Genomic DNA, 55,630 nt, shown 5'->3' with positions numbered 1-55,630 from the left:
CGACGATTCCGCGTTGGACGTCCATGACGCGGAGGGCGTGCTGCGCCATGGTCGTTGTCCTGTGTCGTCCGGGCAGGCCACAGCGGATGCCCGGTCCTGTGGGGGGTGTTCGTCGGCGCGTTCATGGCGCCCCCGCAGTGCCGAGGCGAGCGCGGAGACGAGGGCCATGGCCGCGGCGACGGTGAAGACGATGGTGAGCCCGTGGTGGAAGGGGCCGGAGACCAGTTGGGGGAAGAAGGTGTGTCCGGTGAGGGCGTCGCGTTGGGCCGTGGTGAGGTGCGCGAGCGTGCTGCCGGATCCCAGCAGGTGTTCGATGGGGTTGTTGCCGAGGAACGTGGCGAACAGGGTGCTCACGGGTGGCAGCGATGCGACCTGTTGGGCCGTGTCGGCCGGTACGCCGTGCGTTTGGAGTGAGTTGCTCAGTGTCGAGGGCAGCGACGACGCCAGCCCGGAGACCATCAGTGAGAAGAACACGCCGATGGACAGGGCGGTGCCCGAGTTCTGGAACGTGGAGCGCATACCCGAGGCGACACCTCGGTATTCCGGCGGCACGCTGCCCATGATCGAGGAGGTGTTGGGGGAGGAGAACATCCCCTGGCCGAGTCCGTTGAGCAGGAGCAGCACGGCGAACATCGCGTAGTCGAAGTCGATCGGCAGTACGAGCAGTCCGACGAAGGATGCGCCGACCAGGAGCAGGCCGGTGGTCGAGAAGACCCGGGCGCCGAAGCGGTCGGAGAGGTAGCCGGACAGGGGGCCGGCGATCAGGAATCCCAGTGTGAGCGGCAGCATGAAGATGCCGGCCCACAAGGGGGTGTCCTCGAAGTCGTAGCCGTGCAGCGGCAGCCAGATGCCCTGCAGCCAGATGATGAGCATGAACTGCAGGCCGCCGCGAGCGATCGCGGTCAGTAGGGCGGCCAGGTTTCCCGCGGCGAACGCCCGCACCTTGAACAGCGAGAGCCGGAACATGGGTTCGGCGATGTGTGTCTCGACGTAGCAGAAGACGAGCAGCAGGCCGGCGCCGCCGAAGAGGCCCGTGAGGACCCACGGGTTGCCCCAGCCGGTTGCGCTGTCGCCGTAGGGCTGGATGCCGTAGGTGATGCCCGCGAGCAGGATGCCGGCGCCCGCCGCGAACGTGACGTTGCCGAGCCAGTCGACGCGGCCGCGGCGGCCCACCGACGTCTCCCGCAGGCTCAGATACGACCAGATCGTGCCGGTCACACTGATCGGCACGCTCACCCAGAACACGGCCCGCCAGTCGACAGCGGCGAGCAGGCCGCCGGCGAGCAGACCGAGGAACTGGCCGGCGAGCGCGGTGATCTGGTTGATGCCGAGGGCCATGCCGCGTTGTCGGGAGGGGAAGGCGTCGGTGAGGATGGCGGCGGAGTTGGCTGTGAGCATGGACCCGCCGAACGCCTGCACCACGCGCCACAGGATCAGCCACAGGGCTCCGGCTCCGGCCCGGAACGGGTCGAGGGAGAGCGCGACCGACGCGCCGGCGAAGATGAGGAATCCGAGGTTGTAGATCCTGACTCGGCCGAACATGTCGCCGAGTCGGCCGAGGACGACGACGAGTACGGCCGACACCAGCAGGTAGCCCAGAATCATCCACAGCAGATAGCCGATGTTTCCCGGCGCGAGCGGGTCGAGCCCGATGCCGCGGAAGATCGCGGGCAGCGAGATGATCACGATGGAGGCGTCCATCGTGGCGATCAGTACGCCGAGCGTGGTGTTGGACAGGGCAACCCACTTGTAGCCGGGGCCCGGGGGGATGGCGCTGCGGCGGGCGAGGCGCGTGCTGCCGTGGACGGATCCGCCGACGTCACTGCGGAGGCGGTCCCCGTGCCCGCCGTCGTGGTGGGGACCGTGCGCGCTCACAGGCGTTCCGCCAGCCGGTCCAGGAGGGGAAGCGCGGCGGCGAGCGTGGCCCGTTCCTGCGGGGTGAACTCGTCGAGCACGTCGGCCAGGCGCTGAACGGATTCGGAGCGCCGTGCCGCGAGCATGGCGCGGCCGTCGTCGGTGACCGTCACGATGGAACGCCGTCCGTCGGCCGGGTCCGGGGTTCGCCGGACCAACCCGCGCTGCTCCAGCACGGCGAGCGTGGTGGCCATGGCCTGGGGGCGCACACGTTCGAGGTCGGCCAGGGACCCGGGCGAGGCCGGCCCGTCGGCGGCCAGCCGGGCCAGTACCGAGACGCCGGACAGCGATACGTCGCCCACGGCGTGCGCCTGGCGGAGCCGCCGAGTGATCCGGGCCACCGCCAGTCGCAGGGCGGAGGCGAGTCCGGCGGCGCGCTCCGAGGTGTAGGGGTGATCGTCGCCTGTGTCTGCGTCCACCTTCACGGTAGTAAGGCTACGTTTATCAGTCTGGACTGTTCAATCAAATGTTAGTAATGATGAGCGCCTCGGGGCGCAGGGGGCGCGCCCCGACGTGCCTCAAGTCCGCCCCGACGCGCCTCAGCTCCGCTCGGCCAGGGCCTCGTGCAGTACGTCCCGTGCCGCGTCCTGCGCCACGTCGCGGTCGTCGGGCACCAGCCCGATGCGGGTGCGCCGGTCGAGCAGGTCGGACTCGTCGAGCGCGCCCTCGTGGCGGACCGCCCACAGCAGCTCGGCACGGGTGACGGGATGGCCCGGCAGTACGGGTTCGCGCAGGCGGGAGTCGTGCTCGCCGAGGGCGTGGACGGCCGGTGCCTCGGTGCCGTACCGCTGGATCAGCCGGCCCGGTGCCCGCAGCGCGCCGAGCCTGTGCTGCGGTGCGGCACCGACCAGGGGAACGGAAGTGGTGCGGGACGGGCCCGCCGCCAGTCCGTGCGCCTTGACGGCGGCGTCGACGGCGTCCTCGGCCATCCGCCGGTAGGTGGTGAGCTTGCCGCCGATGACGGTGATCACGCCGTCCGGCGAGGTGAGGACCGCGTGCCGGCGGGAGACGTCGGCGGTCCGGGTGCCGACGCCGGAGCCTCCCGCCGAAGTGTCCAGCAGGGGACGCAGCCCCGCGAAGGCCCCCACCACGTCGTCGCGGTGGACGGGGACGTCCAGGGCGGAGCTCAGGACGTCGAGCAGGAAGCCGATGTCGGTCTCGGGTACCGTCGGCACGTCGGGGATCTCCCCGTCGACGGGCTCGTCGGTGAGCCCGACGTAGACCCGGCCGTCGCCCTGAGGCAGGACGAGGACGAAGCGGTTGGTCTCCCCGGGGATCGGGATGTGCAGGCCGGCCGGCATCGGGCCGAGGTACTCGGAGCGCAGGACGAGGTGGGTGCCGCGGGAGGGCCGTACCCGGATGCCGTCGACCAGGCCGCCCGCCCAGACGCCGGAGGCATTGATCACCGTGCGGGCCCGGATGGTGCCCTCCTCGCCGGTGAGTTCGTCTCGGATCCGGGCCCCGGACGCGGTCAGGTGCAGCGCCCGCACCCGGGTCAGGATCCGTGCACCGTGCGCCGCGGCGGTGCGGGCGACGGCGGTCACCAGGCGGGCGTCGTCGGTGACCCGGCCGTCCCAGGACAGCAGCCCGCCGCGGAGCCCGGTGGTACGCAACGCGGGGGCGAGGTGCCGGGTTTCCACCGAGGCCAGCCTGCGAGGCGCGGGCAGGGTGGCTCGGCCCGTACGAGCCGTCAGGCGCAGGGCGTCGCCGGCCCGGAAGCCGGCCCAGGACAGGGCGGCCTGGCCGCGGGAGACCAGGGGAGTGAGGGGGAGGACGAACGGCTGGGCGCGCACCAGGTGGGGTGCAGTGCGTTCCATGAGTACGCCGCGCTCGACCGCGCTCTCGTGGGCGACGTCGAACTGGCCGGAGGCGAGATAGCGCAGCCCGCCGTGGATGAGCTTGGAGCTCCAGCGGGAGGTGCCGAACGCCAGATCGTGCGCATCGATGGCGACGACCGTCAGCCCGCGGGCGGCGGCGTCCAGGGCGGCTCCGGCGCCGGTCGCGCCGAGGCCGACGACCAGGACGTCGGCGATCGGGCCGTCCGAGGTCTCGGCCAGCTCGCGGGCGCGGCGGGCGGCGGACAGTGACGACGCCGGGGCGGGGGGCGTGGTGGAGGCAGGGCTGTCGGTGGGGCTCATGGGGTCAGGGTCCTCTCCAGAATGGTCCGCAGTTCCCCGAGGAAGGCCGCGGCGGTCAGGTCGGGATCGTCCTCGTCGGTCATGGTGCGCAGCGACAGGGTGAAGGACTGGACGAGCAGCAGCAGGGATCGTGCCTGGCGCTCGGGGTGACCGGGCCGCACCGATCCGTCTGTGTGGCCTTCCCGTACGCCCTCGACGATGAGCCCGAGGAGGGCTTCCTGGCTGGCCCCGCGACGGTCCAGCACGTAGGGGAGCAGCAGTTCGGGGTCGACGTCGATGATCTTGCGAAAGAGGGGATGGGCACGGAAGGCCTCCACTCCGGCCACGAGTCCGTCGACGATCAGGGTCCGCGCCGTGGTCCCCGTCCGGCGCTCGGGCATCGCCCGGGTGGCCACGTCCACCCACTCCCGCGTCATCAGGTCGCCCACCAGGGAACGTACGTCGGGCCAGCGCCGGTAGAGGGTCATCCGGGAGACGCCCGCCCGGCGGGCCACGTCGGTCAGGGTGGTGCGCCGGACACCGACGGCCAGGACACAGTCGCGTACTGCGTCGAGCACGGGATCGCTGTCCTCACGGTTGTGACGAATAGGCGTCATGTGTAACAGTGTAACGCCCCTGCGAGGCAGCAGGAGACGGCATCCCTCGAAACAACCGGTGAGGACAACCGCCATGGACATGCTGTGGAGTGGCTGGGGCGACCCGGCCAAGGCAGCACCGCTGCCCGACACCGTGATCGCGCTGCTGCGTGATCTGCTCGGGGTGAAACCGCAGGGCGGCGGGCCGGTCGGTCTGGCCGACATCGACGTGCCCGCCTCCCTGCTGGACCCCGCGGCGCACCGGACCCTGCTCGCTGCCGTCGGCGGCGACGAGGCGCATGTGCTCACCGACGCGGAACCCCGCATCCGGCACACCCGCGGCAAGTCCACCCCCGACCTGCTGCGCATCCGGGCCGGCGACGTCGAGGACATCCCCGCGGCCGCCGTGCTCCCGGCAAGCCACGACGAAGTGCTCGCCGTGCTCGGTGCGTGTGCCGAACACGGCCTGAGCGTCGTCCCGTTCGGCGGCGGCACCTCCGTCGTCGGCGGCCTCGCCCCCGAGCAGCAGAGGCCCTTCGTCGCCCTGGACCTGCGCCGCATGGACGGCCTGCTCGCCCTCGACCCGGTCTCCCGCACCGCCACCCTGCAACCCGGACTGCGCGCCCCGGATGCCGAGGCCCTCCTGGCCGAACACGGCTTCACCCTCGGCCACTTCCCCCAGTCCTACGAATGGGCCACCATCGGTGGATTCGCCGCCGCACGCTCCAGCGGACAGGCGTCCGCCGGATACGGCCGCTTCGACGACATGGTCCTGGGCCTCACCCTCGCCACCCCCGAGGGCACCATCGACGTGGGCCGCGCCCCACGCTCGGCGGCCGGCCCCGACCTGCGCCAGCTCATCCTCGGCTCCGAAGGCGCGTTCGGAGTCATCACCTCGGTCACCCTGCGCCTGCGTCCCATCCCTGAAACCCGTGTCTACGAAGGCTGGCGCTTCGCCTCGTTCGAGGAGGGGGCCGCTGCCCTGCGCCGCCTCGCCCAGGACGGGCCCCGGCCGACGGTGCTCAGGCTCTCCGACGAGACCGAGACGCTGATCGGCCTCGCCCAGCCCGATGCCATCGGCGGCTCCGGAGCGCAGCAGTCCGCCGGATGCCAGGCGATCGTCGGTTTCGAGGGCACCGAGGAGGACACCACCTATCGCCGGGAGCGGGCCGCAGCCGTACTGCGCGACTGCGGCGGCAAATACCTCGGCGCGGAGCCCGGGGAGAAGTGGGCCCACGGCCGTTACTCGGCCCCCTACCTGCGCGACTCCCTGCTCGACGCGGGAGCCTTCGCCGAGACGCTGGAGACCGCCACCTTCTGGTCCGGCGTGCCGGAGCTGTACACGTCCGTCCGCGACGCACTCACCACCGCACTCACCGAGGCCGGCACCCCGCCCCTCGTCATGTGCCACATCTCCCACGTCTACGAGAACGGAGCCTCGCTGTACTTCACCGTCGTCTCCGCGCAGGGCGACGATCCGGTGGCGCACTGGGCCCCGGCCAAGCACGCCGCCAACCAGGCGATCCTCGCCGCGGGCGGCACGATCAGCCACCACCACGGCGTGGGTACCGACCACCGCGACTGGTACGTCCGCGAAGCGGGCCTGCTCGGCATCGAGGCCCTGCGGGCCGTGAAACGACGGCTGGACCCCACCGGACTGCTCAACCCCGGCGTGCTGCTGCCCACCGACTGACCCGAACCGCCCTCGCCCTTCCCGGCACGATCCCGTCCACCACCCTTCCGCCCACCACTCAACCGTCACGGCCTCGGAGGCACCCCGATGCGACAGTTCACCGCCGTCGTCAACCCCACCGCGGGCGGATCCACCGGTGCGGCAGCCCTCCTGCGAGTGGCCCGAACGCTGCGGGAGGCGGGGGCCGAGCTGGAGACCGAGTACAGCCGCAGCCTTGTACACGCCCAGGAGCTCGCCCGCAGCGCCGGAGAGCGAGGGCGGGTGGTGCTCGCCGTCGGCGGAGACGGGATCGCCGGTGGCATCGGAGGAGCCCTCAGCGGCACCGGCTCGGTGCTGGGCTTGGTCCCGGCCGGCCGCGGCAACGACTTCGCCAGGGCACTGGGGCTGCCCACCGACCCCGACGAGCTGGCTCGGGTGTTGCTCCACAACGAGCCGCGGCCGGTCGACACCATCGAGGTGGAATCGGCCGTCCACCACCGCACCGTCGTACTCGGCAGCGTGTACGCCGGAGTCGACGCGCTCGCCAACCGCCACGCCAACAGCGCGAGACTGCTGCGCGGCGCCGCCTCCTACTACGCAGGCGGACTGCGGGCCGTCACCACCTGGCGTCCGGCGGACTACCGGGTCACCGTCGACGGTCAGGAACACCCGCACCGCGGATACACGGTGGTCGCGGCCAACTCCGGCTACTACGGCTCCGGTCGCCTCATCGCACCCGACGCCCGCGTGGACGACGGGGTGCTTGACGTCGTCATGATCCGCGAGGCCCCGCGCCGCCTGTTCTTCGCCATGATGAACGAACTCGAGACGGGCGCGCACGTCAACCGGCCCGAAGTCCGGATCCTGCGGGGCCGGGAAATCCGTATCGAGGCCGACCGGGAAGTGCCCTACGGCGCCGACGGCGAAGTCGAAGCCGTCCTCCCCGTCACGGCGAGGGTGCTGCCCGGAGCGCTCAACGTCCTGTGTCCAACGACCCGGGACCGTGTTCCGCAAGGCCGACCTGAGGGGCGCTGATCTGACGGACGCCGACCTGACCGGTGCCGACCTGCGGGACGTGACAGGGGCTACACCAGATCAGTTGCGATCAACGCGATCCATCGACGGAGCCCAGCTTCCAGCAGCGCTCGCGGCACGCCTCCTGTTGCCGCCACCGGTTCCGCCGTCGACGGGTCACGTCGCCCCCGGAGACTGAGACGCGCTCCTCGATGCCCGGAAAACGTGAGACGGTCACGCGCGCTGAGGTGAGCGAGGCACTCTATCGAGTGGTTGAGGCCCTGGCGGGGATGTGCGAGGACGAGGTGGCCGCTGCATTGGCTGCTGTCCTTCGGGACAACTGCACTCAGCTCGGATCCGAAGGACGGGAATTCCGGTTGGGGACGTCGAAGTACTCCCCTGAGTTCCGGGCGGATGCCGTCGCGCTGTACCACGCCAGTGCGGGTGGGACGTATGCGACGGTGGCCAAGGACCTGGGTGTCAACCACGAGACGCTCCGCACGTGGGTGCTGGATCCGAGCAGGCGGCCCAGCCCGGGGCGGGCGAGGCCACCACGATGGAGAAGGAGAACCGGCGGCTGCGGGCGCGGGTGAAAGGACCCGAGCTCGAGCGGGAGATCCTGCGGAGGGCCGCGAAGTATTTTGCGGGCGAGACCAGCTGGTGAGCCGTTTCCATTTCGTTGACGATCATCGTGGCGCCTTCGGTGTCAAGCGGCTCTGCCGGATCCTGACCGACCTCGGGCGAGATCGTCTCCCACCTCGCCCAGGCCTGGGGTATGACGACGAAGGAGAGCATCTCCACAATCACCGACAGTCGTAGTGGTACGCGGGCTCCCTGTGGTCGTGACCCGATCACTGACTGACGTCCTGCGACTCGATCCCTGCGATCACCGGCTTCACCGGCTGACCCTCGCGCAGGGTGCACCGGCCCCTGCGGCTCCTGCGCGACGGTCGACCCGTGCCGAACCCGCGAAGGCCTGCTGGAGCGCACAGTTGGGCAGTGTGACGCGTCACAGACAACACGGCGCCACTGTGGGAACTTCAAGTGCCCTTCTAGCCAGCCGAGTTACTGAACAGCCGAGAGTGAGGTCCGGCCGACCGCACGGATTGCGTCGCTCGTCCCGTGTGTGCGTAAGAGGCGCAACCGCGGGCCGGCGAGGGAACCGACGAGAGGGGCGGCCCGCATGTGGAGAGGATCGAATGCGCTCTTTGGAAGCCCTGACGCTTGATCAGGTAGTCGACACGGCTCGCTATCCCCTGTCGGAAGTCGCGAGCGCCCGGGGACAGGCCGTGGTTTCCCGTGCCCGGCGCGACCTGTTGACTCTCGGCTGCACCGTGCTGCCGGACTTCATCCGCCCATCGCTGCGCGATGTGCTGTGGCAGGAATGCTCGGCCATCGCCCCCCGGGCGCACCACGACGTCGAGACGGTGAACGTCTACAACATCGCAGTGGACTCGGCGCTGCCGGAGGACCATCCGGGCCGGAAGACCTTCGAGCGGGGTAACGCGTTCGTCGCGCGGGACCGCATCCCCGCGGACTCCCTCATCAGCCGGCTCTACTCCAACAAGGTGTTCCGGCACTTCATCGCCCGCTGCTTCCAACTGCCAGAGCTGCACGAGCTGGCGGACCCGCTCTCCGGGCTGGTTCTCAACGTCATCGCGCCGGGCATGGAGCACCCCTGGCACTTCGACACCAATGAGTTCACCGTGAGCATGCTCACCCAGCAGGCGCAGGCCGGCGGCGTCTTCGAGTACTGCCCGAACATTCGGACCGCGCAGGACGAGAATTTCGACGACGTCCGGGACGTAGTGGACGGCCGGGGCGAGCGGTTGACCCGGCATCTCCCCCTGCAACCAGGTGACCTGCAGTTGTTCAAAGGGCGCTACTCGTTGCACCGAGTGAGCCCGGTGCGCGGCGAGGTCGCGCGCCACTCCGCGATATTCGCCTACAGCGAGCGCGCCGGCGTCATCGGGAGCGTGGAACGGACCCGGCAGCTCTTCGGCCGGGTGCTGCCCGAGCACCTGGCGGCCGAGGGGCGGGCGGTCCGCGGCGACCGGCTCCTGGACTAGCGGGCGGCGAGAACGCGTAGTCGCCGTAGGCCGTTTCCCCCTGCGCGATCCCACGGAGGAGTAAGCCCTGTGCGTTTCGACGTGACCGGAAAAGTCTCGCTCGACCACATCTACGACCAGCCCGATCCGCGAACCTATTTCAGGGTGCTGCGTCCGCTCGGCTACGGCGTTCCGCAGCAGGCCAAGCCCTACTTCGCCAAGATCATCACGGAGTACCGGGAGTCCCAGCACGTCGCGGTACCGAAGGTGCTGGACATCGGCTGCTCGTACGGAATCAACGCCGCCCTGCTGAAGTACGACGCGACCATGGACGAGCTGTACGCGCGCTACGGCGACGAGGAGCGTGCGGGTGAGAGCCGCGAGGCTTTGCTGGCCCGCGATCGGGAGCTGGCTCGGTCACGCCAACCCCCGCAAGCGATCCGCTTCGTCGGCCTCGACACCTCCGGCAGCGCGCTGTCCTACGCTCTTGAGGCCGGGTTCCTCGACGACGTGGTGCACGCCGACCTGGAGGAGCACGAGCCCACACCGCGACAGCGCGCCCAGCTCTCGGGTACGGACCTGGTGATCTCGACGGGCTGCGTCGGCTACGTCACCGAGCGGACGCTCACGCGAGTCGTCCGGGCGCAGGGCATCCGCCGGCCCTGGATGGCGCACTTCGTGCTGCGGATGTTCCCGTTCGACTCCGTCGAGCGCGCGTTGGCGAGTCTGGGCTACCGGACCGTCCGCGTCGACGAGGTGTTCAGACAGCGGCGGTTCGCCTCCCCGCAGGAGCAGGCGCTCGTGCTCGACAGCATGTCGGCCGCAGGGGTGGATCCACGGGGCCTGGAGGCGGAAGGCTGGCTGTACGCACAGCTCTACCTTTCCCGGCCGTACGACATCACAGGTACCAACGATCCGAATCGAGATCAGAGTTGAAGACCAGTCAGGATGCGTCAGGCAACGCGACCTTCGCCCAGGAGGACAGCCTCCCGCGCGTGCCGCTGCCTACGCTGGATGCGAGCTGCGAGAGGTTTCTCGCCTGGTGTACGCCGCTGCTGACCGCCGACGAGCGGTCGGCGACCGAGGCGGAGGTTGCCGCCTTTCTCCGACCCGGTGGCCCCGGCCGGGTGCTGCATGCCGCGCTGGAGGAATACGACGCCACGGAGGGCGTGCACAGCTGGCCCGACACCTTCTGGCCGTACCGATACTTGGGCCGCCGGGACCGGATCGCGCTCAACGCCAACTTCTTCTTCCTGTTCCAGGACTCCGACCAGGCGCAGGTGGAGCGGGCGGCCGGGCTCGTCGCCGGGGCCCTCAACTACAAGCGGCAGCTCGATCAGGGGCTGATTCCACCGCTGGTGCAGCGCGGAGCACCTCAGTCGATGGTGCAGAACAAGTTTCTGTTCTCCACCACGCGTATCCCCGGCGTGCAGCAGGACACCGTCCGCGCCCCCTACACCGAGGAGTGGCCGGGCCCGTCCGAGGCCCGGCACGTCGTGGTGTTCTTCCGGGGCAGCATGTTCCGGCTGGACGTGCTGGGTCCGGACAGTGTCCCGCACAGTCTGGATGACATCGAGGCGGGGCTGCGCGCCGTGATGAAGGCCGACCTGGCCGGCGCGGACACCTCGGTGGGCCACCTCACCACCATGGCCCGCGCGGAGTGGGCGGCCGCCCGGGAGTCCCTTCTCGCCTGCCACCCCCGCAACGCCGACGCCCTTGACGATGTCGAGACCGCGCTGTTCTGCGTCGCTCTGGAGGACTTCGCCCCCGCGGACGTCCAGGACGCCTGTGACCAGCTGCTGTACGGCGACCGCGGCAACCGCTGGTTCGACAAGGCGGTGTCCTTCGTCGTCTTCGCCGACGGACGGGCGGGCATCAACGTCGAGCACTGCGAGTTGGACGGGACCACGATCCTCACCTTCACCGACGCCCTGCTCAACACCCCGGCCGAGGAGCAGTCCCGGCAGTCCGGAGCCCGCTCGCAGGGGCTGCCGGCGCTGGAGCCGATCGTGTTCGAACTGGACGACGCGCTGCGGGACCAGGCGCGCTCCGCCGCCGACGCGTTCGCGGCGTACGGGGAGAACACCGCGACCAGCACGTTGTCGTTCGCGGACTTCGGCAGCAGCGCGGCCAAGGTGTTGGGGGTCTCGCCGGACGCGTTCGTCCAGGCCGCTTACCAGCTCGCCCACCAGCGCGCCAAGGGGCACCTGGGCGCCACGTACGAGTCCATCGCCACCCGGCAGTACCGGCACGGGCGGACCGAGGCGATGCGCGTCGTCACCACCGAGATGGTGGCTTTCGTGGCAGCGATGGAGGACCCGGCAGCGGACGCGGAAGCCCGGCGCGCCGCGTTTCGGGCAGCCACGGAGGCCCATGTGGCGCGCGCGAAGGCGTGCCAGGCCGGGCAGGTGCCGGAGCAGCACCTGTGGGAGCTGGAGCTGATCCAGCGTCGGCGGGGGGCCGAGCTCGGGGTGACCGAGCAGCCCGCGCTGTACCGGACGCCGGGCTGGTTGACCATGCGGGACGACTACCTGAGCACGAGCTCCGCGCCGTCCGTCAATATCCAGTACTTCGGCTTCGGGTCGACCAGCAGCCAGTGCATCGGTGTCGCCTATGTGCTGCTTCCCGAACGGTTCAACCTCTACCTGAGCACGCCGTTGGCGGTCGCCGCGCAGATGCGGACGTTCGCCGACCGGCTCCGGGAGGCGATGGACGAACTCCGGGAGCTGCTGGCGCCCGAGCCGCCCGAGGACTGAACGGAACCCGCCGCCGGACCGGAACTCCCGGTCGGGGACCACGGTCCGGCGGCCCGGACGAGTTCAGTGGCTGAGTCTGAGCTGAGCTGAGAAAGACCAGGTCAGCGTCGCCGCCGTCGCGCGCCGCGCGGACGTTTCCCGCACCTTCCTCTACGGCAATCGCGACGGCAGAGCCGCAGTCGCCACTGCCATGGCCGAGGCCGGAGAACGCCGCTCCCAGTTGCTCGTCCACCAGGACGACGGCGCCCAGTACGCATCGAAGGAGTTCGCGAACGTGTGCCGTGAACTCGGCGTGACCGGATCGCGCGGGGCGGTCGGAACCTCGGCGGACAACGCAGCCCCCGAATCCTCCAATGCGCGCCTGAAACGGGAGACCTTGCAGGGAAGGAAACGCTCGCCAGGAGCGCGTGAGGCCCGTCTTGCGGTGTTCCGGAGGGTCACTCGATAAGCGCTTGCGGACGAAGGTCACCGAGGGCGTCGGCCGCCGGGCCACCGGACTGGGCATGGTCTTCGAGCTGGTCGGTTCCGCCAGGCCCGCCGGCGGGCCGCGAACGCACCGCACCTCGTCGCCCTCGTCCGTACCGAAGCTTGCTTCGTCACCGTCGCCGCCCCGGACGTCTACTGGCTCGTGCTGTGCGGGCGTTCCTGGTCCAGCCAGGCGTAACCAGACGCCTGGTCACGGCCGGCCGGCGGAGGTGAGACGGCACGCCCCGTGCGCGCGGTGACCACCATCACGGCGAGGCCGAGCGCCACGACCGCGGCGCCCACGTACAGGGGCGCGGTGTAGCCCAGGCCGGCGCTGATCGCGAGGCCGCCGAGCCAGGCGCCCAGGGCGTTGCCGACGTTGGAGGCCGAGACGTTGGCGCTGGCGGCGAGCGGCGCGCCGCCGGCGGCGTCCGTGACGCGGGTGATCATGCCGGGGACGCTGGCGAACCCGAAGACGCCCATCAGGAAGACGAGGACCACCGATGCGACCCGCCCGTCGGCCAGCAGCCCGAACGCCGCGAGCGTGGCGGCGAGTCCCGCCAGGGACGCGATCAGCGTGCGGTCGCGATCGCGGTCGGCCGCCCGGCCCCCGACGACGTTGCCGATCACCAGGCCGCTGCCGTAGACGACGAGCAGCCAGGCGACGTCGGTGCTGGAGAAGCCGGTGACCTCGGTGAAGGTGTACGCGATGTAGCTGAACGCCCCGAACATGCCGCCGTAGCCGAGGGCGGTGGCGGCGAGGGTCAGGCAGACCTGCCGGGAGCGGAAGGCGCGTAGCTGGGAGCGCAGGCCGGCCGCCCGGTGAGCCTCGTCCACGGCGCCCGCCCAGGCCGGGACCCACACGGCGATGGCGGCCACGGCCAGCACGCCGAACCCGGTGATCGCCCAGAACGTGGCGCGCCAGCCCCAGCGTTCGCCGACCAGGGCGCCGAACGGCACGCCCAGCACGTTGGCGACCGTCAGCCCGGCGAACATCACGGCGACCGCGCGCGAGGCCCGCGACGGCGGGACCATGCGGCGGGCGACGAGCGAGCCGATGCCGAAGAAAGAGCCGTGGCACAAGGCGGCGGCGACGCGGCCGAGCAGCGCCACGGCGTAGCTGGGCGCGACGGCGGACAGCAGGTTGCCGAGGACGAACAACGCCACCAACCCGACGAGGACGGCCTTGCGGGGGATGCGGGTGGTGGCAGCGGTCAGCAGGATCGCACCGATCGCGACGCTCAGGGCGTATCCCGAGATGAGCCACCCGGCTGCGGCCTCGGAGATGTCCAGGTCGCGGCTCACTTGGGGCAGCAGGCCCGCGATCACGAACTCGGTAAGGCCGATCCCGAAGCTGCCGAGCGCGAGCGCGACCAACCCGACGGGCATCCTCCGCGCGTCCCCGTCCCGTCGGATGTTCACGCAAACATCATAGGGGCTCGGCCGCCGTCGGCTGCTGAGTGTCGTTGGTACTCGTGCGAACTGGTGGAGGGCATGGTGCGGGTGCTGGGCGAGGATCAACCCCGGGTCGTGGCCCGGGTTCCGGGCGGGGGCGGAGGCGTGGAAGACCAGCAGCCCGCCGCGGGTGGTGGTGTCGAGTGCTTCGTGGAGCGACGTGAGCCGATGGCGGGCTTGCGCAGCCCGGAGGCGATCGCGACGCGGTCCTCGATGGAGCGGCCGAGCCGGTCGAGCGAAGGGACGACGACCGACGTGTCCCGGGAGGCAGCCGAGCGCGGCCCACAGTGCCTCGCGTTCGGCGCTCTTGCTGGACTTCTTCCTCAAGTTCTTGAGCACGCCGACTCGTTGTCACCGATTTACGGCATGATCCAGCGCCGCTCGAGCCACGAGTGGTGGCTTGCAGATCTTGCTCATCCATCGGTCGATGGATCAACATGCCCGGTGCCTGCCGTGCGCACTGTATGCCGTGGCCCTACTGGCTTCGGGGGCGCAGGGTCTGTTCGAGGGTCTCTCTGCTCCGGAGGAGGAGGGCAGTCCAGCCCGCGGCGGGGTCGCTGCAGGCGCGCGGCCTGCGCCTGCGGGCGGGCCGGGCGAGTGGTGCTCGGTTACGCCAGGAGACCTTGTCCTTGGTCGGGTGACTGGCGGGCAGCTCCCCGTGTCAGCAGCAGGAGAGCGTCGACCAGGTCGTCTGCTGGGCTGCCGGTCGCCAGGCGCCGGAGTTGCAGACCCATCACCACGGCAACTGTCGTGGCGGCCAGGCGTTCTGCGTCCGGGACGCCCAGGGCGGTGAGGATCTGGGTGGCGAGCCGGTCGTAGGCCGTGAACGCTTTCGATGCCGCCTCGCGCAGTCGTTCGTCGCGCCCGGCGTGGAGATACAGTTCGAAGGGCGCGAGGTGCGCGCTGTCGAGCGCTGTGCCGCAGGCCACTTGGCCGGCCAGGGACGCTGCGTCCGCTATGTCGAGGCCTTCGGTCTGGCACTGGTCGGCCAGCTCGGTGAAGTGCCGGGCCTCTTCGCGCACGAAGTGCAGCAGGCTCTCGCGCAGCAGATCGTGCTGAGTCTCGAAGTGGTACGTGACGGAGCCGAGTGAGACACCGGCTTCCTTGGCGATCCTTCGGTTGGTGAGCGCCGCGATCCCACCTTCGCCGATGATCTGCAGGACGGCTGCGATGATGCGCTGACGGGTCGGGGCGGAGAGGGCGGCCTTGGGCATGCCGCTCATTGTTCCACCGGCGCTGTCCGGCCTCTGACAGGGGCGGGGAGCCGCCTTCTTATCAGCGTCGCGCGGTCGACGCAGGCCGAGTCAACGAGACGATCCCGGCTCGCTGCGACGTGGCGGTGACGGGGGACTGCGCTGCCGTCGCTCTCCGGCTCACGTAGATGTCGCTGAATGCGCACCCGAATGACGTCCATGCAGTGCACCTGATGGCGTAGGACGCCGCGGCACCGTCGGTGGGACTGACGCCCTCTCAACTTCTGCGCCGATTCGGACTCTTCGGTGAGACCAGCGGTGGACAGGACCACCCGTCCTCCCTATTGTTCGTTCGAACGAACAGGACCGGAGGGTAGTCGTGCACATTGCTGGGGCAACCGTTCTGCTTACCGGAGTCACGGGCGGCATCGGCGGGTCGCTCGCCGCCGAACTGTCGGCCCGGGGCGCGGATCTCATTCTCACGGGTCGGCGCCGCGAGGCGCTGGAACCACTCGCCGAACGCCATGGTGCCCGGATCATCCTCGCCGATCTCGCTGATCCGGACGACGTGCTGCGCCTCGCCGCGGAGGCCGCCGGCACGCAGATCCTCATCGCCAACGCGGCCCTGCCCTCCAGCGGCGATGTGCTGGACTACACGCCGGAGCAGATCGATCGTGCGCTCGCGGTGAACCTGCGCGCCCCCGCCATGCTTGCGCGCCTGCTCGCTCCGGAGATGGTGGCGGCGGCGCGCGGGCACATCTGCTTCGTCGGGTCGCTGTCAGGGATGGCAGCCACCAAGTCGTCCTCCATGTACACCGCGACGAAGTTCGGGCTTCGGGGATTCTCGCTGTCCTTCCGCCAGGACCTGCATGCCACGGGCGTGGGGGTCTCGATCGTCCAGCCGGGTTTCGTACGCGACCTGGGGATGTTCGCAAAGACGGGTTCACCGACACCCGGTGGCGTACGCACCGTTTCGCCGGAGCGGGTCGTCAAGGGCGTGATGCGGGCGATCGAGCGCGATGTCGCCGAGATCAACGTCGCGCCGCTCGAACTGAGGCTCCTCACCAAGATCGCGTCGCAGTTCCCGGGATTCTCGGAGCGAGTTCAGCGATTGGCGGGGGCAGAGCCGACCATGGGCGTGATCGTGGCGGCGCAGCGGTCGAGCCGCTGAGTCACCGGCAGCCCAGTCAGAGCGATGTGCAGGCCGATTGACAGGAAGGCCGCTCAGCAACTGCCTGGCACCTGCGGATGCCCGCCCGCACCGCGGTCGGCGAGCGAAAGCGCCGGTCATCGGGAACGCCGGGCCGCGACCGTCGACCGGGAGTGACCGCGGCGGCGATCTCGAGCGTGAGACGGAGCGTGTTGCGGGCCCACTCGACGAGCATGCCGGTGCCGCCGTCCACCCAAATGAGACGGAGCCCGCGGTACGCGGTGCGCACCCGCTCCGGCAGCCCCGCGGCCGCACCTGACCGGTCGGGTGACCCGGTCCAGCAGATCAACGGTCGCGGCCGACGGGGTCGGCCCCCGGGGTTGTGCACTGTGACGGTCGCTCAATATGTGCCATGAGCCCCTTGCATCAGGACATGATCGTCAGTGCTGACCCAACCCAACATACGGTTTGAGTCATGATTTTTTCCTTGTCTGCCCGTCCTTTGTCGCCTACGGCGGCAAACAAGATGACGCGTCCGCCGATCGGCCCCAGCTGGTTCGCGGCCGTGATGGGCACTGGCATCGTCGCCAACGCGGCGGCCACCCTGCCACGGAGCTTCCACGGGCTGCGGACCGCCGCCACGGTGGTCTGGATGGGCGCCGCGCTGCTGCTGATCCTGCTGGCTGTCCGTTACCTCCGGCAGCGGGCGCTGCGGCTGCACGCCGCTGATCCGGTGATGGCCCAGTTCTTCGGCGCGCCGCCGATGGCGCTGCTCACGGTGGGCGCCGGGGCGCTGCTGCTCGGCCGTCGGATGATCGGGCTCGAGGCGGCGCTGGCCGTGGACTGGGTGCTGTGGTCGCTCGGTACTGTCCTCGGTCTTGCCACGGCGTGCGCGGTGCCTTATCTGATGGTCACTCGGCACCGCTTCGCGCCGGACGCGGCGTTCGGGGGCTGGCTGATGCCGGTGGTGCCGCCGATGGTGTCCGCCGCGACGGGGGCGCTGCTTGTCCCTTATGCGCCGGCCGGGCAGTTGCGGCTCGCCCTGCTGTTGGGCTGCTACGCGATGCTCGGGCTCGGCCTGGTCGCGGCGCTGCTGGTGCTGGCCATGATCTACGGCCGGCTGGTGCACCACGACGCGCCCAGCGGGACGGTGGTGCCCACGGTGTGGATCGGCCTGGGGGCGCTGGGCCAGTCGGTGACGGCACTCGGCGCGCTGGCCGCTGTGGCGCCGAGCGCGCTGCCCGCGCCGTACGCGCGCGGCACCGCGGTCTTCGCGTTGCTGGGCGGAATTGTGGTGTGGGGCTTCGCCATGCTGTGGCTGGCGCTCGCCGCAGGGCTGACCGCACGGACGGTCCGGTCCGGGCTGCCCTTCGCGCCCACGTGGTGGTCCTTCATCTTCCCGGGCGGCGCCTGTGTGACGGCCACCAGCACCCTCGCGGCGCGGACCAGTTCGGAGCTGTTCATCTGGATGGCCGTCGTGCTCTATGCGCTACTCGTCATCGCCTGGGTGGTGGTGGCCGGGTACTCCCTACGCCATGCCGCGAGGCACACGCGCCGCCGGCCCGTCGCCGGCCACGCGCGCCGGGGGCCCGTCGAGCCGGACCTGCGGCTCGACGTGGCAACCATGCTCAGTGGCACCGTCCGCACCACCACCGACGGCCGCCCGATCCCCGAGGCCCGCGTCACCCTCCTCGACCCGGCGGGCGACGTCGTCGGCATCACGCTCACCGCCGAGGACGGCTCCTATGCCTTCACCAATCTCGATGGCGACCACTACACCGTCGTAGCCGCGGGGTACCCGGCCCAAGCCACGCCCCTCACCCTCGACGCCACCCGCCAGGACGCCTTCGATCTGACGCTGGCACACGACGAGGGCTGACAACTCATTTCGCCGATGGGCCTGCTCCGTGCGTCGCACGAGCTCTCTTCACTGGTGAAGCCGGCCGTGACCGCGTCCAAGTCGGCGGCCAGCCCCTTAGGGAAGCCAAGCAGGCCCGGCAGCCTGCTGCCGCTGACCTCTTCGATCCAGGTGGGCCTCTCGTCGGACCCGTCGCCGACCACAAGCGGTACGTGTACGCCCTCCGCCTCGCCGCCCAGTCGACGCCGACCCGCCCCGATGCACCCTGGCACCGGGCCGAATCCGGCCCCTGACGTCTGAGGAAACGACCTGCCTTCGTGCAATGTCCTGATGTGACGCCGTTATGGCATATTCGAGTGCTTTCTCGGTTCCCGCGATGTCATAGCCTCGATGGTGCGACACGGTCGGATGCATTCGCCTCCCATTGGATGCGAAGTGACAGCGAATTCCCTGTGCACGATGGGGGATGACCAGCCAGTCCGGCCGAGTCCGCCATCGGCAGTTCTGAGTGAGGAAAGAAGGCGATCCACACAGTGGCGTCGCAATCACGCGCCGGGGAGCCGGTGCTCCATGGGCTGGAATTCGGCCTCAATGAATGGCTCGTGGAGGAACAGCACGAGCGGTACCTGCACGATCCCGGTTCGGTCGACCAGACATGGAGGGAGTTCTTCGCCTCCCCGGCCCCTGCGGCCGTTCCGCAGGCGCGCAAGGCCACGACGACTGCGCATGACTGTACGGACGAGGCGGCGATCAAGGCGGTCCGCGTTGCCGCGCTCATCCACGCGTATCGAGTGCGCGGGCACTTGGTGGCTGATACCGACCCGCTCACCACCGAGCCGGTGGCTGCACACCCGGAGCTCGACATCATGGCATTCGGGCTCCGAGAAGATGACCTGGAAAGAGAGTTCGTCGTCGACGGGTTCGCCGGGCAGGTCACCATGACTCTTCACAGCGTGCTGAATGTCCTGCAGGAATCCTATTGCCGGACCGTCGGCGCCGAGTACATGCATATCCAGAACTCCCGGGAACGTCGCTGGGTCCAGCAGCGGATCGAATCGCCGCAGCCCCGGCCGGACCGCGCCGAACAATTGCAGATTCTCTACCGGTTGGGCGCGGCAGAGGCCTTCGAGACGTTCCTGCAGACCAAGTACGTGGGCCAGAAACGGTATTCGCTCGAAGGCGGCGAGTCGGCGATCGTGCTGCTCCATGGCCTGCTGCTCCGCTCCATCAGGCACGGGGTGGGGGAGGCGGTCATCGGTATGGCACACCGAGGCCGACTCAATGTTCTGGCCAACATCATCGGCAAGTCCTACGCAGAGATCTTCAATGAGTTCGAAGATGCGGTAGACGTTCGGTCGGTCCAGGGATCCGGCGATGTGAAGTACCACCTCGGCGCGGAAGGGACTTACCGTGCCCTGGACGGCCGTACGATCGCCGTCTCGGTCGTGGCGAACCCCTCGCATCTGGAGATCGTGGGACCGGTGGCCCAGGGAGTGGTGCGCGCCAAGCAGGACCGGGCCGCAGTCGGTGGCGAAGCCTTCCCTGTACTGCCGATCGTCGTCCACGGCGATGCCGCATTCGCCGGTCAAGGCGTGGTCTCCGAGACGCTGAACATGTCACAGCTGCCCGGCTACCGCACCGGCGGGACGGTTCACATCGTCATCAACAACCAGGTCGGCTTCACGACCTCGCCCGCCAACGGCCGTTCGAGCACATACGCCACCGATGTGGCAAGGACGGTCGAGGCCCCGATCTTCCACGTCAACGGAGACGACCCCGAGGCCGTCGCCCGGGTCGGGCGGCTGGCCTTCGACTATCGTCAGGCGTTCCACAAGGATGTCGTCGTCGATCTGATCTGCTACCGGCGCCACGGGCACAGCGAGGTCGATGATCCATCCATCACGCAGCCCGCGATGTACGACCGTATCGACGTCAGGGCTTCGGTGCGCAAGCTGTACGCCGAGGCGCTGGTCCGCCGAGGGGACATCGGCGAGCGGCAGGTGGAAGGCGCGCTGCGGGACTACCAGGGGCACCTTGAGCGGGCCTTCGCCGAGACCCGGGCGTTGTCGGTGCCCGACTCCCCGAAGCCCGTCAATCCCATGGACGCCGAGGAGGGAGCCGCCCCTGAGGTGGCGACCGCGATCACGGAGGCGACCGCCCGGCACGTCATCGCTTCCCAGACCGCTCTGCCGCAAGGCTTCACCGTGCACTCGCGCGTTCTGCCGCAGCTCCAGAGGCGTACCACGATGCTGGATGCGGGAACGATCGACTGGGCTACCGCAGAGACTCTGGCCCTCGGCTCCCTGTTGCTGGACGGCGTTCCGGTGCGGCTGGCCGGGCAGGATTCCCGCCGCGGCACGTTCGGACAACGGCACGCTGTGCTCATCGACCGGCGCACCGGCGTGGAGCACACGCCGCTGAGCTCCCTCGGCGCGCAGGCCGCGGGCTTCGCACCCTACGACTCGATGTTGTCCGAACTGGCGGCGCTGGCCTTCGAGTACGGCTACTCGCTGGCGCGGCCCGATGCTCTGGTGCTGTGGGAGGCCCAGTTCGGCGACTTCGCCAACGGCGCCCAGACAGTCGTCGACGAATACATCTCGTCATCCGAACAGAAATGGGGGCAGCGCTCCGGGGTGACGCTGTTGCTGCCGCACGGCTTGGAGGGGCAGGGGCCGGACCACTCCTCCGGCAGGATCGAGCGCTTCCTTCAGCTGTGCGCGCAGCGGAACATGACCGTCGCCATGCCCTCCCTGCCGGGCAACTACTTCCATCTGCTCAGGCAGCAAGCGCTCGACGAGCACAGAAGGCCACTGGTCGTCTTCACTCCGAAGTCGATGCTGCGGTCGAAGGCAGCCACCTCCACGCTGACGGAGCTCACCACGGGCGCGTTCCGTACGGTCATACCGGATGAGACAGTGGACGCCGCCCGGATCAGGCGCGTGCTGGTGTGCTCGGGCAAGGTCTTCTACGACCTGGACGCCTACCGGCGGAGCTCGGATCTGTCGGACACCGTGATCGTCCGCGTGGAGCGTCTCTACCCGTTCCCGCAGGAAGAACTCAGCGCGGAACTCGCCCGATTCCCCGCCGATGCCGAGGTGCGATGGGTGCAGGAGGAGCCAGCGAACCAAGGGGCATGGTCCTTCGTGGGGCCACAAGTGCACCGGCTGGCAAACCGTCCTATTGGATGCGTCAGCCGACCGCAGGCCCCCGCCCCCGCCGTGGGCTCTGCCCGGCGGCATGCCGACGAGCAGAAGGGTCTCGTGGCATCAGCCTTCCGCTGACCGTGCCGCCTCCAACGGCGCGGAAGACAGGCTCCCACGCCTACGGCGCGCGACCTGTTGTGCCGGACACCTCTCGGACTGGACCGGACCGAGAGGTGTCCGGTCGCATGGTGTGCGGTGTCCCGGTCACGCAGGCAGTGATGGACCGAACTGATGGCCCAGTTGTCCCCAGGGCTGTTTGCTGTCGGCTGCTGCCTGTGGAGCGTTCCGGCACTCTTGCTCCGGCAGGAAGTCGGGCAGCCCCCGGAGAAACCCCGTGGCACACCGCCCGGCCACCCGGAGTGCTGGGTGGCGCACATCCCGCGGACGCATGTGGAACGTGCGCTCTGGGCCGGCCTGGGTCGGGAGGTATGAGAGCCGCACCGGTCCAACCAGGGGGAAGAGCACACCGCAGCGTCTCGCCGCCGGCCGCCGCGCCCGGATACCGCGGGGTGGCGCCTCAGTCGTTGCCCGGGCCGCGCAGGTGCTCCATGCGCGAGAGCCAGGTGGTGAGCAGCGGTTCGAGTGCCGTGGCCTCGTCGGGCGTCAGCAGATCCAGTAGACGGCGCTCGTTTCGCATGTGATCGGTGAATGCCTGGTCGATCAGCTCGCGTCCGGGGCGGGTGAGGGCGACGATCCGTCCACGCTGGTCGTCGTCGGAACGCCGGCGGGTGACGAGTCCGGCCCGCTCCAGGCGGTCGATCCTCTTCGACATGGCACCGGTGGTGACCATGGTGTGCGCGGCGAGTTCACCGGGCGCCCGTTCGAAGGGCTCACCCGCGCGGCGCAGTGCGCACAGGACGTCGAACTCGCCCTCGCTGAGTCCGTAGTGGCCGTAGACCAGACAAAGTTCTTCGGTGAGGCGACCCGCCAGGCGGTGCAGGCGGCCGATCACTGCCTGGGGGGTGATGTCGAGGTCGGGCCGCTCACGGCGCCAGTCGGCCTGGATGCCGGCCACGCGGTCCGGCGGTTGGCGATGTTCCATGACCGCAAGCGTATAGCTTCCAGGGAAGATATATTGTCTTCCGTGGAAGCTAATTTGCGCTGGGTAGGACTGACCGCGGTCGCGCCGGTCGCCTGGGGGACCAACTACTTCGTCACGCACCAATGCCTCCCCGCCGACCACCCGCTGTACGGGGCCGCCCTTCGGGCGCTGCCCGCCGGCCTCGTCCTGCTGGCCCTGCGCAGGCAGTGGCCGCGCGGCGCGTGGTGGTGGCGGTCCGCGGTGCTCGGGCTCCTCAACATGAGCGTGTTCTTCGTCCTCGTCTACGTCGCTTCACATCTGCTGCCGACGAGCGTTGCCTCGACCGTCATGGCCGTCTCCCCGCTGACGATGATGCTCATCGCCTGGCCCTTGGTGTCCGAGCGGCCCAGGGCCGCGCACCTGGTCGGCGCCGCGATCGGACTCGGCGGGGTGTGCCTCATGCTGCTCACAGGCACGGGAGGAGTGGGCGTGCCAGGAGTGCTCGCCTCGGTCGCCGCCATGCTGGTGTCGTCCTTCGGCCACCTGCTGGCCAAGCGGTGGGGCGCTGGAGTCGACATCCTCGCCTCGACGTCCTGGCAACTCACCGCGGGAGGTCTCTTCCTGCTCCCGGTTGCCGCAGCCGCGGAGGGCGCGCCGCCCCAGCTCTCCATGCCCGCACTCCTCGCGTTCGGCTACGTCGCCGGGGTCGCCACCGCGCTGGCGTTCGTCGCCTGGTTCACCGGCCTGCGGCACCTGTCGGCGGGGACGGTCGGTCTCATCGGACTTCTCAACCCCATGACGGGCGTCCTGCTCGGCACGGCGGTCGCCGGAGAGGCCCTCACGGTTCAGCAACTGTGCGGACTGGCCCTCGTCCTGGTGGGCGTCACACTCGGGCGGCCGAGGCGCGCGGCCCGACGGCACAGCAGCCGGACGGTTCCCCGGCCCGCACCCGAACAGCCGGCCCTGGCTGCTTGCGCCCGGCCCGGCCACGAGAGAGGAGGGGAGAACAGCGGCTAGCACGGCGGTCCCGGGGCTGGAGGCGGGGCTGACCGCGCGGGCAGTGGCGATGGGGCGGGCTGGGCCGGACAGCGGCGGCGGCCGTACTCACGGTGGGCCACGAGTTCGTGGACGAGCCCTGCGACCTGTTGTGTCTCGATGAGGAATCCATCGTGGCCGTAGGCAGACTCGATCACCCGCAGCCGGTCGGCGGTGGGGATGAGCGTGGCCGGCTCGGCCTGTTGGGCGAGGGGGTGGAGGCGGTCGGAGTCGACCGCCCCAGGGAGTGCCACCAGCGCCGCCCGGGAGGGTCCCCCTCCTGCCAGGCCTCGGAGGCCGGCGGGAGAGGGGCCTCGGAGGCCAGGACGCTGCTCAGGAAGCCCTTGGCCGCACGGACCGCCCCCTCCAGGCGGGCGCTCCCGGAGGATCCGGCGGACGGGCCGGCGGGACTGATCGGACGATCCTCGCAGCCGTCAGTGCGCCGAGCGTGAGGACAGCGTCTTGTTGAAGTGCGTGACCGGGCGTTCGAGGCGTTCGTCGTCCACGATGATGTCGACCGCCTCGTTGTAGAAGGCGAGCAGCCCCTTGACGGCGGCCACCGCGGGCAGCGGCACGGGGTAGCCCCACACGACGTTGGGCGGAACGTCCGCCTTGCCGTGCCAGGACCAGTACTCGGCGGTGCCCTTGTAGGGGCAGCCGGTGTGGTGGTCGGTGGGGGTGAGCAGGTCGAGGCGGACGTCCTCACGGGGGATGTAGTAGCGGGTGGGCAGGCCGGTCTCGAAGAGCAGCACCGGACGGTGGGTGTCGGCGACGACGGTGCCGGCGATCTCCACCTGGACGTGGCGGCTGCTGGGCAGGGCGTCAACCCGTTTGTGCGGGTCGCGGGGGTGGATGAAGATCTCCTCGTCCTCCTCGTACCAGCTGTCGAGGCCCTTGCCGGTGCGCTGGAACCATTCGAAGGCGATGTGGCCGGCGAGGTCGTGTGCGGGGAATGTCCAGGCCGCGTTCTCCAGCAGCTCGTCGGCGACCTCCAGGTCGTAGAAGACACGCGAGCCGGTGTGCGTGCCGGTCGGCGGGTTCTTCGCCGGCCGGAGCAGGTCCTCGCGGACCTCCTCGCGCGGGAACGCGTACAGCGGCACGGGCACGCCGGGCTCCCACACCAGAACGGGGTGCCGGCTGTCGACGACCGTCACGTCGCCCTTGCGGCCGCGGACCCAGCGTTCGCTGGGCTCCCAGAGAAGGCCTTCGGGGGTGCTGCGCAGGGACTCGGCGGTGCTGAGTGCGTTCATTGGCGGTTCTCCTTCCACATGCAGAGGACTCTCTGTCCTTCAGGAGGCGACTTCGGCGACGTACGGACGTCCCTCGCGCCAGGCCGCGAGCTGGTCGGGGCGGCCGAACACCCTCAGATACTCCTCGACGTTCCCGTTGGCCCGTTCCCACACCGAGACCGGCTCGAAATCGGAGCCGTCGGGGTCGGCGAAGGCGGCCAAGGGTTCGACGACCGTGTCGAGTGCCGGGTGGACGAAGACGGCTGAGGAGCGGCGGGTCGCCGAGCCGCCGGCGACCACACGGTGGCGTCCGGGGCGCAGGCGCCCGTCGGTCCAGTTGGTCAGCAGCGTGCCGGTGAACAGCTGGAGAGCGTCCGGCCTGATGGGTACGGGGGTCCAGGTGCCGTCGAGGCGCCGGCCCTGCAGTCCGGCGTACTCGCCGCGTTGATGGAGCACGGTGAGGGCGGAGCTGTCGGAGTGCTCCAGCAGCAGTTTGTCCTCCGTGGGCGTATCGCCGTCGTACGGCCACTTGGGGTAGTTGTTGACCACGACCGTCGTGTACACGTCGTTGCCGAGCGGGAAGGTGTCCGCCGGAAGGCCGAGCACGCGCGCGTACAGGGCGAGCACGCGTCGGGCGACGTCGACGAAGGCGTCGTGGTGGCGGCGGGTGGCAGCGCGCAGGCCGGGTTCCTGCTTTCCGGCTGCTCACCACGCTGCTGCGCGGCAACGGCCGGGTGGTCTCCCGGGACGACCTGCGCGCGGGCTTGGGCGAATGGGTCGGCAGCCGCAGCCGCCCCGTGGACCTGCACATCCATCGCATGCGCCGTAAACTCGGCCCCCGCGCCGCCGAGTTGCTCACCACTCAGTGGGGAGTGGGCTTTTGCCTGCGCACGGCTCCCGGGCACGCTTCGTGATGCCCGGCGCCCCGGACGAGCGGCCGGCCTGGGCCCTGCCCGTGCCGTAGAAGGGGATCCCCGGGCAACGGCCCCCCGGTCCGGGACGACGAGCCGACCGCTCAGCATCGCGAACTTGCCACCCGGGAGCGGGAATCGGCCAGAGCCGGCAGTTTCCCTAGTTTCCCTATCGATTTACTAGGGAAGTGTTGACGCCGGCGGACGGGGCGGGTGAGCATGACGGCATGCCCCTCGTTGTCGGTGCCACGCCCGCACCGTCCTACGGGGTGCAGGGGCCCTCCGGCACCGCGTTCTGTTCGGCTCCTGAAAGAAAGACCGCCATGACCATCGCACTACAGGACTTGGCCACTCCGCCCGGCTTCTCGCGCACCACCGTGCACTCTCTGCAGCCGGTTCGCGAGGGTGAGGCAGGGACGGATGGCGCAACAGCGCCATCCGTCCGGTGTCCCGTCCCCGTCCCGCAAGCGGACGGAGGCGAACTCGGCCTGGCCTGCCTGGAGTTCGAACGGCCGGTCCATCTCGTCGCACGCGTCCGTCGGCCGGCGGCGTGCGCCTACACGTCGGGCGAGGCAAAGAGCGGTAGCGTCACGCGCTGTTCCGTGAAGCGGGTGCACGCGTGACCGTGGCGGTTGAGGCGACCGGTGCAGGAGCCGGGCACGCGCACTGGCTGCGCACGGCCCGGGAGATGGCGGACGATCTGGCCACGGATGCGACCGAGCGTGAACAGGCCGGCAAAGAGCCCTTCGACGAGGTCGCGCGGCTACGTGAGGCGGGGCTGCTGACGCTGTTGGCAGCGGCCGAACACGAGGGCGCAGGCGCGGACTGGCACACGGCCTACGCCGTCGTCCGGACGATCGCGGCGGCCGACGGTTCGATCGGCCACTTGCTCGGCAGCCACTATTTCCTGTCCTCCAGCGCCCGGTTCTTCGCGAGACCTGCCCTGGCCGCACGCGTCGAGCGGGCGTCAGCGGCGGGACAGTGGTGCTGGGGAGGCGGCGTCGCGGCGCAGGCACTGCCGCTCACGCTGACGCCAGCCGGGGACGGTTATGTGCTGGACGGCCACCAGAGCCATGCCGTCGGAGCCAGGGTCGCCGACCAACTGGTCGTGCGCGCCGCTCGGTCCGGTACCGGAGAGCCCTTGGCCGTCCTCGTCGATCCCACCCACCCAGGAGTTCTGCACGGCACCGACGGAAGCACCTTCGGCCAGCGGCTGGCGGGCGGCGGCAGCGTGGACTTCGACTCGGTGCCGGTCGCGACCGACGACGTGTTCGGTTCTCTCTCCTCCGATGAGGGCGTGCTGTCACCCTTCGCCGGCCTCGCAGCCCCGACCGCACGTCTGGTCTCCGTCCAGATCTGTCTCGGCGTCGCCGAGGGCCTGCTCGCCGAAGCACGCGAATACCGCAGGTCCGCGAACTCCTCCTGGCAGCAGTCCACTCAACAACCTTGGCCGGGCAGTCCGTCGCAGGACCCGTATGTGCTGAGCGTTTACGGGGAACTCACCGTGGCCGTACGTTCCGCGTCCGCTCTCGCCGACCAGGCGGTCGAGGCCTTGGTGCGTGGCCTCGACCGGGGCGAAGGGCTCGACGACGAGGAGTGCGCACAGATCGCCGTACTCGCGAGCGCGGCCGAGGTTGCCGCCTCCCGGGCCGCGCAGGAGGTCACCACACGTGCGCTGGACGTCATCGGCGCCCGGGCTGCCTCCTCGCGGCACGGATTCGACCGCTTCTGGCGCGATGCCCGGGCACACACACTGCGGGAGCCGGTCGGCCATCGACTGCGCGAGGTCGGAGAGTACTTCCTCAATGGCGGGCATCCCGCTTTCGCGCTCCCTTCCTGAAAGCGGGCGTAGCCGGTGACGGGCGGACGCGGCAGTGACGGATAATCGGGGCATGCGAATCTCGGCCAAGGCGGACTATGCGGTGCGGGCGGTCCTGGAGTTGGCCGCGGTGGGTGACGACACCTCGCTCAAGGCCGAGACGATCTCCGCGGCGCAGGGCATCCCGCACAAGTTCCTCGAGGGCATTCTGGGCGACCTGCGCCGGGGCGGACTGGTGGTCAGCCAGCGTGGGGGAAAGGGTGGCTACCGGCTGGCCCGCCCGGCCGACACGATCGCCATCGCCGACGTGATCCGCGTGGCGGACGGACCGTTGGTGTCGGTGCGGGGCGTGCGTCCGCCCGAGCTCTCCTACACCGGCCCGGCGGAGTCGCTCCTGCCGCTGTGGATCGCGGTACGCGCCAACGTCCGCAAGATCCTGGGCGAGGTCACATTGGCCGACGTGGCCGCGGCCAAGCTGCCCGACGAGGTCCTGTGCCTGACGGAGGACCCGGAGGCCTGGACGAATCCCTGAGAGGCCTCGGCGCCGGCCACCGAGCCGGCTCATCCAAACGCCGCCGAGCGCGCGGTGGGCAGAGCGCGGTGGGCAGAGTTTGCTGATCAGCGGCGCGGTCGGCGCCGTCGGGGCCCACGCGGTCGAGCCGGCACCGGCACCGCTTGAAGGTCACCGCCCGCGCATCCTCCGGCGACGAGGACATCATCTGTCATCTGCTGTACCGGATCTCGGCGCTGAGGTGACCTGAGACAGTTGCACCGCCATCGGCCCGTTGTGCTTCGACTACGGCGCGACCGCCTCGGACACCGAATCGTTCGTGCCCGCGCCGGTCGTCCGGAAACTGGCCCGGAAGGCACCAGGTGTCACACCCAGGTGTCGCACAAACGCTCTGCGGAGCGACTCGGGTGAGCCGAATCCTGTGCGTTGCGCCACTACTGGCATGGGGTCGTCACCCGTCTCCAGCATCACCTGGGCAGCTTCCAGCCTGACCTGCTCCACATAGCGGGCCGGAGTGGTTCCTACCTCTTCGTAGAAGAGCCGGGTCACGTGACGGACGCTGACGCCTGCCCTGCGGGCCATGGCCGGCAGCGTGTGGTGGGCCCCGGGGTTCTCGGCGACCGCGTCCAGGACTCCGCGGAGCATCTCGTGCCGGGTGTGCGGGGCCCGGGACCGGACGCTGAACTGGGACTGGCCACCTGGCCGCTGCATGAAGACGACCATGTCCTTGGCAACCGCACGAGCGACCTCCGCACCGTAGTGATCTTCGACGAGCGCCAAGGACAGGTCGATACCGGCGCTGACACCTGCCGATGTCATCATGTGCCCGTCCCGCACGAAGATGTCGTCCGATTCGACCTGAACGGACGGGAAACGCAGGGCCAGCTGCCGTGAGTGCCGCCAGTGCGTCGTGGCGCGACGGCCATCCAGTAGTCCTGCCGCGGCCAGCAGAAACGCTCCCGTGCACACCGATGCCGTACAGCGGGCCTTCTCATTCAGCTGCCGGACAACATCCAAGAATGCGTCGTCCTTGATCAGGGTTTCCCATTCCGGGCCGCCCGGGATCACCAGAACGTCGCACGGCTCACGTACGTCATCGACGGAAAGGTCGGCGCTGAGGCGGGTCCCGGCGGAGGTGATCACCTCCGCGCCGTCCTCGGACGCAATTTGCACCCGATAGTGCCCGCCGAACTCGTTCGCCGACGCGAACACCTCGATGGGACCCGTCACATCGAGCAGCCGCACCCCCGGGAAGACGAACACCGTCACGGTGAGCGAGCCCGTTTTGGAGTGCTGGCGATTCATTGGATGCCTCTCGGTCTTGCGCGATCCCGACACTGGATCGATGGGATGCCGGCGACAGCATGTTCACCGGTGCGTCGCCGTTCGGAGTCAGATCGAGGTGAACGTCCGACGAGCGGCCCAGGCGCCGAAGTAGTCCATAGCCCGGTGCGCACCGTGGAACGTGCCCCGCGGGACGCGGAACGGAGCCTCGTCATGGGTCTGTCGGCTCGTCGAAGACAGGACCGGTGGTGCGGGTGCGCTTGATCTCGTAGAAGCCAGGTGTGGAAGCGACGGTGAGAGTGCCGTCCCACAGGCGCCCGGCCTCTTCGCCCCTGGGGGCAGGGGTGACGACCGGGCCGAAGAAGGCCACCTTGTCGGTATCGGGACCGGGAACGGCGATGATCGGGCTGCCCACCTCGGATCCGACGAGAGTGATGCCTTCCTGGTGTGAGGCTCGTAGCTCCTGGTCGTAGGCGTCGGTGTCGCCGGCGTCGGCGAGGCCGGCGGGTAGCCCGGCGTCGCGCAGGGCGGCTTCGACAGTCGTGCGGGTCTTGGGCTGCTGCCGCAGGTGGAAACGGGTGCCGAGCGCGGTGTAGAGGGGTTCCAGTACGGCGGCTCCATGGATTTGGCCGGCGGCCGTCAGGACGCGGACCGGCGCCCAGGCCTGGCCCATCAGGACGCGGTTGTGCTCAGGCAACTCGTCCAGGCGTCCTTCGTTGAGGATGGCCAGGCTCATCACGTGCCAGGTGATGCTGAGGGGCCGGGCCTTTTCGACCTTCAGCAGCCAGCGGGAGGTCAGCCAGGTCCACGGGCACACAGGGTCGAACCAGAAGTCGACGGGCGTGGGGGTACGGGGGTCGTTCACGAGACAATCCAGACGTGGTCGCGGCATGCCAGAACAGGCCGGGGCTGGGGTCAGTTATCGGTGGGAACGGGGCGGCGTTGACGACCGCGTCACTGCCGACGACGTTGACATCGGATGGGCCACGCAGGTCGTCCATGCTGGACTCCTCAACAGTGCCTTCCACGCCGTGACCGGCGCTGCTGACCAGCACCTCGATGGGACCGGCGTGCTGCCCGACTTCGTCGACCACCGCGGTGGCGGCGTCCTCGTCGGGGACGTCCAGCAACCTGCCGGCGGCGCGCACGGCCGACGCCGGACCGCCGTTCGTCTGGTTTCCACTTGCCCATCGTGCGCCTGTGACCAGTATCGATGCCACGACCGGCGTACTCCCTTCTGGGAGGTAAAACCTCCCAGTCCGCGCATCGGGAGCGGCGTGACACTGCTCCTGCGGCACCGCCTCGGTCGCCTCGCGGCCAAAAGCTCCATAGGGCTTCAGTCGGACGATCGTCCCCATGGGCCATAGGTGAGGCCCGCGGACACCGTCCCCTCCGCAACCGTGGTGGGAGAGCCGTCGCATAGCACGGTGGTATGGCACGCGACCACCAGTCGGTGGTGGTCCTGCTTCATGCCCAAGCTCATCTACGGGTGCTCGTCTTCACGACGAACGCGTACACGCACGAGGCCATTTCTGAGGATTCAGCGGATCTGACGGCGGTGGGGATGCCGTCTGCAAGACTCAGTCAGCTCTGCCACTGGGTGACTTGCGCAGGGTCGGCGAGCGCGCGGTCAGAACCAGTGCAGGCAGTGCGGGGAGCGCTCGGCGCGGAAGAGGGCGTCGGCGAGGGTGGCCGCGCCCGGGCGGTGGGCCCGTATGTGTCCGGCACGCACGAGCGTGCTCGGGGCGGTGCCGCCGAGGTAGACCGAGCCCAGGTCGCTCACGTCCAGGGACAGATCGGGCTCCCGGTCCGTCGGGACGCAGTCGGCCTTGTTGTCCCGGACGGTCAGCAGGTAGCGGCCGTGCTCGCCGAGAAACCGGTCGTCGACGTCGAGGACGAGCTCGCCGTCCGTGAACCAGCCGCGCGCGGTCAGCGCACGCGGGACGTCCAGCAGCCGCACCCAGAGCCAGTCGGTGTCTTCGCTCACCTGGCCGGCGCGGAAGTCCGCAAGCTGCCAGCGCAGCGGGTGCCCGGGCGGGACGTGCCTGAACACGACCTGAGAGACCAGGTCGTGTCCGAGCACGAACCGGGCCAGAGCCGTGAAGACGGCGTCGTCGGTCAGCTTCGACCCGAGGCCAGGTCAAGCGAATTACGGCCGGGCCCGCGGCCGTTCACAGCACACCCGGTCCCAGCCCGGCCCCGGTGGTGAGTTGCGGTGGTCGAGCTCGGCGGCGGAGGCATCACATGGCCGCGATCCGGGCCGGCCTCGACGCAGGCAACACCCATCACCACCGCGTCGCGATCGACGAGGCCGTCACCGATCTCAAGATCCTCACAGGTCGGCGACGGCGTATGGACCTGGTCGCCGACCGCACCCGCACGGTCAACGGCCTCCGCGCCCAGCTCACCGGTATCTTCCCGGCCTGGAACGGGCGTTGGATCTGACCAAACACTGGCCTGCCCGCCAGACCCCCGCTGCTCTTCGCCCGATCCGCAGTAAACGGCTGGAGACCTGGCTGCGCAATTTCGCCACGTCGTCCGCGGCGACCGGCCCGCCACTTCGGCGGTGTCGTGTCAGTGCCTCGTGACTCCGGGAAGATCAGCGGCAGCCTGCGGCGTCCTCGGCGCAGCGACTACAGCTGTCTGTCAAGTCCCGAGTTCTCGTGTTACGCGATGAAGGGGCATGACGCGATTCGATCTGCCGGGCTTAATTGAGGCGTGGGTACGCAGAGCAGGTGGCCTGCCCGCATTGTCCAGAAAAGGGCCTGGCCCAATGGCGAACATGGCCCCCATGCCGCAACGTCCCGAATGACAGGGCCGGCGACATTAAATTCATGCTTTTCTCAAAGGAAGTGATTTCAGTGACTCACCGTTCCCTCGCGCAGCGCCTTCTGATGCTTGCCACCCCGACCGCCCTGGCTGCAGGAGTGCTGTTGCCCACCAGTGCTCTCGCCGCCCCGGCGACGCAGCACTTCGGCACCGAAACGGCGACGGTAGCCGGGCTCAGCGGTCACCATCAGCACGGCACTCCCACCTCCGGGGTGAAGTGGGTGGAGACCACGGATGCCACCAGCGGTATCACATTCAAACTGCCCGGAAAGCCCAAGATGCGCGAGGTCCCCAAAGAGGAAGCCGGCGATTACCCCGCGCGCGTTTACGCCGTGCCGACCTCTGACGGGTTTATGTACTTCCTCGTCATGGATGTACACGGAGCCGGGCCGGCTCAGCTCCAGGATGCTGCTGAGGGCACCCGTCAAGGAATGGCCGACGAGTGGGGCGGCGCCTCCGTCACCAGTCAGAAGCGCAATACGGTCGATGGCCACCCCGCCCTCGATGTGCGTCTCTCCTCCACGAAGGGGGACCACAAGGTCGCCACGACTCGCTCCGTCCTCAATGACGACCACATCATTCAGGTCGTGACCGTCGGTTCTCAGGCCAACGAGAAGTCCGTGATCGAGGCACAGGAGCAGGCCGTCGCCGGCCTGCGCATCCCCTGACTCCATCCTGGCCGTGTGCGCCATGCGAAGGCTCAGCGGAAGCTGTCCCGCAACGCCAAGGGCGATGGCGCGAACCAGGCGAGGCTCAGTGGCTCTCCTCCATCTTGTTGTGCGGCAGGGCGGCTGCCTCGGCCGCCAGTGCCGTGACATGGTCGGCCGCGCGGACGGCGCGTGCGGTCACTCGCCAGGCGAGCATGCGCAGGGCGATGGCGGGGGACGGCGGAAAGACGCCGAGTTGGCCGAGCATGGTGATGTCGTCGCGCACGGCCTCGTGCGCGATGACCTTGCCGTCACGGAGGGCGAGCACATGGATCTGTTCGAAGTCGATCTCGCGCCCGGTGGGCGGTATGGCCTGGTCGAGGGCACCGTCGCGGAAGCGTACGAACGGGCCGGTGTGGCGGCCTTGCATGCGCAGTCGTACCCAGACCTGGTCCTCGTTCTGGGCGATGCCCAGGACGGGAAAGCGCAGGTCACTGAAGGCCGACCGCATCCAGGCACCGGAGGCGAGAACCCCGGCCGGTCCTGCGGTCGCGCATGCCGGAGGTGCGACGGCCGCTTCGCGGTTGTGGAAGTCCTCACCCACCACGTCGGCGGCCAGCGCCGGATCCCCGGTCTCGAGGATCCGGAAGAGTCCGTGAGCCAGGTCCGTGGGGTCCATTCCCATGGTGTCCATGCCTTTCGCCTGCTGTGCGGTCTGTGCTGTGGCATCGGATCGGCCTGATGGGTGCCCGCAGCGCGCGGGTAGCAGCCCGAAGCCTGCGCCGGTCGTGTCGGCCGAACGCAATTGAGGTTATAGGGCGTCTAATGAATAGGGCAATGGTGGTATCACGCTGGCTAGGATGGCGAGATGCCGCCCAAGCGCCCCTACGTCTCCCCGTTGCGTGAGCAGGCTGCTGCGCGGACGCGCGCGCTGATCCTGCAGCGGGCCGCCGAACTGTTCGCCGACCGTGGCTACGGGCGGGTGACCGTCGCGAACATCGCCGCGGCAGCGGGTGTCGCGCCGAAAACCGTCTTCGCGAGCGTCGGAAGCAAGAGCGACATCCTGGATCAGATCGTCGACCAGGGCGTGGTCGACTCCGGCTACGAACAGGCCATGCAGCACCTGCTCACCCTTCACACACCCGAGACGGTCCTCAAGGCACTGGCTCGCGGCACGCGCATGGGCAACGAGGGGCAGTTCACGGTGCACGAGGCGATCCGCAAGGCACTGCCCGTCCACGAAAACGGGGAGGCACTGTGGGAGCGCGCCACTGCCGCATACCGAGATGCGCTCCACGCAGCCGCGCGCCACTTGCACACCCTGACTCCGCGGCCCCTTTACCCGGTGGACGAAACGGCAGACCTCCTGTGGTTCTGGTTCGGCCCCACCGGCTGGCGCACGCTGGTGGTCGAGAACGACTGGCCGTGGGACCGGGCCGAGGAGCTGCTCTACCGCACGGCCGTAGCCACACTGTGCTGACACCGCTCGGCGAGTCCCTGGCAGGCAGCGCATCAAGTAGAGGCCGTCGACCTCCAGTTGGTCGCAGCGATGAGGGCGGCTGGGGTCCAGCCCCGTCTCCCTCACCGTTCTGGCAGCCTACGACCTGCTCGGCTGAACCGAGCTGGGTTCCGGCCCAGGGGACCCGCATGAGAACCGCATGGATTCCATTCGCTGCAGCATTGTCAGCAGTGATCGGTATGGTCGGCGCAGCTGATCAGACGAGGAGCGCGGACCATGAAGTCTCCGGCCGAACTGGACGACGTCCAGTGGCACGCCCTGACCCACGCCTACGGCTCGGCCGAGGACGTGCCTGAGCTGATCAGGGCGCTCTATCAGGACGATGAGGAGACGGCAGGCGAGGCGATCCACGAGCTCTACGGCAACATCCACCACCAGGGCACGGTCTACCCGGCTTCGGCACCCGCCGTCCCCTTCCTCGCACACGCCGTGCGGCACGCCCCGGGCAAGCGTGACGAGCTGCTGATGCTGCTCGCCGCGTTCGCGGTCGGACCGGGAGCCCGGCCGCTCGGGAGCAGTCGTCGATGAGCAGCAGCCCCGCCGTACCGGGCGCGCAGTGGAGTCAGACGCGGTCGGCCGCGATCAATAGGTACTGGAAGCTGTCGTTCTCGCAAGCGGCCAAGAACGTGTCCTCGATTCCCGTGACCAGATGGTCGGCCTGCTTGCGCAACTCCCAGTAGGGGACGGTGTCGGCGGTCAGGTCCTGTACATGGACGGGGACGAGGCGGTTGCGGGCCATGGCGCGGAAGTACTCCGACCGCGGGTGGATGTCGCAGATGTAGTGGGCGTTGATGAGGGACACCTCACGGGAAGCCCGCCCGTAGGCGTCGTTGTAGCAACCGGTGATCGTCACATAGCGCCCGCCGCGGCGCAGCAGCCGGGCGTGCTCGGCGAACAACAGGTCCAACTCCACGTACATGGTGGACTCATTGTTCCAGGAAGCCGCGTACGAGCCGGAGGGAGAGCCGGTGTCGAGCATGTCGCGCTCGTGGTAGTGCACCTTGTCGTCGATGCCGCCCCTGCGGGCCTGCTCGCCTGCGAAGTCGGCCTGTTTGCGGGAGATGGTGACGCCGTCTGCGTGGCAGCCGTACCGCAGGTGGGCCACGACAGCGCCACCGCCTCGTCCGCAGCCCGCGTCGAAGACGCGATCGGTGGGGGAGAGGGCGCCGAGCCAGCGGGCGAGCAGATCGGCCTGGGCCTGCTCCAGGCGGTGCAGTTCGGCAGTGACCCTCTCCCGGCGGCGGGCGAGTCCGGCTTCGACGTCGTCCAGGCCGGTGCCGTCGTCCGCGTCGAGTACGGACCAGTCGACGTCTCCGACGCCGTAGTGGTGGTGGTACAGGTCGTCGATCTTTCCGAGTTCGAGGTTGACCGGGTTCTCCTCGGCGTTCCAGTACTCCGCGACGCGGTTCTGGTACGTGGACTGGGTCGGCACCGGTGCTGTCGTGGTGCCGGCGTCGGTGATGGTCAACGGTGAATCCTCGTGGTGCGGTCGGCGATGGGTGCCCGGTGATCACCAGTAGTCGAGCAGGTGGTAGCCGCGGGTGTTGGTGGCGTGCCACTCGTGGTTGCCGGCCACCCAGGCGGCCAGGCCCTGGGCGTGGCGCGCGATCAGGGGTGAGGTGGCGGAGAGGGCCGCCGACTCCTCCTCGAACGCCTCCATGATCCGGTTGTGGATCTCGACGGCCTTCAGAAAGGCGGCCTTCAGCCCGCACCGTTCGTTGGCGGCGACGACCTGGGGCAGGTTGAGATGGTTCGGATCGCCGGCCAGTTCCTTGGTGAAGGAGTACAGGTCGTTGACGATGGTGGCGGCGTTGCAGGCGAGGGCGGTGATTCGTTGGATCTCGGGCCGTACGTAGACGTCCTCGGGCAACTCGTAGCCGTCCACGGCGTCCACGATCGCCAGACAGGGACGGAAGTTGTTGAACTGCCGCATCACCAGGTACTCCCACACCCGTGGCATGTACCGGATGTCGGCCCAGCCGGCCTCGCCGAGATAGCCCAGGTGCAGCCGGGCCAGGTCGTGCAGGAGGCGGTCGGTCTGGCTGGGCGTGGCGAGTACGGCGTACTCCCGCAGCGCGAAGTGGTAGGAGCGCAGCGGCCCGTCGGCCCGTACACCGTGTTGCCACTCGCCCACCAGCTCGGGGGTGCCGTGGTACGGATCGAGAGCCGACTGAGCCATGAGCAGCCGCCCGCCCAGCCCGCGAGGCGATCCGCCCCTGCCTTCGTCCACCTCGCGATAGCAGTTGTCGACGAGGTGCTCGGCGACCAGCAACTTGCCGGCGGCGGTGAGGCGTTCGAGGTCGGCGGCGCCCGGATGTGCGAGCACGACGGCCCGCCCGAACTGGGACCCCGAGAAGTCCTCCGTCCACGCGGGCGGGAACAGATCGAGCCGACGGGCCCAGGACTCCAGCCTGCGCTCGACCTCCGCGACCTTCGCGGGGTCGGCGGGACGGCGGGCCGGTACCGCAGCCCGGGTATGGAACCGCTTCGCCGGGCTCGCGCCGTACGGGCGAGGCTCGGCGGCCCGGGCAGCCGCCGTCCGTAGGACGTCCCGGGCGAACCGGATGTCGACGGTGCGCTCATTCCGGCACCCACCCGACCTGTACGTTCTCCAGGATTCCCGCGGCGTCGGGCACGAGTATGGCCATCGAGTAGTAGGCGGTGACCAGGTAGTTCATGATCGCGGTGGTGTCGATGCCCATGAACCGCACGTTCAGGCCGGGCTCGTACTCCTCGGGGATGCCGGTCTGGTGGAGGCGGTGACGGTGCGCGCGGCTCAGCTGTGCGCACCGCCAGGTAAGCCAAACACCCACGGACGGGGGCCGGGAACCGCGTGAAAGGGGCGTGTTCACGTCTTGGATGCGCAGATCCACCGAGCGAGGCAGACCATGAGAGGGCGAGTGCTTCCACGCCGGTCGACTGACTCTGCCACCGGCGCAGAGGGCGTACGGCGCCTGCGGGAAGCATATGCCCGGCCGCACGTCCCGATCGCTCTTCGATCCGACCGGCTTGGTCGCCTACGCATGGCGGTTCACTACGTTGCTTTCCAGTGACGTCCTGCCGACCGGCCCCCTCGGTGGAGGCGGCCGCCGCTGTCGACCGCGCCGATGCCCAGATCGAGCGCCCTCTTGACGACCGGGCTGGTGCAGCCGAGGTGCTGGGTGGGTAAGGCAAGGTCAACTCGGCGGAGGAGGCCAAGGACCGGCTGCCGCCTACGTTCCGATCTGAGGATGGAGGCTGGGATGACGCACCGTGTCACCGCCTTTCCGCTGGGTGCGACGACGACGCTCGCCGAGCTGAGCCGTGACCCGCACCCGCGGCTGGCCCTGCTGCGCGCCCGCGAACCGGTCTCGTGGCTGCCCGAGCTGGGCGGCTGGCTGGTCACCCGGCGCGACCTGGCCACGCAGGTGATGCGGGACGCAGAAACATTCACCGTGGACGACCCCCGGTTTTCCACCGCGCAAGTGGTCGGCCCGAGCATGCTGTCGCTCGACGGCGCCGAACACGCCCGGCACCGGGCGCCGTTCACCGACCCCTTCCGGCCTCGGGAGGTGCTGGGCCGGTTCACGGCGTTCACCGAACAGGAGGCGGACCGCCTGATCGACGCCCTGATCCCGCAACGGGCGGCGGAACTGCGAAGGGACTTCGCCGGGCCGCTCGCCGTCGCCGTCATGGCGGAGGCGCTCGGCCTCGCCGGAACCACCACCGGCACAGTACTGAGCTGGTACGACGCCATCGTGAACGCGGTCACCCGCATCACGGCGGGCCAGGCGCCCGGCCCGGACGGGGCCGCCGCGTACGAACAGTTGAAGGCGGCAGTGGAGCACACCATCGGCGGCCCGGACAGCACGTCGCTGCTTGCCTCGGCGGCGGGGGCGCTGAGTCTGTCCGAAGTGGCGTCCAACGCAGCCGTACTGCTGTTCGGAGGCCTTGAGACGACGGAGGCGATGATCGCCAACCTCCTTGTCCTCCTGCTCAACGACCCTGCGCAGCTGTCCGCGGTCCGCGACGGCGGTCCGGAGCCGCTCGACGGCGCCATCGAGGAGTCCCTGCGCCTGGAGCCTGGCGCGACAGTGGTCGACCGGTATGCCACCCGGGACACCACGCTCGGCCCCGTGACCGTACGTGCCGGGGACCTGGTCAGCGTGTCGCTGGCCGGCGCCAACCGGGACCCGGAGGTCTTCAAGGACCCGGACGCATTCGACATACGGCGGGACAACGCGCGCCTGCAGCTGGCCTTCGCCCAGGGGCCGCACTACTGCGTGGGCGCGCATCTGGCGCGCCTGGAGACACGCGTTGCCCTTCGGCAGCTGCTGGAGCGCCTGCCGGGACTCCGGCTCGACCCGGACCACCCGACGCCCGAAACACGGGGCCTGGTGTTTCGCAAGCCGCAGGCCGTTCACGTCCTCTGGGGCTGACACGGTGCCCTGGAAGTGCTGTACCGGTGCGTGGGTGAAGTGATGGCGGTCTTGCAGCGGGGGAGGACCTTCTTTGTCCGAACTATCTGCAAGCCCTGGTACTCAGTTGATCAGCGGGGAGCGTCTGGTGCCACCAGAGTGTGGATCAGCGGGACGCGGACGAGAATGAATGCGCCGCACACGACGAGAAGCGCCCCCAGCAGCATGGGAAGCACGAACCAACCGCCCCGTAGCTGCTCCTCGAAGACGGTGACACCGAGGGTGAGGCTCACCGTCGCGTCCCCCAAAGTCAGCGCCGGCTGAGAGGCCACCAGGGGCCCCGATTGCAGCGCATTCTCCAGGAGGAAGACAGCGGCCACCCCGACGAGCGCGAAGCCGTACGTCTGCCAGGAAGTGAAGAAGGCGGCCACGCCGTCCGTATTCCACACCTGCGTGGCATCCTTCAGCAGCCCCGCAGTCAGCGCGTAGCAGATAGCCGCCCCCAGACCGAAACAGGCGGCGCGCAGTCGTCCCGCCGGGCGCCGCACGGCGACCGCGAGCAGGAGCAGCACGGCCACGACGCAACTGGGCAGCGCCATCGCCCACACCTCCGTACGCGGCCTGTCCACCCCGGGGCTGGGCGAGGCCGCCCACAGCCCCATGCCCAGCCCCACCACCATGCAGCCCACCGCGAGCCAGCCGCGCCGCGGCAGCCGCCGGCGCAGCACCATCCCGCCGATGAACAGCGCGAAGGGCAGTTCCAGGATGAACAGCGGCTGGACGAGAGAGAGCTCGCCGTTCAGCAAGGCCAGCGCTTGGCAGAGGGCCGCCGCGATCACCGCCCCGAACCCTGCGAGCCACACCGGCTTGCGCAGCAGCTCCCCGATGAGAGCCGGCCCGAGGCCCACCGACAGGGGCACCGTGCGGGCCGCGTACCGCTGCAGAACGGTGGCCAGGGCGTTGCTGACGGCCGCCATCAGGGCGAACAGCACGGCAAGGGTGGTCTGCACAGGGATTCTCCCCCCTCTCCTGCCGCACGGTACTTGATCGACTCGCCACCACTGCGCAGACGTGGTGAGCGCGTCTGCCACGCTCGAAGACCACGACCGTGTGCCGCGAGGCTCCGCCCTGGGACGGCGACCGCCGCACACCGCAGCCGCGATGGTCGGCTTCCGGGTCCGCTCCGTGTTCGGCGGCAACATCATCGCGACCGGAACCGACTTCTACCGCCTCGCCCACACCAAGAATCAGCAGGGCAACGGATGATCGGTCACCGCAGCGAAATTACCCGAGCGGGAACGACACCCGCTGCTGCCACCCGGTGCCGTTATGCACCATGAGATCGACCGAGGACACCTGAGCCGTCACGGGAAGACGGCCGAGAAGGTCGGCCTCCACCTCCTCCAGAACGGCATCGTCCTGTCCCTGGGCGATGGTCAGATGCGGAATGACGTCATCGAACTGCCCACCGAACGGCGGGGTCTCTGGCCACCGATCCGCGATCGCCTCGGTGAGCCACCGAAACGGCGTGTCCGGGTCGGGAGCGAGATACAGCACTCCGGGGAACCGCCTGCAGTGCTCGAATCGGACCTCAAAGGGCCGGTGCCGTCCGAGCACCTCACCGAGGGCAGTACGCACGCCTGTGTCGATGCGGTGCTCCTCAAGGAACGGGAAAAGCACCGTGACGTGGGCCGGAACACCCGCCTGGGCTGAGGGATCCAGCCGGTTACGCCATGACCGCACAGCAGTTTCCGCCTCAGGCACCTTCACGATGAGTCCCGACTGCCCTGTTTGAAGCCCGTTGGAGTCGTCACCTGCCATCACATCTATGTATCAGCGAACCGGTGCAGCGGCGACCCGGTTATCACCACCAGGCAGGGGAACTCTCGCCCGGCACCGGCAATGACATCCACTCACCTTGTCCTTTGACCTCGGCGTGAGATGACGCGTATCGCTGCAGGTCGCCGGGCAGCTAGCCCCTCGGGCATGCATCAGCTCCGAAGGCGAGACCGGCGGCCCAGCTCGCCGTTGGGGACCGGAGTCGGCCCAGCGCCGGGCTTCGACCGCGGGGGTCGCGGGGGCCGATATCGTGATCGTTGGCGACTTCTCCGCGAAGGAGAAGGACGCCATCGAGCTCATGGATGCGGCGGCCGCGCAACTGACAGCGAGCGGTGCTCGGGTCGTCGGTCGGATCGTGCAGCGGCGTGGCGTCTCGGACGGCGGAGTCAAGAAGATGGCGCCTGCCGGCCCGGACTGCGGCCACGAACTCCACTTCCTTCTCCCGGACTTCGCCGCTGAGGGGTGCCAACCGGGCGGCCCCGCGCAGGCGCCTGGACGGTCGAACGGATGAAGGCGTGGAGCCGGGCAACGAGGAGAACTGGTGTTGGGCAGGCCGGAGAATGTCTCTCCGGTCGAAAATCCCTCCGAACTGCCGGCGGACGATCTACCCTGCTGGCCAGGGCTTGGAGCCGGGGTGGACGGCTCGGGCAAAGCATCTGGGCCGGCGCGACACTTCGCACGTGCTCCACAACAAAACGGGTGGGAAAGACAGTGGTGCGCCAATCACGAGCCTGGATCGCTATCACCATGCTCATGACCCTTCCGGCCCTCGCCGCTTGCGGATCAGGGCAGGCCTCCACGCCAAGTGCCGCATCGCACCGGACCGGCACGTCCGTTGATGACAAGGCGCTGAGCAAGGCGGACCTGGAACGGGCGGCCATCACGGACGCGGACCTCGACGGCTACAAAGTCGAACGGGCACTGGCGAATCCCAAAGCGTCCCGCAGGACCGCGGATCCCGCCGCATGCGCCCCCGTCGTTCAGTCGCTGGGAACAAGCAGTGGCTATGCCGCCACCGCGCGCCTCGCACGGATGATCTTCCCGAAGAAGCAGGGCCCCGGAGCCACCATGAGTCTGTCGTCATACAGCGCCGAAGACGCCGCGCGGGTGATCGACGCGATCCGCGCTGCCGCCAAGGGGTGCAAGTCCTTCAAGGACATTCAGGTGGACTTCGGCTACGAAGCGGTCGAACTCCAACCCGATCCCGGCTACGGCGACGAATCCGTATCGCTCCGGCTCACACAGCTTGCAGCGGACACCGAGGACGAGGAGCCCATCAAGGTCCCTTGTGCGGTGGTGGCCGTTCGACAAGGGACGACGGTCGCCATGTTCTACACCTTCAACAACCCGAGCCGGCCATGGGGGAGGGGACCGGCGGTCGTACCGGACGCCCTCGTCAGAGCCCAACTTGGCAAACTGGACAAGCTGGGCACGTCCAAGTGACCGCGGCCAAGTACGCCGCGTGTGAAGCCCCGCCGATGTCGGGCAGGCAACGTCATACCTGGCCATGTGCGATCAGTGCCGCGTGAGGCAACACCAGCACGCCGTCGGGGTCGGCGAACTCCGCACACAGTGAATCGAAGTGCTCTTTGATCTCCGCGATAACCCCCGGAGGCTGACTCGTCACGATCTGCCCGATCGTCGCCACTCCGGCGGCCGCTCCGCTCCACCACTCTTCGCGAGTCGTCCGATGTCCCCAGACCAGTGGGTCGCAGACACCATTCAGCAGTCCGGCCTCGCCCAGCAATGCGACAAAGCCCTGCTCAGTGCGCGGAAAGTCATCTTCGGGAGCAAGAGCCGGCAGGTGTGCGGGACGGGCGACCCCCGCCCTCTGGACAGCCCTACCGAGCAACGCTTGCCCAGCGGCCGGGGGGACTTGCCAGATGGTGACCGCTATCCGGCCACCAGGACGCGTCACCCGGCGAAGCTCCTTCAGGGTTTCCCGAGGCCGTCCGACATGGTTGAGAACGAAGTTGCCGACCACAGCATCGAACGCGTCGTCGGCGAACGGAAGGCGGGGCAGAGCGGCAAGCCGCACGTCGGCTTCTGGGGCCGCCTGCGCGGCGCGGGCGACCATTCCTGGCTCGGCGTCCACCGCTGTGACTTTCGCTCCCCGCTCACATGCAGCTGCAGCGGCAGTGCCGGTGCCCGTCCCCACATCGAGGACTCGGGCTCCCTCTCGAACCTCGGCAGCACGGAGCAGCGCGGGTACGGGATACGCGCAGAGTTTGGCGAAGCTCGCAGCATAGGCATCGGCCTGTCCTGCCCACGTCCGCCGCTCGGACTTGTCAAACGCCGTCTGTGCCATCCGTTCCCTCCCGGAACCACCACCGCCGCGTCAACAACACAGCCGGCGCTGACGCTAACGCATACCTGATCAACAGCGGCCAGGGTTCAAGAACACCTATGCAAAGAGCGTCTTGTCCCGGCAGAAGTGTTTGGTTCGAGGTTCAGGTGTCGCGCCAGGCGAGCTCACACGCCCGCCCCGCAAACTGGGCCCGGATGGTGGTGTGGCCGGCGCCGTGCGGCGCCGACCACGCGGGGCCCACGGACGGTCAGCCGTCGCCACGGCTTGCCCGGCCGCGCTGGCGCAGCGAGATCCGGTTGCCGTCCGGATCCACGGCCTCGATGCGGACCCCGAACGCGTAGTCCTCGGGTTCGGGCTGGACGAATGTCACACCGCGGTCGCGAAGCACCTTGAAGTCGTTCCTCAGGTCGTCTGATTCGAGGAACACCGGACCGGGCGCGGTGTCCGGCTGCGCCTCGGCCGGCTGCCCTGAGGCGGCAGCGTGCGACCAAAGGATGATCTCGAGTGAACTGCCAGGGACGCCTACGGTGAGGAAGCGTCCTTCAGGACCCGGATAGTCGACGCGCTCCTCCAGGCCGAGCTGTTCCGTATAGAACCTCAACGCGCGGTCTTGATCGGTGACATACAGCGTCACATACATGATGTTTGTCAGCATCGTATTGTCCTGTCCATTTCCTCGGTCTGGCGACCTCCGCGCCGGGGCGCCGATCGGCCTGGGAGATCGAGTCGCTCGTCGGTCACCCCGGGCGGGGTCGTGTTGCTTCGTCACTTCACTGACGGACCCCGACGGCAGAATGTGACGGATGGAGGGGCCCTGTCGGCCGACGGCTTCGAGGAGCACCGACCCGCAGCCGACCACAAGAACTTGAGCGGGGTAGAGCGTGGAGGGACTCGGGGAGGACCCGCCGCGCATGCTGTCCGGATCATGAGCGGGCCCTTCCCCGCACGGGGCGCCCGTCCCCACGCACGGCCGGTGCGGACCGGACGCGCGTTCCGCTCGAGCACACGCGCCTGGAGCCGTGGGTACTCGAGGGAGGCCGATGCCGCGGACGACCGGCTGATGGCCCTGCGGCTCCTCCTGCTGAGGTGTCCTCAGCTCTTCAGGGGTGCTCAGGACTACGGCGGCCATGCCGCGTTCACCGCGTGGAGTACCTCGCCACCGAGGCCGGGGGCACCCTCATCCAGCTGCCCGAGCCCGTCGTTGGTACTGGCCCGCACGGTCGCCGCGAACCGCAAGAGCCACGCGACCATCGGAGCCCTGACCCCATCGCCCTGGCTCTTCCCCGGCGGTCAGCCCGGCCGCCCGATCAGCACCACACAACTGACCCACCGGCTGAAGCAGTTCCGAATCCGCCCCAACCAGGCCCGCGCACCGCACTCTTCCAGCTCGCCACCGAGACCTCCGTCGCGATTGTCGCCCGTACCCTGGGCCTCCACACCGACGTCGCTGTCACCGGGCAACGCCTTGCCACCGAGGACTGGGCCGCCTGTGCCGGCGACGCCGGCCGCCGCACCGCACTGCAACAACCGATCCACGAACCCGGAGCGACACCATGAGATTCGACAACCACCGCGTCGTCATCACAGCCGCCGGCCGCGACTTCGGGCGATCCCTGGCCATCCGGCTCGCGGACCTCGACGCCGAGGTCTTCCTCTCCGCTCGCAGTCTCGATGCTGCCGAACGTGTCCGCGATGAGATTCGCGAACGTGGCCATCACAGGGTGCACGCCTTCGCGTGCGACCTGACGGACCCCGCCTCAATCCGCGACTTCGCCTCCGGTGTCGCGCGACACACGGACCGTGTCGACCTGCTCGTCAACAACGGCTCCCGCTGGCTCGAAGGGCCGGACCTGCTGTCCGCAACGGACACCGATGTCATCGACACCATCAGCTCCGGTGCCACCGGCACGGTCCTGACCGTGAAGAATTTCCTGCCTCTCCTGCTCAACTCGGAGAAGCCGGACGTTGTGACGATGGTCTCCACCTGTGGGACGGCGGGCCATCATCGTTCGGACGCCCACGACGCCTTCTACGCAGCCAAGAGTGCCCAAGCAGGGTTCACCGAGATCCTCTCCAAGCGCCTGCGCCGCCAAGGAGTCCGGGTGATATCGCTCTACCCACCCGACTTCGACAACGCGGACCCGCTCTCCGAGGAGTGGGAAACCACTCCACGCGGTTCCAAGGACACCCTCACCGCGCACTCGCTTGTGGAGTGCATCCTCTTCGCAGTCGCCCAGCCCCGCGACTGCTTCATCAAGGCGTTCCACTTCGAACAAGTCTGATCGGTGCCCACACACGGCGGCTGATGCCGGTCCGGAGATACACCTCGGCTCCGGACCGCAGGCATTCGGACGGTTCCAATGCCCTACGTCGCCAGTAGCTTGAATCTTGACCCGTTGCGTCCTGTGGGCCGAGGTCAGAGCTGCTCGGTCGTGGCCAGTTCCAGGAACATGGGCCCCAGTACGCCAGCTGCAGATCGTGATCTTGCTGGTCGTAGCAGGTAAGTCGAGCCTCGATCCGCAACGAGTCGGGGCAGCCTCGCCGGCTCGTTGTCTCAGGTGGGTTGGTTCGCAGGGATGTCGCTGGAGCCGTCCGTGCCGAAGAATCGGCCCCGGTCACACAGGGAATCGATTTCGGCGTTCTCTTCCGGGCTCAGTTGTTCATCGAGCGCGACGCTGATGACGCGTCGGGCATGGGACGGTCTCCGGGCGACATCCCAAGCTGCGACGAATCGGCCGACGGTGCACTCGTCGGCGTCTCCGTACGCCTGACGGGATCCGATGCGATCGAGAGAAACCACGAACTCGTTCAGGTCCTGCAGGACCGCCACGACCTCGTCGAGGGGCATGCGGATCTCTCGGGAAGACATGTCCATCAGCGGCTTCAACTCCAGATCTCGGCGGGGTGATCGGTCGCTATTTCGCCACCGGCGCGACGCGGACGCCGCCGACCGGGCCGACGTTGCCCCAGCTATAGGCCAGATCGTCCCAGCCGAGGCACCAAAGCCTGGCTCGGCGTAGGTGCAGCCATCGGTGATCATTGGCGTGTGAGGAGTGAGAATCATGCGGTGGTGGCTGGCCACAGCGTAGATCCTGCCCGCGGGCAGGAGGCGCTTGAGGGGCTGATGGGCCGGCTCGCGAGCCCCTTCACACTGGTGGAACCTGCGTCGTCGGATGCGGGACTTCGTGCTTGGGCTGATGCCGGACCTGCCGCGCAAGAACTGCTGGTCCAGCGGCGAGTGGGCGGGGCAGGCAACTCCTGATGCAGCGCCTGCTCGGCCGGGCCAAGCAGGACGCCGATCTGGTGCGCGACGACGTACGCGATGGCTTCGTTCACGGGTCGCGACAGCGGTTGCTCACGGGTTTGGGAGGCACCTCGATCCACGGTCGGGTGATGTTCACGAATTTTGAACTGGCACGCGGACAGTCGGGGTCCAGCGCCAGTACACCGGCACGGCAGGCCGGATCGACGACGCTCAGGTTTCCGTCTACCTCCTCTGTGCCTGACGCCGTGGCCACGCAGCGGCGGACCGGGAGTTGTACGTACCGCGCTCGGAGACCTCCGAGCCCGGCCGCTGCGGGCCGCCGGGCTCGGCGACTTCGAGACCGGCCCGGGCGAGGAACGACCTCACCGACTCGCTGGTGCGGTGATTGCTTGCGGCACCGGTATTGGCCAGCATGAGCGTGTGGTTCTGGTTCCGGGCTGGGTGTGGCAAGGGGGCCCGGTGCGCAGGGCGCTCGCAGTCGGTCTGTCCGTCGGCATCTTCTTCGGCGCCTTCGTCGCCGTCGAGTCCGGCTCATGGGCGGGCGCCGCTGTCGTCGTCGTGGTGCTCAGTCCCTTGTACGGCGTCCGGGTGGCTCGCCGGATGAGCAAGGTGTGGCCGAGCGGCGCAGACCTGGAGCCCGCAGATCGGGCGCTGGTCGTACGGGTCTCCCGACGAGGGGAGGCCATCATGGACGCCCGGCTGGCGCCGGCGGTCGTCCAATACGCCGACGCGCTGCGGAGAGCCCGGGAGCAGGACCGGCTCCGGTGGTGGGCGGTGGCGCTCGTAGGCGCGGTGGTGGTGGCTTTGGCCGTGTATGACACGGTGGCCGGAACAGCCCGAGAGGCCCTGGTGTCCTGGCTGGTGGTCGCCTTGTTTGCGCTCGAGCTGACCTGGTGGCCAAAGAGGCGGGATCGCCTGATGTCCCGGGTGGAGCGAGCGGAAGGGGCAGCCCGCGCACTGCTGCGACCCGACTCGCAGGGCGGGTGAGCCGGTGGGAGGCTTGATCCGGGATCTTGGGCACGGGTTATGTCATTCCGCACTCAGTTGGGCGTGGCTCATCAGCCGGTAATGGAGTCGCCGAAGAAGGCCGGGCCACGGAGTTCGGCCGCCCCTGAAATGTCGTACCCGGTCGCTGAGGAAGTGCTCCGCCTTGCGCTCGTAGCGGCGGTGGAGGCGGCGGCAGCCGGCGAGCCACGCCATCGTGCGCTCGATGCTCCAGCGATGACGCCCAAGCCGCTGCGAGGACCCGACTCCCTGACGGGCGATGCGGTGCCGGATACGCCGCTTGGCAAACCATCGCCGCAAGTGAGCGTAGCCGTAGCCCTTGTCGGCGAGTGCATGCGCATGCACGAGAGTAGGCACTCGATCGAAGGCTACCTATATGCCGTTCAGCAACGCGTCGTAAAGCTTGTCCCGCAAACGATCTCCGTGCCTTCCGCGACCAGTAGTCCTGTTCGCCGGTCCGGATATGCGCCGGACTTCGGGCAACAGATACGGCCAAGGGGAGGGCGCATAGAACACATCAGTAAGTCGTTGACGGGTTGTGCCCCGTCGGTGCTGGACGCGCTTGGCGTTGCCGGGTGGACAGCAGGTCGCGAGATCGGCACTGCGCACTGGACACAGCAACTGACAGCCGCTGGGTTCGAGCTCAATGACATGGCGGTCGAGATCTGGACCCAGTTCGGCGAGCTGACGATCGAGAGCTCCACCAAACGCGTCCCTGCCTCGTCACTGCATATAGACCCCGTTGACGCCTGCATCGACACCGCCGCGGAAGCGTCCACGCTGAGGCATCGCTACGCGGAGAACTACAGCCCTCTGGGTATGTGGTCGGTCCAGTTCAGGTCGTACATTGCGACCAGCGGGCGCGTGGTCGCTGTGGGGCCGAACTGGCTCTGGCCCCTGGGGTCGAGCTTCGCGGAGGCGCTGGCCTATGTCGTGGATGGCGATGCCGGCATCAATCGTGCAGAACATGCAGACTGGCTCACCAACTGCATCACCGGCAGATGAGACGATCTTGCAGTGGCTGGTGTGATCACGGCAGCGGAGCTGTCCTGGAGAGGCCCGTTCGCCGGGTGAGCCCGCGTCAGTTCGCCGAGCTGATCACTGTGCTTCGACGGGAAGGTGCGGATCCGGTGCGCAAGGGTCGGCCGTGGGGCCTGCCTTTGGAGGCTGGGTCTTGCTGGTCGTGGCGTACTGGCGGGCGAACTTGACCCTGCGTCAGCGAGCGCCGTAGCAGGCGTCGTTCGCCGTGTAGGTCGTGACGTGCGTCGGCCGATGTCCATAGTCGGCCGGCGTAATCGAGGGACGTGGCTGCCCGGCTTGCCACCGGCTCCGCCGCCGCGACGATGCGTTTCGCACGTTGTGCTGTTGGCTGCCCCGGAAAACGGTTCGACGGCTTTGCGGGGTCCTGACACAGTGGCGCACCATGGCGAACTTCGAGCTTGTGACCGCCGCGGACGTGCAGCTCATGCAGGGTCTGGCGCAGCGTGTCACCGCCACCCGCCCGGACCTGGTGAACAGCGATGCGTCGTTCGGCGAGCTGGCCTGGATCTGGGGCAAGGGGCACGCCCGCGACGGCGCGAGCTGGCCGCGTCGGTTGTGGTTCTCCGGCGGGGATCTGGTGGCGTGGAGCTGGGCCTGTCTTCCGCACCAGGTGAGGCGGAGCGACGGGTCGGTGAAGGACGTTTCCGGCGCGTATCTGGCGTATCAGGTCCATCCCGACCATGCCGGGCTGGTGGACGAGGTGATCGCCTGGTACGACGGTGCGGCGGCGGACATCGAGCGTACGGTGATGCCGAGCGCCGCCGATGAGTTCGCCCTGCAGCGATGGGCGGCGCACGGCTATGAGACCGACCCGGCATCACTTGGCGACGCGGGGTCCTGGACCCAGCTCAACGATCGGGACCTCACGGACGTGGAGCAGCCGGTACTGCCGGACGGATTCAGGTTCCGCACCGCCGACGAGGCCGGGCCGGAGGCCGCGGTCCAGGCCCATCTGGACGCCTGGGCTCCCTCGACGTACACGGCCGAGGGCTACCAGGGCGTCCGGCAGACGGCGGCGTATCGCGGCGACCTGCACATCCTGGTGGAGGCGCCGGACGGGACGATGGCATCCTCGACGATCATGTGGCTCGACGAAGCGAACAAGACCGCTGAGTTCGAGCCGGTCGGGACGCATCCGGGCTACCGGCGTAGGGGGCTGGGAAGGGCGATGCTTCTGCACGGGATGCATCTGGCGCGGGCGGCCGGGGCCACTCATATGACGGTCGCCTGCCTGGGTGCGCCGGGGCATCCCGAGGCGCGCGGGCTGTACTACAGCGTCGGGTTCCGGGAGTTCACGCGGGACGCGCCGCTCATCAAGACCAAGACCGCGCGCTGAGGACCGGTCGCTCGGGTAGTCGCTGGTCAGGCCACGTTGGCCCGCGCGACGAGCTGACGTAGGCGGGTGTCGTGGCGGTTTTCGCCAGATGATGTAGCGGCGGATCATGCTGCCTTGCTCTTTGTGGCTGCTGTGGTCCGTGCCGTCGGCGGCGAAGTAGCGCAGCGCGGTGAAGGGCTTTGATGCGGTTGAGCCATGAGGAGTTCGTCGGAACAAACGAAGCTTTCCTGGAGCCTGGCAGCTCAGCGAACAAATAATCGGTTGCCTGTCGGCGATGGTGGTGGATGCAATGTCCGGCATGGTCACCCAGGTGCGCCCGCCACGGCGAGATGAGATGAACGCGTACTACCGGGCCTTGCCCCTCTGCGATCCGGGAAAGCTGCAGCAGAATCGTCACCCGGGAGACGCCAACGCATGAATACGCCACCATCGCCACTTGGGTCGGAGCGGACTGACGGATCATCCGTCCGGATCGGCGCTCTCGTTCCGCTGACTCGGCCTGGCTGGGTCGAGGCAGGCCAACACTTGCTCGCTGGACTTGAGCTGGCCGTTCGTGAAGTCAATGACGCCGGCGGGATCGTCGGAAGACCACTCGAGCTGGTGGTCCGAGACACCGCGGCTGATCCGCAGAGGGCCGCGGCGGCCGTAGATGAATTGGCTCGCCTGGGCGTGGCTGCCTTGGCGGGGGAGTATCACAGCGTCGTCGCTCGCGTTGCTGCCCGCCAGGGCCGACGCCCTCGGCCTGCCGTTTCTCTGCTCGTCCGCGGTTCTCGACGCGCTCACCGAACAGCCAACGGAATGGGTCGCGCGCCTCGCCCCGGCGCAGTCCCACGGCTGGCGGATCTACGCAGACTTCCTCCTCAGCGCGGGCTACAGTCGCATCGCCGTAGCAGCCGAGTCGAGTGTCTACTGGGCATCTGGGGTCCGCATTCTGCGGGACTACCTCGCTCCGCGCGGCGGCACTGTCATCGAACTCGACCTGCGCTCGCTCGCCCTCACGGCCGTGTGCGACGAACTCGTCGACAATCGCGCGACAGCGCTCCTTCTTCTCGTCGGCCACCCGGAGCCGGCAGTGTCGATCGTCAAGTCGGTCCGCCGCGACCAGCGCCTCGCCGAGATCATGATTGGTGCTCCGGCCGGGCAACCGGAGTTCGCCCAATGGGCGACGTTGCTGGGCGACGACAGCGCTGCGATCCCGTTCTTGCGCTACCTGCCCGAGCGCCTCAGCCGACTTGGTGCACGAGTCGAGACGGCCCTCCGCGAGCGGCTGGCCGAAGCGCCCTCCTTCGTCGCCTTCGAGGGCTACGACACGGTCGCCGTCCTAGCCGATGCGCTGCGTTCTCACGGCGTGGACCGAGCGCGCTCTGCCGAATCCTGGCCGCGCGTTGCAGTAGAAGGCACCCGCGGGCAGATCCAGTTCTCCCGCACGCCAGGCATCAGCGTTTGGCAATGGGCTTGGGCGCCCATCCAAGTCGTTGATCGAGATCCGGCGGCACCCGATCGCTTTCGGATCCTTCACGCCGGCTGAGAGAGCACGGAGGTCCGACTGCCCAGACCTGTCTGAACTTGAGGCTGTCCACCTGTCTGCTCATACGGGGCCTCAGCTTCGCGGCGGGGGCCCCGACCGCATTCTCAGACCTGTCGCGCCGCAGTCGGCGCCAGCCCGGGGCAGCCCAGAGAAGGCCGGCAGTCGGACCGGCATCAAGACCAATCTCAGTGCCAACCACGGTTCCATTGATGCCCGACGCCGGTGTCCGTCTCCACCGACATGACCGCAAACTCCAGCTTCCGGTGATCTGACAACCGCGCCAACCGCACACCGAAGCCCGGACATCCCGTCATCCCGCCAGCCTAGAACGACGCCCGGTTCGACCGACATCACGAGTTCAAGTTCAGTAGCATGCGAGCGCCCTGTCCCCGGCAGCTGGAATGCCGGAGACGGGGCGCTGTCGTATCCGGTGGCCATCCGAGCCAGAGGATCCTGATGACGCCACAGGCGACCGGTACGAGTTGCGGTTCTGACGCGGCAATTCTGAGGAACGGCTGAGCGTCTCCGCGCTGGACCTGAAGTAGGCCCAAGATGAGCCGTGGCCAGGGGAGTTGGGCTGACAGTTCGGGGAGCCGTGAGGCAGGTCTCGGTCCAGCTGAAGGAGCTGTTGTTCCTCTTGATCGCGGATGTCGCGGTGCTGTCGGTGGACGGGCTGTGCCCGCTTTCCCGTGCGGGGGTCACAGGCTTGTGAGGAGATCGTCGAGCGGGGTCGGTACCTGTTCGGGGTCAAGGGCCTCGACGAGGAGGCGGCCGTAGCGGATCTTGCGGCCTTTCTTCGTGCCGAGGAAGCGCCGCAACTGCTGCTGCCGGGGCCGACCGTGGTGTGCGGGCTGGTGCAGGAAGGTCTGCCAGGCGCGAAGGTCGCCTTCAGTCCGGATGGTCTCCTCGACTCTTGCTGCGCCCAGCGCGCGGATGAGCTCGTCCTCCAGGTCCGACACGCACACGAAGAAGCCCTGGTGTGGCGCCTGTGCCCGCTTCAGGCCGCGGTCGTAGAAGCGCTGCTCGCGCTCGTCGCACAGTCCTGCCAGGCGCAGGCCAAGGCCGGGCGGCCCGAGGAGGCCGGCGTACCGGCCGACACTCATCGCCCCGCCCATCGACACGACACACACCCCCTCGGCGGCAAGGTCCCGGCCACGCCGTGCCGCGAGCGCCTCAACGGCCGCGAAGTCACTCGGCCCTTCCAGCAGCACCGCCGTCCGCACCCGCAGCCGTACCGCCAGCTCACTCGCCGGCCCGCCGGGACCGCCGTTCGCCCAGCCACTGACCGCGTCCCGGAATGCCCCCATGTCCGCCATGCAGCGAGTCTGCACCTCCGCCGACGGCACGGCACGGAATATTCGACGGTCCCACTCGACATGTACGACGCCCTCCTCGCCGAGGCAGCCATCAATCCGTCCCATCACCCAACTCCGGTGCTCACCACACTGCTTCGACGCCGGCGGAGTCTCGGGCTCTGATGCCAGAGTGGCTTCCCGATGGAGAAGTCCAGCTGTATCCACCGGGCAGAACCCAGTTCCGTGATCCGTCGAACCAGACCACCACCCGACCCGGAGCAGTGGAACCCCGCGCCCATCTGGCGCGATAGCCGGGCCGCCCGGCCTGCCCGCCACCAGCCGCAGGACGTAAGACGGCCCACCGACTCGGTCGACGGACCGTCACGAAGCGACCTCATCGGCGTGAACGTGATGTATGAGTTCGACGCCGAGCCCAGGGATCTGCAGTGGCTGCTCGGCCGAGAGCATGCGCCAGACGGCAGGGTCGTAGTTGCCGATCGGTCCGATCGGGGCCCATCCCGGGCCGACGAGCCCGGGATGCGGTGACGTCGTCACGACACCGCCGCTGGCGGTCTCGTCCTTCAGCATCCGCGCGATGCGGTCGTGCCGGGATCGGGTCGCTGCCCAACTGGTGAGGAGCTTGACCCGGTCCACTGTCACCATGGCCTCGATTCGCCTCTGGCTTCGCTCATGATCCGCGAGGCAGGGCCGGGGGCCTGGCCGTACTCTCAAGAAGTTGCCGCTGGGAGTCGGTGAGCCTGAGGTCCGCCGCAGCCAGATTCTCCACCAGGTGGGCGAGCGAGGCGGTTCCTGGGATCGGAAGGATGACCGGCGATCGGGCCAGCAGCCAAGAGAGCAGGACCTGAGGGACGGTGACGCCAAGGTCGGCGGCGACGGCCGCAAGCCCGGGCACCTTGCTGGCGTCGGCTGCCGCGGCGACGGGGCGCCAGGGAAGGAACGCGATACCGGCGGCCTCACATGCTTCCAATACCGGCTCGTGGTCCCGGTCGAGGAGGTTGTAGCGGTTCTGCACGCTCGCGATCTCAGCGGCCTGCCGGGCCTCGTCCAGTTGTGTGACCGTAACCTCGGACAGTCCGATATGGCCGATCTTGCCCTCCTGTTGGAGTGCGCGGAGCGCGCCAACCTGTTCGGCGACCGGAATCTTCGGGTCGATTCGGTGCAGTTGCAGGAGGCCAATGCGCTCGGTCCGGAGCCGGCGCAGTCCCTGCTCGACCTGTTGACGCAGGCTCTCGGGCCGTGCGTCGTGCGCCCACCCGTCCGGCCCGGACTTGGTGACGCCGATCTTGGTGGTGATGAGCAGGTCGTCCGGATACGGGTGTAGGGCCTCGGCCAGAAGTTCCTCGTTGGCGCCCCATCCGTACATGTGGGCGGTGTCGATCAAAGTGACCCCGAGTTCAACAGCGTGCCGGGCCACCGTGATGCCTACTTCCCGGTCAGGGCCTGGCGCGGTGGGCAGGCGCATGGCGCCGAACCCAAGCCGGTGTACTCGGTATTCACCTCCGATGGCGAATGTGTTCGCCACACTTGGGGTGTTCGTCGTCCTAGAAGCCATCGGCCTTCCCCTCGTTGGCCTGACGATACCGTTGAACAGGCCGTAGTCATACATGAACGATCAACACCGGAACGCCCTGGTCGCGCTCAAGGACGACGACCGTGAGTCGGGCGAGTCATGGGCGGTTCTGCTGCGCGACTGCGCCCGGCGCGGCATGCGCGCTCCGGTCCTTGCGGTCGGGGACGGCGCCCTCGCACAGGTTTTGACGATGGCTCCGACGCCGCCCCGTTGCGGGGCATGTGCTGTTCGCCTGGGTCAAACGCGCATGGGGCCGTTGCCATTTCCGCTGGCGCGAGTGGCAGCCATCTCCAAGGGAGCGCCGTGGCCGTGGGCCTGACGCCGGCACAGAACGGGTCGCACTGAGCTGGGGTCGTTCGGCTCGCAAGGTCACCGGCACTCGCCTCTGCCCATCGTTGAGCGCACCTTGCGAGGCTGTTGCCATCAGCTTTTGGCGGCCCTGCGGCGTTCGGCTGGAGCGGATCGCTGCGCAGACAGTCTTTGTCCCTCAGATGCACTGCGCGGGTGATCGGTCAGTGGTTACTCGGGCCGGGGGCCATGGGGGTGGAGCGTTGGCTGACCTGCATGGGGGCGGCGTAGTCTCCGTGCCGTCGGCACCCGGGTGCGGGCGGTGATCATTGGTTGCTCAGTCGTGATCACTTTCTTTGGAGCCCTTACTCCGTGCGGCGGCTTCCCCATCGACTCTAGGCCGCCCGCGCGGCGCCTGGAAATGCCCATTACGCTGCATTCATGCGCCACAGGCATGGCAGGAGGCGACGATGACAACACCAGGTGCAGGGATTGAACTGCGGCACCTGCGGGCCTTTGCCGCCGTGGCTCGTCTCCGCTCCTTCACCCGTGCCGCCGAGCAGCTGCTGATCACCCAGCCCGCCCTCAGCCGCACCATCGCCCAGCTGGAGACCGCCCTCGGCGTCCGCCTCCTCGACCGTTCCTCCCGCCACGTCGAACTCACCGAAACCGGTGCGGAGTTCCTCGCGCACACCGAACGCACCCTCGCCGCCTTCGAGGCGGCCATCGCCGCCGCGCGCCACGAGTCCGCCCTGCGGCTCGGCTTCAGCTGGCTGCTGCCCGACCCCTGGGCTCAGCGCGCCATGCCCGATTCGAGACCGACACCGGCGCCCGCGTCGAACTGGTCCGCTGCGACGACTCGCTCGACGCCCTCAACCGCCAGGCCGTCGACATCGCACTGCTGCGTGGCACGCGGCCGGTGGAGCCACCTGTACGACGGTGCACCTGTACGAAGAGAACCGTGTAGCCGTCTGCGCTCGCGACGCCGAACCAGCCGACGCCGACCGCCTGAACTGGCGGGACGCCGCCGACTGGACCCTGGTCGTCAACACCGCCAGCGGCACGACGGGCCCCTGGTCCTGGCCGGAGGGAAACGGCCCGCGTCGGGTCGTCGAGACCGCGAACTTCGACGAGTGGCTTGAGTCGATCGTCGCCGGGCGCGGTATCGGCATCGTCCCCGAGGTCGCCGAACGACGCATCCACCACCCGGCGCTCTGCTTCCTCCCACTGGACGGAGCGCCGCCGATCCGGGTACGCCTCGCCTACCTCCCGAACGCGGGCGCGGGAGCCCAACCAGCTCTGCTGCGCCGCTTCCTCGACGCGGCGTCGACGTGCACGCATGCATCAGAGGCATAGCTGTAGCCTCAGCGGCATTTCCGCTTGGTGGAGGAATATTCCTACTGATCTCTTCGGGTTGTTGTCGGGGGTGGTGACGTGTGGTGATCCCTGCGGTAGGTCGGTGGTATGCGGTACGCGCAGGGTGGTGGACTG

At 68.9% G+C, this 55,630-nt stretch carries 50 protein-coding genes and 13 pseudogenes (1 of these 63 cut by a window edge); 36 read left to right on the top strand and 27 right to left on the bottom strand.

Features of this window, described 5'->3' with window-relative positions; genetic code table 11:
* From ACIBK0_RS42155 to ACIBK0_RS42140, 4 genes are all read right to left on the bottom strand, one after another.
* Window positions 1-1,701, bottom strand: the 5' portion of a protein-coding gene (locus ACIBK0_RS42155; RefSeq protein ID WP_399092596.1) for an MFS transporter. The gene continues 81 nt to the left of window position 1, outside the view; only the first 1,701 of its 1,782 coding nucleotides appear in the window; it begins with the start codon at window positions 1,699-1,701; its stop codon lies beyond the left edge, outside the window.
* 170 nt (window positions 1,702-1,871) lie between these two features.
* Entirely contained in the window at window positions 1,872-2,339 is a 468-nt protein-coding gene (locus tag ACIBK0_RS42150) for a MarR family winged helix-turn-helix transcriptional regulator (protein WP_399092514.1), read from the bottom strand.
* A 114-nt stretch (window positions 2,340-2,453) separates the two neighbouring features.
* Window positions 2,454-4,052, bottom strand: a complete 1,599-nt coding sequence (locus tag ACIBK0_RS42145; RefSeq protein ID WP_399092511.1) for a glycerol-3-phosphate dehydrogenase/oxidase — start codon at window positions 4,050-4,052, stop codon at window positions 2,454-2,456.
* A complete protein-coding gene (locus ACIBK0_RS42140) occupies window positions 4,049-4,648 on the bottom strand; it encodes a TetR/AcrR family transcriptional regulator (protein WP_399092508.1) in 600 nt (199 codons plus the stop codon). Before ACIBK0_RS42140 ends, ACIBK0_RS42145 begins: the two co-directional genes overlap by 4 nt.
* A gap of 73 nt (window positions 4,649-4,721) precedes the next feature.
* Here ACIBK0_RS42140 and ACIBK0_RS42135 point away from each other — a divergent pair, with 73 nt between their 5' ends.
* The 9 genes and pseudogenes from ACIBK0_RS42135 to ACIBK0_RS42095 form a co-directional block, all read left to right on the top strand.
* The gene (locus ACIBK0_RS42135; RefSeq protein ID WP_399092506.1) at window positions 4,722-6,320 is read left to right on the top strand and encodes an FAD-binding oxidoreductase; all 1,599 of its coding nucleotides are present in this window, start codon (window positions 4,722-4,724) and stop codon (window positions 6,318-6,320) included.
* Window positions 6,321-6,407: 87 nt separating this feature from the next.
* Entirely contained in the window at window positions 6,408-7,334 is a 927-nt protein-coding gene (locus ACIBK0_RS42130; protein WP_399092503.1) for a YegS/Rv2252/BmrU family lipid kinase, read from the top strand.
* Window positions 7,303-7,512: a pentapeptide repeat-containing protein gene (locus tag ACIBK0_RS42125; protein WP_399092500.1), complete on the top strand. Its 210-nt coding sequence runs from the start codon at window positions 7,303-7,305 to the stop codon at window positions 7,510-7,512. Before ACIBK0_RS42130 ends, ACIBK0_RS42125 begins: the two co-directional genes overlap by 32 nt.
* A 13-nt stretch (window positions 7,513-7,525) precedes the next feature.
* Window positions 7,526-7,765: pseudogene (locus ACIBK0_RS42120) on the top strand (hypothetical protein); the annotation flags it as partial.
* Window positions 7,766-7,815: 50 nt separating this feature from the next.
* A complete protein-coding gene (locus ACIBK0_RS42115) occupies window positions 7,816-7,977 on the top strand; it encodes a hypothetical protein (RefSeq protein WP_399092605.1) in 162 nt (53 codons plus the stop codon).
* A 535-nt stretch (window positions 7,978-8,512) separates the two neighbouring features.
* Window positions 8,513-9,382 (top strand): arpA protein, encoded by an 870-nt coding sequence (locus ACIBK0_RS42110; RefSeq protein WP_399092497.1) that lies wholly within the window; start codon window positions 8,513-8,515, stop codon window positions 9,380-9,382.
* A 69-nt stretch (window positions 9,383-9,451) separates the two neighbouring features.
* Window positions 9,452-10,297 carry a class I SAM-dependent methyltransferase gene (locus ACIBK0_RS42105; protein ID WP_399092495.1) on the top strand — a complete coding sequence of 282 codons (846 nt, stop codon included), beginning with the start codon at window positions 9,452-9,454 and terminating at the stop codon, window positions 10,295-10,297.
* Between the two features lie 59 nt (window positions 10,298-10,356).
* Window positions 10,357-12,117 (top strand): choline/carnitine O-acyltransferase, encoded by a 1,761-nt coding sequence (locus ACIBK0_RS42100; RefSeq protein ID WP_399092492.1) that lies wholly within the window; start codon window positions 10,357-10,359, stop codon window positions 12,115-12,117.
* Window positions 12,118-12,346: 229 nt separating this feature from the next.
* Window positions 12,347-12,562 (top strand): annotated as a pseudogene (locus ACIBK0_RS42095) (IS3 family transposase); the annotation flags it as partial.
* Between the two features lie 173 nt (window positions 12,563-12,735).
* On the opposite strand, the gene ACIBK0_RS42090 reads toward ACIBK0_RS42095, so the two are convergent.
* Window positions 12,736-13,971 (bottom strand): MFS transporter, encoded by a 1,236-nt coding sequence (locus ACIBK0_RS42090; protein WP_399092593.1) that lies wholly within the window; start codon window positions 13,969-13,971, stop codon window positions 12,736-12,738.
* A gap of 674 nt (window positions 13,972-14,645) precedes the next feature.
* Window positions 14,646-15,251, bottom strand: coding sequence for a TetR/AcrR family transcriptional regulator (locus ACIBK0_RS42085; protein ID WP_399092489.1), 606 nt, complete (start codon window positions 15,249-15,251; stop codon window positions 14,646-14,648).
* A gap of 358 nt (window positions 15,252-15,609) precedes the next feature.
* Here ACIBK0_RS42085 and ACIBK0_RS42080 point away from each other — a divergent pair, with 358 nt between their 5' ends.
* The 4 genes from ACIBK0_RS42080 (at window position 15,610) to ACIBK0_RS42065 (ending at window position 21,873) form a co-directional block, all read left to right on the top strand.
* Entirely contained in the window at window positions 15,610-16,401 is a 792-nt protein-coding gene (locus tag ACIBK0_RS42080) for an SDR family NAD(P)-dependent oxidoreductase (RefSeq protein ID WP_399092486.1), read from the top strand.
* 505 nt (window positions 16,402-16,906) lie between these two features.
* Window positions 16,907-18,259, top strand: coding sequence for a carboxypeptidase regulatory-like domain-containing protein (locus tag ACIBK0_RS42075; RefSeq protein WP_399092483.1), 1,353 nt, complete (start codon window positions 16,907-16,909; stop codon window positions 18,257-18,259).
* A gap of 512 nt (window positions 18,260-18,771) precedes the next feature.
* Window positions 18,772-21,519, top strand: a complete 2,748-nt coding sequence (locus ACIBK0_RS42070; RefSeq protein ID WP_399092480.1) for a multifunctional oxoglutarate decarboxylase/oxoglutarate dehydrogenase thiamine pyrophosphate-binding subunit/dihydrolipoyllysine-residue succinyltransferase subunit — start codon at window positions 18,772-18,774, stop codon at window positions 21,517-21,519.
* A gap of 153 nt (window positions 21,520-21,672) precedes the next feature.
* Complete coding sequence (locus ACIBK0_RS42065) at window positions 21,673-21,873, top strand: DUF6059 family protein (RefSeq protein ID WP_399092477.1); 201 nt, start codon at window positions 21,673-21,675, stop codon at window positions 21,871-21,873.
* An 85-nt stretch (window positions 21,874-21,958) separates the two neighbouring features.
* Here the strand turns inward: ACIBK0_RS42065 and ACIBK0_RS42060 are convergent, their stop codons facing one another.
* Window positions 21,959-22,483 (bottom strand): MarR family winged helix-turn-helix transcriptional regulator, encoded by a 525-nt coding sequence (locus ACIBK0_RS42060; RefSeq protein ID WP_399092474.1) that lies wholly within the window; start codon window positions 22,481-22,483, stop codon window positions 21,959-21,961.
* Window positions 22,484-22,525: 42 nt separating this feature from the next.
* Between ACIBK0_RS42060 and ACIBK0_RS42055 the strand changes: the two genes are divergently transcribed.
* Entirely contained in the window at window positions 22,526-23,479 is a 954-nt protein-coding gene (locus tag ACIBK0_RS42055) for an EamA family transporter (RefSeq protein WP_399092471.1), read from the top strand.
* On the opposite strand, the gene ACIBK0_RS42050 is transcribed toward ACIBK0_RS42055, so the two are convergent.
* The 3 genes from ACIBK0_RS42050 to ACIBK0_RS42040 form a co-directional block, all read right to left on the bottom strand.
* Complete coding sequence (locus ACIBK0_RS42050; RefSeq protein ID WP_399092469.1) at window positions 23,476-23,751, bottom strand: hypothetical protein; 276 nt, start codon at window positions 23,749-23,751, stop codon at window positions 23,476-23,478. The genes ACIBK0_RS42055 and ACIBK0_RS42050 overlap by 4 nt on opposite strands.
* Window positions 23,752-23,931: 180 nt before the next feature.
* Entirely contained in the window at window positions 23,932-24,747 is an 816-nt protein-coding gene (locus tag ACIBK0_RS42045; RefSeq protein ID WP_399092466.1) for a DUF427 domain-containing protein, read from the bottom strand.
* 39 nt (window positions 24,748-24,786) lie between these two features.
* Entirely contained in the window at window positions 24,787-25,353 is a 567-nt protein-coding gene (locus ACIBK0_RS42040) for a 2OG-Fe(II) oxygenase family protein (RefSeq protein ID WP_399092463.1), read from the bottom strand.
* Window positions 25,354-25,427: 74 nt separating this feature from the next.
* On the opposite strand from ACIBK0_RS42040, the gene ACIBK0_RS42035 reads away from it, so the two are divergent.
* The 3 genes from ACIBK0_RS42035 (at window position 25,428) to ACIBK0_RS42025 (ending at window position 27,988) form a co-directional block, all read left to right on the top strand.
* Entirely contained in the window at window positions 25,428-25,640 is a 213-nt protein-coding gene (locus ACIBK0_RS42035; RefSeq protein ID WP_399092590.1) for a winged helix-turn-helix domain-containing protein, read from the top strand.
* Window positions 25,641-26,256: 616 nt separating this feature from the next.
* Entirely contained in the window at window positions 26,257-27,477 is a 1,221-nt protein-coding gene (locus ACIBK0_RS42030; RefSeq protein ID WP_399092460.1) for an acyl-CoA dehydrogenase family protein, read from the top strand.
* A gap of 52 nt (window positions 27,478-27,529) precedes the next feature.
* Entirely contained in the window at window positions 27,530-27,988 is a 459-nt protein-coding gene (locus ACIBK0_RS42025; RefSeq protein ID WP_399092457.1) for an RrF2 family transcriptional regulator, read from the top strand.
* Between the two features lie 264 nt (window positions 27,989-28,252).
* Here the strand turns inward: ACIBK0_RS42025 and ACIBK0_RS42020 are convergent, their stop codons facing one another.
* From ACIBK0_RS42020 to ACIBK0_RS42010, 3 genes and pseudogenes are all read right to left on the bottom strand, one after another.
* Window positions 28,253-29,272: a GlxA family transcriptional regulator gene (locus ACIBK0_RS42020; RefSeq protein ID WP_399092454.1), complete on the bottom strand. Its 1,020-nt coding sequence runs from the start codon at window positions 29,270-29,272 to the stop codon at window positions 28,253-28,255.
* Window positions 29,273-29,462: 190 nt separating this feature from the next.
* Complete coding sequence (locus tag ACIBK0_RS42015; RefSeq protein ID WP_399092451.1) at window positions 29,463-30,143, bottom strand: DsbA family protein; 681 nt, start codon at window positions 30,141-30,143, stop codon at window positions 29,463-29,465.
* 738 nt (window positions 30,144-30,881) lie between these two features.
* A pseudogene (locus ACIBK0_RS42010) lies at window positions 30,882-31,370 on the bottom strand (sterol carrier protein domain-containing protein); the annotation flags it as partial.
* A 125-nt stretch (window positions 31,371-31,495) separates the two neighbouring features.
* Here ACIBK0_RS42010 and ACIBK0_RS42005 point away from each other — a divergent pair.
* Window positions 31,496-31,696, top strand: coding sequence for a hypothetical protein (locus ACIBK0_RS42005; protein ID WP_399092448.1), 201 nt, complete (start codon window positions 31,496-31,498; stop codon window positions 31,694-31,696).
* A gap of 416 nt (window positions 31,697-32,112) precedes the next feature.
* The gene (locus ACIBK0_RS42000) at window positions 32,113-32,748 is read left to right on the top strand and encodes a hypothetical protein (protein ID WP_399092445.1); all 636 of its coding nucleotides are present in this window, start codon (window positions 32,113-32,115) and stop codon (window positions 32,746-32,748) included.
* Window positions 32,749-32,833: 85 nt separating this feature from the next.
* On the opposite strand, the gene ACIBK0_RS41995 is transcribed toward ACIBK0_RS42000, so the two are convergent.
* Window positions 32,834-33,421, bottom strand: a complete 588-nt coding sequence (locus tag ACIBK0_RS41995; RefSeq protein WP_399092442.1) for an ester cyclase — start codon at window positions 33,419-33,421, stop codon at window positions 32,834-32,836.
* Between the two features lie 174 nt (window positions 33,422-33,595).
* Between ACIBK0_RS41995 and ACIBK0_RS41990 the strand changes: the two genes are divergently transcribed.
* Window positions 33,596-34,207 (top strand): TetR/AcrR family transcriptional regulator, encoded by a 612-nt coding sequence (locus tag ACIBK0_RS41990; RefSeq protein ID WP_399092439.1) that lies wholly within the window; start codon window positions 33,596-33,598, stop codon window positions 34,205-34,207.
* A gap of 255 nt (window positions 34,208-34,462) precedes the next feature.
* Window positions 34,463-34,774: a hypothetical protein gene (locus ACIBK0_RS41985; RefSeq protein WP_399092436.1), complete on the top strand. Its 312-nt coding sequence runs from the start codon at window positions 34,463-34,465 to the stop codon at window positions 34,772-34,774.
* A 34-nt stretch (window positions 34,775-34,808) separates the two neighbouring features.
* Here ACIBK0_RS41985 and ACIBK0_RS41980 read toward each other — a convergent pair whose 3' ends face one another.
* The 3 genes and pseudogenes from ACIBK0_RS41980 to ACIBK0_RS41970 all read right to left on the bottom strand — a co-directional run.
* A complete protein-coding gene (locus ACIBK0_RS41980) occupies window positions 34,809-35,714 on the bottom strand; it encodes a geranyl diphosphate 2-C-methyltransferase (RefSeq protein WP_399092434.1) in 906 nt (301 codons plus the stop codon).
* A 42-nt stretch (window positions 35,715-35,756) separates the two neighbouring features.
* A pseudogene (locus ACIBK0_RS41975) lies at window positions 35,757-36,829 on the bottom strand (family 2 encapsulin nanocompartment cargo protein terpene cyclase).
* Window positions 36,826-37,002, bottom strand: a pseudogene (locus tag ACIBK0_RS41970) (Crp/Fnr family transcriptional regulator); the annotation flags it as partial. The pseudogenes ACIBK0_RS41975 and ACIBK0_RS41970, both read right to left, overlap by 4 nt.
* A gap of 486 nt (window positions 37,003-37,488) precedes the next feature.
* On the opposite strand from ACIBK0_RS41970, the gene ACIBK0_RS41965 reads away from it, so the two are divergent.
* Window positions 37,489-38,664, top strand: a complete 1,176-nt coding sequence (locus tag ACIBK0_RS41965; RefSeq protein WP_399092431.1) for a cytochrome P450 — start codon at window positions 37,489-37,491, stop codon at window positions 38,662-38,664.
* Window positions 38,665-38,774: 110 nt separating this feature from the next.
* Here ACIBK0_RS41965 and ACIBK0_RS41960 read toward each other — a convergent pair whose 3' ends face one another.
* On the bottom strand, window positions 38,775-39,653 hold the full coding sequence (locus ACIBK0_RS41960; RefSeq protein ID WP_399092429.1) for a DMT family transporter: 879 nt from the start codon (window positions 39,651-39,653) through the stop codon (window positions 38,775-38,777).
* 64 nt (window positions 39,654-39,717) lie between these two features.
* On the opposite strand from ACIBK0_RS41960, the gene ACIBK0_RS41955 reads away from it, so the two are divergent.
* Window positions 39,718-39,909, top strand: coding sequence for a hypothetical protein (locus ACIBK0_RS41955; protein WP_399092426.1), 192 nt, complete (start codon window positions 39,718-39,720; stop codon window positions 39,907-39,909).
* Window positions 39,910-39,927: 18 nt separating this feature from the next.
* On the opposite strand, the gene ACIBK0_RS41950 is transcribed toward ACIBK0_RS41955, so the two are convergent.
* Complete coding sequence (locus tag ACIBK0_RS41950; protein ID WP_399092423.1) at window positions 39,928-40,464, bottom strand: 2'-5' RNA ligase family protein; 537 nt, start codon at window positions 40,462-40,464, stop codon at window positions 39,928-39,930.
* A gap of 268 nt (window positions 40,465-40,732) precedes the next feature.
* Between ACIBK0_RS41950 and ACIBK0_RS41945 the strand changes: the two genes are divergently transcribed.
* Window positions 40,733-40,993 carry a hypothetical protein gene (locus ACIBK0_RS41945; RefSeq protein ID WP_399092420.1) on the top strand — a complete coding sequence of 87 codons (261 nt, stop codon included), beginning with the start codon at window positions 40,733-40,735 and terminating at the stop codon, window positions 40,991-40,993.
* Window positions 40,994-41,235: 242 nt separating this feature from the next.
* Entirely contained in the window at window positions 41,236-41,925 is a 690-nt protein-coding gene (locus ACIBK0_RS41940; RefSeq protein ID WP_399092417.1) for a hypothetical protein, read from the top strand.
* 52 nt (window positions 41,926-41,977) lie between these two features.
* Here the strand turns inward: ACIBK0_RS41940 and ACIBK0_RS41935 are convergent, their stop codons facing one another.
* Window positions 41,978-42,790: a class I SAM-dependent methyltransferase gene (locus ACIBK0_RS41935; protein WP_399092415.1), complete on the bottom strand. Its 813-nt coding sequence runs from the start codon at window positions 42,788-42,790 to the stop codon at window positions 41,978-41,980.
* A 247-nt stretch (window positions 42,791-43,037) separates the two neighbouring features.
* The gene (locus tag ACIBK0_RS41930; protein ID WP_399092412.1) at window positions 43,038-43,445 is read right to left on the bottom strand and encodes a VOC family protein; all 408 of its coding nucleotides are present in this window, start codon (window positions 43,443-43,445) and stop codon (window positions 43,038-43,040) included.
* Between the two features lie 898 nt (window positions 43,446-44,343).
* Between ACIBK0_RS41930 and ACIBK0_RS41925 the strand changes: the two genes are divergently transcribed.
* Window positions 44,344-45,072, top strand: coding sequence for an SDR family oxidoreductase (locus ACIBK0_RS41925; RefSeq protein WP_399092409.1), 729 nt, complete (start codon window positions 44,344-44,346; stop codon window positions 45,070-45,072).
* Window positions 45,073-45,344: 272 nt separating this feature from the next.
* Here the strand turns inward: ACIBK0_RS41925 and ACIBK0_RS41920 are convergent, their stop codons facing one another.
* On the bottom strand, window positions 45,345-45,638 hold the full coding sequence (locus ACIBK0_RS41920; protein ID WP_399092406.1) for a hypothetical protein: 294 nt from the start codon (window positions 45,636-45,638) through the stop codon (window positions 45,345-45,347).
* A gap of 276 nt (window positions 45,639-45,914) precedes the next feature.
* Between ACIBK0_RS41920 and ACIBK0_RS41915 the strand changes: the two are divergent.
* From ACIBK0_RS41915 to ACIBK0_RS41905, 3 genes and pseudogenes are all read left to right on the top strand, one after another.
* Window positions 45,915-46,118 (top strand): annotated as a pseudogene (locus tag ACIBK0_RS41915) (IS701 family transposase); the annotation flags it as partial.
* Between the two features lie 85 nt (window positions 46,119-46,203).
* Window positions 46,204-46,403 (top strand): annotated as a pseudogene (locus tag ACIBK0_RS41910) (transposase); the annotation flags it as partial.
* Window positions 46,404-46,475: 72 nt separating this feature from the next.
* On the top strand, window positions 46,476-47,042 hold the full coding sequence (locus tag ACIBK0_RS41905) for a hypothetical protein (RefSeq protein WP_399092403.1): 567 nt from the start codon (window positions 46,476-46,478) through the stop codon (window positions 47,040-47,042).
* A 42-nt stretch (window positions 47,043-47,084) separates the two neighbouring features.
* On the opposite strand, the pseudogene ACIBK0_RS41900 reads toward ACIBK0_RS41905, so the two are convergent.
* Window positions 47,085-47,384: pseudogene (locus ACIBK0_RS41900) on the bottom strand (hypothetical protein); the annotation flags it as partial.
* Between ACIBK0_RS41900 and ACIBK0_RS41895 the strand changes: the two are divergent.
* From ACIBK0_RS41895 to ACIBK0_RS41885, 3 genes and pseudogenes are all read left to right on the top strand, one after another.
* The gene (locus ACIBK0_RS41895) at window positions 47,277-48,065 is read left to right on the top strand and encodes an SUKH-3 domain-containing protein (protein WP_399092400.1); all 789 of its coding nucleotides are present in this window, start codon (window positions 47,277-47,279) and stop codon (window positions 48,063-48,065) included. The pseudogene ACIBK0_RS41900 and the gene ACIBK0_RS41895 overlap by 108 nt on opposite strands.
* Window positions 48,066-48,077: 12 nt before the next feature.
* A pseudogene (locus ACIBK0_RS41890) lies at window positions 48,078-48,288 on the top strand (IS5/IS1182 family transposase); the annotation flags it as partial.
* A gap of 195 nt (window positions 48,289-48,483) precedes the next feature.
* Window positions 48,484-49,437, top strand: a complete 954-nt coding sequence (locus ACIBK0_RS41885; protein WP_399092397.1) for a GNAT family N-acetyltransferase — start codon at window positions 48,484-48,486, stop codon at window positions 49,435-49,437.
* A 26-nt stretch (window positions 49,438-49,463) separates the two neighbouring features.
* Here ACIBK0_RS41885 and ACIBK0_RS41880 read toward each other — a convergent pair.
* A pseudogene (locus tag ACIBK0_RS41880) lies at window positions 49,464-49,657 on the bottom strand (transposase); the annotation flags it as partial.
* A gap of 69 nt (window positions 49,658-49,726) precedes the next feature.
* Between ACIBK0_RS41880 and ACIBK0_RS41875 the strand changes: the two are divergent.
* Window positions 49,727-50,965, top strand: a pseudogene (locus tag ACIBK0_RS41875) (ABC transporter substrate-binding protein).
* A gap of 698 nt (window positions 50,966-51,663) precedes the next feature.
* On the opposite strand, the gene ACIBK0_RS41870 reads toward ACIBK0_RS41875, so the two are convergent.
* The 3 genes from ACIBK0_RS41870 to ACIBK0_RS41860 all read right to left on the bottom strand — a co-directional run bounded on the left by ACIBK0_RS41870 (window position 51,664) and on the right by ACIBK0_RS41860 (window position 53,833).
* Window positions 51,664-52,281 carry a TOPRIM nucleotidyl transferase/hydrolase domain-containing protein gene (locus ACIBK0_RS41870; RefSeq protein ID WP_399092586.1) on the bottom strand — a complete coding sequence of 206 codons (618 nt, stop codon included), beginning with the start codon at window positions 52,279-52,281 and terminating at the stop codon, window positions 51,664-51,666.
* A 360-nt stretch (window positions 52,282-52,641) separates the two neighbouring features.
* On the bottom strand, window positions 52,642-52,923 hold the full coding sequence (locus ACIBK0_RS41865; RefSeq protein ID WP_399092394.1) for a hypothetical protein: 282 nt from the start codon (window positions 52,921-52,923) through the stop codon (window positions 52,642-52,644).
* 25 nt (window positions 52,924-52,948) lie between these two features.
* Complete coding sequence (locus tag ACIBK0_RS41860; RefSeq protein WP_399092583.1) at window positions 52,949-53,833, bottom strand: aldo/keto reductase; 885 nt, start codon at window positions 53,831-53,833, stop codon at window positions 52,949-52,951.
* Window positions 53,834-53,900: 67 nt separating this feature from the next.
* Here ACIBK0_RS41860 and ACIBK0_RS41855 point away from each other — a divergent pair.
* The 3 genes and pseudogenes from ACIBK0_RS41855 to ACIBK0_RS41845 all read left to right on the top strand — a co-directional run.
* Window positions 53,901-54,026 (top strand): annotated as a pseudogene (locus ACIBK0_RS41855) (IS256 family transposase); the annotation flags it as partial.
* Window positions 54,027-54,609: 583 nt separating this feature from the next.
* Window positions 54,610-54,753: pseudogene (locus ACIBK0_RS41850) on the top strand (LysR family transcriptional regulator); the annotation flags it as partial.
* Window positions 54,754-55,078: 325 nt separating this feature from the next.
* The gene (locus ACIBK0_RS41845) at window positions 55,079-55,495 is read left to right on the top strand and encodes a substrate-binding domain-containing protein (RefSeq protein WP_399092391.1); all 417 of its coding nucleotides are present in this window, start codon (window positions 55,079-55,081) and stop codon (window positions 55,493-55,495) included.
* Window positions 55,496-55,630: the final 135 nt, after the last annotated feature.

This window comes from Streptomyces sp. NPDC050564, assembly GCF_044457265.1.
In the GTDB taxonomy this organism is placed as follows: Bacteria; Actinomycetota; Actinomycetes; order Streptomycetales; family Streptomycetaceae; genus Streptomyces.
This window is presented reverse-complemented; position numbering and strand designations above follow the sequence as displayed.

What these genes read in the sequence shown, in the direction of transcription:
- ACIBK0_RS41920 (WP_399092406.1), bottom strand. Translation starts at nt 45,638, where the DNA reads ATGCCCCTCGACGAGGTCGTGGCGGTCCTGCAGGACCTGAACGAGTTC.
- ACIBK0_RS42135 (WP_399092506.1), top strand. Translation starts at nt 4,722, where the DNA reads ATGGACATGCTGTGGAGTGGCTGGGGCGACCCGGCCAAGGCAGCACCG.
- ACIBK0_RS41985 (WP_399092436.1), top strand. Translation starts at nt 34,463, where the DNA reads ATGAAGTCTCCGGCCGAACTGGACGACGTCCAGTGGCACGCCCTGACC.
- ACIBK0_RS42060 (WP_399092474.1), bottom strand. Translation starts at nt 22,483, where the DNA reads ATGGAACATCGCCAACCGCCGGACCGCGTGGCCGGCATCCAGGCCGAC.
- ACIBK0_RS42005 (WP_399092448.1), top strand. Translation starts at nt 31,496, where the DNA reads ATGGCCGCGATCCGGGCCGGCCTCGACGCAGGCAACACCCATCACCAC.
- ACIBK0_RS41935 (WP_399092415.1), bottom strand. Translation starts at nt 42,790, where the DNA reads ATGGCACAGACGGCGTTTGACAAGTCCGAGCGGCGGACGTGGGCAGGA.
- ACIBK0_RS41895 (WP_399092400.1), top strand. Translation starts at nt 47,277, where the DNA reads ATGACGCCCAAGCCGCTGCGAGGACCCGACTCCCTGACGGGCGATGCG.
- ACIBK0_RS42085 (WP_399092489.1), bottom strand. Translation starts at nt 15,251, where the DNA reads ATGCCCAAGGCCGCCCTCTCCGCCCCGACCCGTCAGCGCATCATCGCA.
- ACIBK0_RS41870 (WP_399092586.1), bottom strand. Translation starts at nt 52,281, where the DNA reads ATGGCGGACATGGGGGCATTCCGGGACGCGGTCAGTGGCTGGGCGAAC.
- ACIBK0_RS41925 (WP_399092409.1), top strand. Translation starts at nt 44,344, where the DNA reads ATGAGATTCGACAACCACCGCGTCGTCATCACAGCCGCCGGCCGCGAC.
- ACIBK0_RS41940 (WP_399092417.1), top strand. Translation starts at nt 41,236, where the DNA reads ATGACCCTTCCGGCCCTCGCCGCTTGCGGATCAGGGCAGGCCTCCACG.
- ACIBK0_RS41950 (WP_399092423.1), bottom strand. Translation starts at nt 40,464, where the DNA reads ATGGCAGGTGACGACTCCAACGGGCTTCAAACAGGGCAGTCGGGACTC.
- ACIBK0_RS42065 (WP_399092477.1), top strand. Translation starts at nt 21,673, where the DNA reads ATGGCCCAGTTGTCCCCAGGGCTGTTTGCTGTCGGCTGCTGCCTGTGG.
- ACIBK0_RS42140 (WP_399092508.1), bottom strand. Translation starts at nt 4,648, where the DNA reads ATGACGCCTATTCGTCACAACCGTGAGGACAGCGATCCCGTGCTCGAC.
- ACIBK0_RS42045 (WP_399092466.1), bottom strand. Translation starts at nt 24,747, where the DNA reads ATGAACGCACTCAGCACCGCCGAGTCCCTGCGCAGCACCCCCGAAGGC.
- ACIBK0_RS41885 (WP_399092397.1), top strand. Translation starts at nt 48,484, where the DNA reads ATGGCGAACTTCGAGCTTGTGACCGCCGCGGACGTGCAGCTCATGCAG.
- ACIBK0_RS42090 (WP_399092593.1), bottom strand. Translation starts at nt 13,971, where the DNA reads ATGCCCGTCGGGTTGGTCGCGCTCGCGCTCGGCAGCTTCGGGATCGGC.
- ACIBK0_RS42075 (WP_399092483.1), top strand. Translation starts at nt 16,907, where the DNA reads ATGACGCGTCCGCCGATCGGCCCCAGCTGGTTCGCGGCCGTGATGGGC.
- ACIBK0_RS42130 (WP_399092503.1), top strand. Translation starts at nt 6,408, where the DNA reads ATGCGACAGTTCACCGCCGTCGTCAACCCCACCGCGGGCGGATCCACC.
- ACIBK0_RS41930 (WP_399092412.1), bottom strand. Translation starts at nt 43,445, where the DNA reads ATGCTGACAAACATCATGTATGTGACGCTGTATGTCACCGATCAAGAC.
- ACIBK0_RS42015 (WP_399092451.1), bottom strand. Translation starts at nt 30,143, where the DNA reads ATGCCGCGACCACGTCTGGATTGTCTCGTGAACGACCCCCGTACCCCC.
- ACIBK0_RS41860 (WP_399092583.1), bottom strand. Translation starts at nt 53,833, where the DNA reads ATGGCTTCTAGGACGACGAACACCCCAAGTGTGGCGAACACATTCGCC.
- ACIBK0_RS41865 (WP_399092394.1), bottom strand. Translation starts at nt 52,923, where the DNA reads ATGGTGACAGTGGACCGGGTCAAGCTCCTCACCAGTTGGGCAGCGACC.
- ACIBK0_RS42145 (WP_399092511.1), bottom strand. Translation starts at nt 4,052, where the DNA reads ATGAGCCCCACCGACAGCCCTGCCTCCACCACGCCCCCCGCCCCGGCG.
- ACIBK0_RS41990 (WP_399092439.1), top strand. Translation starts at nt 33,596, where the DNA reads ATGCCGCCCAAGCGCCCCTACGTCTCCCCGTTGCGTGAGCAGGCTGCT.
- ACIBK0_RS41995 (WP_399092442.1), bottom strand. Translation starts at nt 33,421, where the DNA reads ATGGACACCATGGGAATGGACCCCACGGACCTGGCTCACGGACTCTTC.
- ACIBK0_RS42020 (WP_399092454.1), bottom strand. Translation starts at nt 29,272, where the DNA reads ATGAATCGCCAGCACTCCAAAACGGGCTCGCTCACCGTGACGGTGTTC.
- ACIBK0_RS42110 (WP_399092497.1), top strand. Translation starts at nt 8,513, where the DNA reads ATGCGCTCTTTGGAAGCCCTGACGCTTGATCAGGTAGTCGACACGGCT.
- ACIBK0_RS42025 (WP_399092457.1), top strand. Translation starts at nt 27,530, where the DNA reads ATGCGAATCTCGGCCAAGGCGGACTATGCGGTGCGGGCGGTCCTGGAG.
- ACIBK0_RS41965 (WP_399092431.1), top strand. Translation starts at nt 37,489, where the DNA reads ATGACGCACCGTGTCACCGCCTTTCCGCTGGGTGCGACGACGACGCTC.